Annotated in this window: 46 protein-coding genes and 6 pseudogenes (1 of these 52 cut by a window edge); 12 read left to right on the top strand and 40 right to left on the bottom strand. The window is 39.7% G+C overall.

Translation table 11 applies throughout. From position 1 onward, the window contains the following. Together glsA and NSQ61_RS19405 are read right to left on the bottom strand one after the other, a co-directional pair. Positions 1-906 carry the 5' portion of a glutaminase A gene (gene glsA / locus NSQ61_RS19410; protein ID WP_066247321.1) on the bottom strand. Its footprint begins 18 nt before the window's first position, so 906 of the gene's 924 nt are visible here — the first part of the coding sequence; it begins with the start codon at positions 904-906; the stop codon falls past the left edge of the window. 106 nt (positions 907-1,012) lie between these two features. Beyond that, positions 1,013-2,185 (bottom strand): MFS transporter, encoded by a 1,173-nt coding sequence (locus tag NSQ61_RS19405; RefSeq protein WP_066247323.1) that lies wholly within the window; start codon positions 2,183-2,185, stop codon positions 1,013-1,015. 142 nt (positions 2,186-2,327) lie between these two features. Between NSQ61_RS19405 and NSQ61_RS19400 the strand changes: the two genes are divergently transcribed. Then, positions 2,328-3,236 (top strand): LysR family transcriptional regulator, encoded by a 909-nt coding sequence (locus NSQ61_RS19400; RefSeq protein WP_340807991.1) that lies wholly within the window; start codon positions 2,328-2,330, stop codon positions 3,234-3,236. Between the two features lie 299 nt (positions 3,237-3,535). On the opposite strand, the gene NSQ61_RS19395 is transcribed toward NSQ61_RS19400, so the two are convergent. From NSQ61_RS19395 to NSQ61_RS19370, 6 genes and pseudogenes are all read right to left on the bottom strand, one after another. Continuing rightward, on the bottom strand, positions 3,536-4,615 hold the full coding sequence (locus NSQ61_RS19395; RefSeq protein WP_094244544.1) for a Gfo/Idh/MocA family protein: 1,080 nt from the start codon (positions 4,613-4,615) through the stop codon (positions 3,536-3,538). Positions 4,616-4,635: 20 nt separating this feature from the next. Continuing rightward, a complete protein-coding gene (locus tag NSQ61_RS19390) occupies positions 4,636-5,133 on the bottom strand; it encodes a GNAT family N-acetyltransferase (protein ID WP_094244543.1) in 498 nt (165 codons plus the stop codon). Positions 5,134-5,231: 98 nt separating this feature from the next. Further along, complete coding sequence (hemA, locus tag NSQ61_RS19385) at positions 5,232-6,461, bottom strand: 5-aminolevulinate synthase (protein WP_144598213.1); 1,230 nt, start codon at positions 6,459-6,461, stop codon at positions 5,232-5,234. 103 nt (positions 6,462-6,564) lie between these two features. Then, positions 6,565-7,518: pseudogene (gene serA / locus NSQ61_RS19380) on the bottom strand (phosphoglycerate dehydrogenase); the annotation flags it as partial. 339 nt (positions 7,519-7,857) lie between these two features. Then, positions 7,858-8,832, bottom strand: coding sequence for a bile acid:sodium symporter family protein (locus NSQ61_RS19375; protein ID WP_327856213.1), 975 nt, complete (start codon positions 8,830-8,832; stop codon positions 7,858-7,860). A gap of 215 nt (positions 8,833-9,047) precedes the next feature. Next, complete coding sequence (locus NSQ61_RS19370; protein ID WP_063386279.1) at positions 9,048-9,371, bottom strand: antibiotic biosynthesis monooxygenase family protein; 324 nt, start codon at positions 9,369-9,371, stop codon at positions 9,048-9,050. A gap of 150 nt (positions 9,372-9,521) precedes the next feature. On the opposite strand from NSQ61_RS19370, the gene NSQ61_RS19365 reads away from it, so the two are divergent. From NSQ61_RS19365 to NSQ61_RS19340, 6 genes are all read left to right on the top strand, one after another. Beyond that, on the top strand, positions 9,522-10,724 hold the full coding sequence (locus NSQ61_RS19365) for a trans-sulfuration enzyme family protein (RefSeq protein WP_375338759.1): 1,203 nt from the start codon (positions 9,522-9,524) through the stop codon (positions 10,722-10,724). A gap of 716 nt (positions 10,725-11,440) precedes the next feature. After that, on the top strand, positions 11,441-11,656 hold the full coding sequence (locus tag NSQ61_RS19360) for a hypothetical protein (RefSeq protein WP_063386281.1): 216 nt from the start codon (positions 11,441-11,443) through the stop codon (positions 11,654-11,656). Between the two features lie 5 nt (positions 11,657-11,661). Continuing rightward, positions 11,662-11,865 carry a hypothetical protein gene (locus tag NSQ61_RS19355; RefSeq protein ID WP_063386282.1) on the top strand — a complete coding sequence of 68 codons (204 nt, stop codon included), beginning with the start codon at positions 11,662-11,664 and terminating at the stop codon, positions 11,863-11,865. Between the two features lie 407 nt (positions 11,866-12,272). After that, on the top strand, positions 12,273-12,908 hold the full coding sequence (locus NSQ61_RS19350) for an FMN-dependent NADH-azoreductase (RefSeq protein ID WP_311066462.1): 636 nt from the start codon (positions 12,273-12,275) through the stop codon (positions 12,906-12,908). Between the two features lie 97 nt (positions 12,909-13,005). Continuing rightward, entirely contained in the window at positions 13,006-13,248 is a 243-nt protein-coding gene (locus tag NSQ61_RS19345; RefSeq protein WP_340807984.1) for a helix-turn-helix domain-containing protein, read from the top strand. Positions 13,249-13,350: 102 nt separating this feature from the next. Next, positions 13,351-13,752, top strand: a complete 402-nt coding sequence (locus tag NSQ61_RS19340; RefSeq protein WP_340807982.1) for a helix-turn-helix domain-containing protein — start codon at positions 13,351-13,353, stop codon at positions 13,750-13,752. Between the two features lie 660 nt (positions 13,753-14,412). Here the strand turns inward: NSQ61_RS19340 and NSQ61_RS19330 are convergent. Beyond that, positions 14,413-15,171 carry a MerR family transcriptional regulator gene (locus tag NSQ61_RS19330; protein ID WP_339193293.1) on the bottom strand — a complete coding sequence of 253 codons (759 nt, stop codon included), beginning with the start codon at positions 15,169-15,171 and terminating at the stop codon, positions 14,413-14,415. Positions 15,172-15,425: 254 nt separating this feature from the next. Between NSQ61_RS19330 and NSQ61_RS19325 the strand changes: the two genes are divergently transcribed. Together NSQ61_RS19325 and NSQ61_RS19320 are read left to right on the top strand one after the other, a co-directional pair. Next, the gene (locus NSQ61_RS19325; protein WP_130157412.1) at positions 15,426-16,052 is read left to right on the top strand and encodes a hypothetical protein; all 627 of its coding nucleotides are present in this window, start codon (positions 15,426-15,428) and stop codon (positions 16,050-16,052) included. 87 nt (positions 16,053-16,139) lie between these two features. Next, on the top strand, positions 16,140-16,628 hold the full coding sequence (locus tag NSQ61_RS19320) for a DUF1648 domain-containing protein (RefSeq protein WP_063388359.1): 489 nt from the start codon (positions 16,140-16,142) through the stop codon (positions 16,626-16,628). 41 nt (positions 16,629-16,669) lie between these two features. On the opposite strand, the pseudogene NSQ61_RS19315 reads toward NSQ61_RS19320, so the two are convergent. The 9 genes and pseudogenes from NSQ61_RS19315 to NSQ61_RS19275 all read right to left on the bottom strand — a co-directional run. Continuing rightward, a pseudogene (locus NSQ61_RS19315) lies at positions 16,670-16,747 on the bottom strand (DinB family protein); the annotation flags it as partial. A 405-nt stretch (positions 16,748-17,152) separates the two neighbouring features. Next, positions 17,153-18,508, bottom strand: a complete 1,356-nt coding sequence (locus NSQ61_RS19310; protein ID WP_340807979.1) for an MFS transporter — start codon at positions 18,506-18,508, stop codon at positions 17,153-17,155. Positions 18,509-19,175: 667 nt separating this feature from the next. Next, positions 19,176-20,537, bottom strand: coding sequence for an IS4 family transposase (locus NSQ61_RS19305; protein WP_094245809.1), 1,362 nt, complete (start codon positions 20,535-20,537; stop codon positions 19,176-19,178). Between the two features lie 126 nt (positions 20,538-20,663). Further along, positions 20,664-22,220, bottom strand: coding sequence for a M56 family metallopeptidase (locus NSQ61_RS19300; RefSeq protein ID WP_340807977.1), 1,557 nt, complete (start codon positions 22,218-22,220; stop codon positions 20,664-20,666). Positions 22,221-22,755: 535 nt separating this feature from the next. Continuing rightward, positions 22,756-23,081: pseudogene (locus tag NSQ61_RS19295) on the bottom strand (YnfA family protein). Between the two features lie 14 nt (positions 23,082-23,095). Beyond that, positions 23,096-23,926, bottom strand: coding sequence for a DUF1835 domain-containing protein (locus NSQ61_RS19290; RefSeq protein WP_327859277.1), 831 nt, complete (start codon positions 23,924-23,926; stop codon positions 23,096-23,098). 30 nt (positions 23,927-23,956) lie between these two features. Beyond that, a pseudogene (locus NSQ61_RS19285) lies at positions 23,957-24,474 on the bottom strand (general stress protein). A gap of 985 nt (positions 24,475-25,459) precedes the next feature. Beyond that, a complete protein-coding gene (locus NSQ61_RS19280; RefSeq protein WP_327856734.1) occupies positions 25,460-25,765 on the bottom strand; it encodes a diacylglycerol/lipid kinase family protein in 306 nt (101 codons plus the stop codon). Beyond that, complete coding sequence (locus tag NSQ61_RS19275; protein ID WP_340807973.1) at positions 25,669-26,343, bottom strand: diacylglycerol/lipid kinase family protein; 675 nt, start codon at positions 26,341-26,343, stop codon at positions 25,669-25,671. The genes NSQ61_RS19280 and NSQ61_RS19275 overlap by 97 nt, the downstream gene beginning before the upstream one ends. A gap of 676 nt (positions 26,344-27,019) precedes the next feature. Between NSQ61_RS19275 and NSQ61_RS19270 the strand changes: the two genes are divergently transcribed. Continuing rightward, positions 27,020-27,523, top strand: coding sequence for a hypothetical protein (locus tag NSQ61_RS19270; RefSeq protein WP_340807971.1), 504 nt, complete (start codon positions 27,020-27,022; stop codon positions 27,521-27,523). 863 nt (positions 27,524-28,386) lie between these two features. Continuing rightward, positions 28,387-29,221: pseudogene (locus NSQ61_RS19265) on the top strand (class II aldolase/adducin family protein); the annotation flags it as partial. Between the two features lie 243 nt (positions 29,222-29,464). Here the strand turns inward: NSQ61_RS19265 and NSQ61_RS19260 are convergent. Next, the gene (locus NSQ61_RS19260; RefSeq protein WP_327848674.1) at positions 29,465-30,517 is read right to left on the bottom strand and encodes a 2,3-butanediol dehydrogenase; all 1,053 of its coding nucleotides are present in this window, start codon (positions 30,515-30,517) and stop codon (positions 29,465-29,467) included. 1,224 nt (positions 30,518-31,741) lie between these two features. Here NSQ61_RS19260 and NSQ61_RS19255 point away from each other — a divergent pair. After that, on the top strand, positions 31,742-33,451 hold the full coding sequence (locus tag NSQ61_RS19255) for an NADPH-dependent assimilatory sulfite reductase hemoprotein subunit (RefSeq protein WP_340807966.1): 1,710 nt from the start codon (positions 31,742-31,744) through the stop codon (positions 33,449-33,451). 778 nt (positions 33,452-34,229) lie between these two features. Here the strand turns inward: NSQ61_RS19255 and NSQ61_RS19250 are convergent. From NSQ61_RS19250 to NSQ61_RS19150, 21 genes and pseudogenes are all read right to left on the bottom strand, one after another. After that, positions 34,230-35,474, bottom strand: coding sequence for a Zn-dependent hydrolase (locus tag NSQ61_RS19250; RefSeq protein ID WP_340807963.1), 1,245 nt, complete (start codon positions 35,472-35,474; stop codon positions 34,230-34,232). After that, a complete protein-coding gene (locus tag NSQ61_RS19245; RefSeq protein ID WP_327873243.1) occupies positions 35,474-37,027 on the bottom strand; it encodes an HAL/PAL/TAL family ammonia-lyase in 1,554 nt (517 codons plus the stop codon). Before NSQ61_RS19245 ends, NSQ61_RS19250 begins: the two co-directional genes overlap by 1 nt. A gap of 26 nt (positions 37,028-37,053) precedes the next feature. Further along, the gene (locus tag NSQ61_RS19240) at positions 37,054-37,686 is read right to left on the bottom strand and encodes an ABC transporter permease (protein WP_340807961.1); all 633 of its coding nucleotides are present in this window, start codon (positions 37,684-37,686) and stop codon (positions 37,054-37,056) included. Between the two features lie 5 nt (positions 37,687-37,691). After that, positions 37,692-38,672 (bottom strand): ABC transporter ATP-binding protein, encoded by a 981-nt coding sequence (locus NSQ61_RS19235; RefSeq protein WP_340807959.1) that lies wholly within the window; start codon positions 38,670-38,672, stop codon positions 37,692-37,694. A gap of 49 nt (positions 38,673-38,721) precedes the next feature. After that, on the bottom strand, positions 38,722-39,642 hold the full coding sequence (locus tag NSQ61_RS19230; protein ID WP_144598160.1) for an ABC transporter substrate-binding protein: 921 nt from the start codon (positions 39,640-39,642) through the stop codon (positions 38,722-38,724). A 70-nt stretch (positions 39,643-39,712) separates the two neighbouring features. Further along, entirely contained in the window at positions 39,713-40,357 is a 645-nt protein-coding gene (locus NSQ61_RS19225; protein WP_130157397.1) for an ABC transporter permease, read from the bottom strand. Positions 40,358-40,398: 41 nt separating this feature from the next. Continuing rightward, entirely contained in the window at positions 40,399-41,637 is a 1,239-nt protein-coding gene (locus tag NSQ61_RS19220) for a Zn-dependent hydrolase (protein ID WP_340807955.1), read from the bottom strand. After that, positions 41,634-43,043, bottom strand: coding sequence for a dihydroorotase (locus NSQ61_RS19215; protein WP_340807954.1), 1,410 nt, complete (start codon positions 43,041-43,043; stop codon positions 41,634-41,636). The genes NSQ61_RS19220 and NSQ61_RS19215 overlap by 4 nt, the downstream gene beginning before the upstream one ends. Positions 43,044-43,068: 25 nt before the next feature. Next, positions 43,069-43,821 carry an IclR family transcriptional regulator gene (locus NSQ61_RS19210; RefSeq protein ID WP_327848678.1) on the bottom strand — a complete coding sequence of 251 codons (753 nt, stop codon included), beginning with the start codon at positions 43,819-43,821 and terminating at the stop codon, positions 43,069-43,071. 27 nt (positions 43,822-43,848) lie between these two features. Then, positions 43,849-44,958: a DUF917 domain-containing protein gene (locus tag NSQ61_RS19205; protein WP_339230151.1), complete on the bottom strand. Its 1,110-nt coding sequence runs from the start codon at positions 44,956-44,958 to the stop codon at positions 43,849-43,851. A 31-nt stretch (positions 44,959-44,989) separates the two neighbouring features. After that, positions 44,990-46,630 carry a urocanate hydratase gene (locus NSQ61_RS19200; RefSeq protein ID WP_445659454.1) on the bottom strand — a complete coding sequence of 547 codons (1,641 nt, stop codon included), beginning with the start codon at positions 46,628-46,630 and terminating at the stop codon, positions 44,990-44,992. A 999-nt stretch (positions 46,631-47,629) separates the two neighbouring features. Then, positions 47,630-48,448, bottom strand: coding sequence for an alpha/beta fold hydrolase (locus NSQ61_RS19195; protein WP_340807948.1), 819 nt, complete (start codon positions 48,446-48,448; stop codon positions 47,630-47,632). 39 nt (positions 48,449-48,487) lie between these two features. Next, entirely contained in the window at positions 48,488-49,168 is a 681-nt protein-coding gene (locus tag NSQ61_RS19190) for an alpha/beta hydrolase (protein ID WP_130157385.1), read from the bottom strand. A gap of 75 nt (positions 49,169-49,243) precedes the next feature. Further along, positions 49,244-50,041, bottom strand: a complete 798-nt coding sequence (locus NSQ61_RS19185) for a 2-keto-4-pentenoate hydratase (RefSeq protein ID WP_340807945.1) — start codon at positions 50,039-50,041, stop codon at positions 49,244-49,246. A 15-nt stretch (positions 50,042-50,056) separates the two neighbouring features. After that, positions 50,057-51,084: pseudogene (gene dmpG, locus NSQ61_RS19180) on the bottom strand (4-hydroxy-2-oxovalerate aldolase). A 14-nt stretch (positions 51,085-51,098) separates the two neighbouring features. Beyond that, positions 51,099-51,983: an acetaldehyde dehydrogenase (acetylating) gene (locus tag NSQ61_RS19175; RefSeq protein ID WP_130157379.1), complete on the bottom strand. Its 885-nt coding sequence runs from the start codon at positions 51,981-51,983 to the stop codon at positions 51,099-51,101. Positions 51,984-52,022: 39 nt separating this feature from the next. Beyond that, the gene (locus NSQ61_RS19170; protein ID WP_340807943.1) at positions 52,023-52,811 is read right to left on the bottom strand and encodes a 2-keto-4-pentenoate hydratase; all 789 of its coding nucleotides are present in this window, start codon (positions 52,809-52,811) and stop codon (positions 52,023-52,025) included. 372 nt (positions 52,812-53,183) lie between these two features. Continuing rightward, positions 53,184-55,109, bottom strand: a complete 1,926-nt coding sequence (locus NSQ61_RS19165) for a XylR N-terminal domain-containing protein (protein WP_340807941.1) — start codon at positions 55,107-55,109, stop codon at positions 53,184-53,186. An 11-nt stretch (positions 55,110-55,120) separates the two neighbouring features. Further along, positions 55,121-55,423 carry a 2Fe-2S iron-sulfur cluster-binding protein gene (locus NSQ61_RS19160; protein ID WP_130157373.1) on the bottom strand — a complete coding sequence of 101 codons (303 nt, stop codon included), beginning with the start codon at positions 55,421-55,423 and terminating at the stop codon, positions 55,121-55,123. Positions 55,424-55,593: 170 nt separating this feature from the next. Then, a complete protein-coding gene (locus NSQ61_RS19155; RefSeq protein WP_340807938.1) occupies positions 55,594-56,079 on the bottom strand; it encodes a flavin reductase family protein in 486 nt (161 codons plus the stop codon). 222 nt (positions 56,080-56,301) lie between these two features. Continuing rightward, positions 56,302-57,504 (bottom strand): flavin-dependent monooxygenase, encoded by a 1,203-nt coding sequence (locus NSQ61_RS19150; RefSeq protein ID WP_327873251.1) that lies wholly within the window; start codon positions 57,502-57,504, stop codon positions 56,302-56,304. Positions 57,505-57,671 lie beyond the last annotated feature (167 nt).

The following is a 57,671-nucleotide window of genomic DNA, read 5'->3' as shown; positions in this document are numbered from 1 at the left end:
ATATGTTTTAGATAAAAATTCAAGCAGTTTGATGCCGGTCAGACTATTGCCTTTGTCATCCAATGCTGGACCGAATATGCCGATGCCGCATCTTTTTGGAACAGATGCGAGTATGCCTCCTGAGACGCCGCTTTTTGCCGGAATCCCGATTTTAATCGCAAATTCTCCCGAAGCATTATACATGCCGCAGGTGACCATAAACGTTTTGCAAATACGCGCTACATCAAGCGGCATGATTTCCTCTTCTGTAAACGGATCTCGCCCATCCATCGCAAAAACGAGGCCGATGCGAGCCAAATCGATGCATGTCATTTCAATGGCGCATTGCTTCGTGTAAAGCTCCATCAAATCTTCGACATCTTCGTTTATAATATTATGCTGTCGAAGAAAATAACATAAGGAGCGGTTTAAAAACGCGGTTTCAAATTCGGATTGAGCGACTTCTTGCGAATAAGAAATGGTTGGATTTCCTGTTAGCTTGCGGACAAAACGAATGAGTCTCTGCAGCCGTTCTTTCACCGTTCTTCCCGAAATCATATGCGTTACGGCAAGTGCACCGGCATTGATCATCGGATTCAGCGGCTTTGTAGGCTGTGTTTCCTCAAGCTTGGCAATGGAATGAAACGGATCGCCCGTCGGCTCCATCCCGACTTTTTTGAATACCTCCTTTTCACCGTGATCCATAATGACAAGAGCTAAAGCGATAATTTTTGAAATGCTTTGAAGCGTCACTTTTACCGTTACATCCCCCGCGTCAATGATTCTCCCATCAGGCATATATATAGCAATAGATAAATCATTTGGATTTGCTTTGCCAAGAGCCGGTATGTAACTGGCAACTTTCCCCTGATGCCCATACTTTTTCGCTTCTTGGACAAAGCGGATCAATTCTTCTTTTTCGTACATTCAGCCCATCACCATTATTTAGTATGGCTCGCTGTATAAAATTTTATAAACAACCCCTTTGATATTTGACAAATGAGTATGATATGTTTATTCAATCTGGAGATAGTCATTGTTGCATAGATTGTTTTCTCTCACTTCCATGCTTTCTTTTGCTTGATAAAATCCCCCATTGTCCCAGTAATGTCACTAATGCAAGGCCGCCGGCGGCAAACGGAAGTTGGGAAGGAGCCAATCCAGCCAGCATCACTATCCCTCCAAGAAGAGAACCTATTGCACTGCCCAAATAATTTGCGGAACTGTTCAAAGCAACGGCCGCTGCACCTTGATTAGGCTGTATGTGAAGCAATTCATGCTGCTGCGGGGCTTGCGATGCCCAGCCCATCGCCCCCCATAGAATAAAAGGCAGAAATGACAGGATCGGAAATGAAAGGGCGAATGGCACACTGAACATGGACAAAGCCATTATGGCCAAAATTCCTGCCATGAGCAAACCCGGTTTGCCTGTCCGGTCAATCAAAGCGCCGATGGAAAAACTGCCAACTACGCCGCCAATTCCCCATGCCCAAAGATATGGCGTGTTGTTGGAAATGTCCGCCAAGTTATTCAAAATAACAGCAATATATGTGTAAAGACCCAAGCTGGCAACACTGGTCATAAAAGTGATGCCAACAATTGCTGCAACCCGTCTATTTGTCATCATTGCGACGCGCTGGCGGAGTGAAGGTGGAGCTGAAGCTGCAAAATGTGGAAACCAGATGGCAATTCCCATCATGGCAATTAAGCCTAGTGCAGTGATCACCCAAAGAGTTCCATTCCACTTCAGATGTTCCGCAATCACCAGTCCAAGAGGGACTCCTATGACTGTTCCAGTGCTCATGCCGCCAAGAGTCATGCCAAGTGCTCTGCCGCGTTTCTGTTCGGGCACTAGTGATGCTGCAGCTGCTGATGCTAGCGGAGAGTAAAGTCCGGCGCCGATGCCTGCAATTGCCCGTGCAATCAGCAACATGGAAAAATTTGAAGCTAGTGCACTTATCCCGTTGCCTATCGAGAATACTGCGAGCGCCAACAATAAAATATTGCGCATCGGTTTTCCAGCAAGCAGTGTTGCAAATACCGGAGCGGCCAGTGCATAACAAAGCGTAAAGACGCTCACGGCTTGCCCTGTTTGTGAAGGAGTTATATGAAAAGTTGCACCGATATCCGGAAGCAAACCAGCTATCACATAAGCATCAAACCCAAGAGCGAACATACCGATCGTCAAGAGAAAAACTTTTTGCATAATAACTTAGCCTCCATTTTTACGGAATTATCTTTACGGAAGATTTATCTATTTTTCACTTTACAAGACGGAATGTAATATGTCTAATATATATTTATAAAACTACTAATATCTTATAAATATTAATAAAGGAGGAGATTAATTGGAACTGCGCCACTTGAAATATTTCTTAACAGTTGCTGAAGATTTGCATTTTGGGAAAGCTGCAGCCCGTTTAAATATGGCACAGCCGCCTTTAAGCCTTCAAATCCGACAATTAGAAGAAGAAATAGGCGTGCCTCTTTTCCATCGAACGAAAAGAAAAGTAGAACTGACGAAAGAAGGCCAATTGTTTTTGGAAAAAGTTAATCAAATTTTCAAAGATCTGGAGGAAGCTGTCGAATCAGTAAAAAGGGTGAACCGTGGAGAGGTCGGAAAAATAGCGATAGGATTCATTTCCTCATCAGCCTATGATATTCTTCCAACAATTATAGAGCACTATCGTAAAGCATATCCTAATATTCATATAGATTTGCAACAATTGACAACTAGAGAGCAATTAAAAGCTTTGCATGAGGGCGCAATTGATATAGGAATCCTTTGCCAACCCGCCAACATAAAAAATGACGGAATTCATTTCGAGGTTATTCGGCAAGAACGAATGATGATTGCTCTGCCAGAGGATCATCGGCTAGCTTCCGGCACTTCCCCGATTCATCTTGAAGAATTGGCGGGCGATTCATTTATTTTGACGGGAAGGAAGGCAAATCAAAGCCACTATGATACTGTGATAAACAGTTGCTATCAAGCGGGATTCCATCCTAAAGTAGTTCAAGAAACACAAGAATTGCCTACAGTCCTATCCCTTGTTTCATCAGGAATGGGCGTAGCGATTGTACCATCCTCTATCCAGCATGTATTAAAAAATAAAGTTGTCTATCGCGACATTTACAACAACCCAATTACTACTTCAACTGCCTTTGCGTGGAAAAGTGGAAATTTGTCTCCAACTGTTCATGCATTTCTTAACTTAATGAGAAAATCTGTCATTCCGTTTTTTCACCAAGTTTAATAGAAATAATCTCATGAAATGATACTGGCAATTAAAATTCTCTATCAAATCCTTAATTAAACAAGGAGAATAATTGAAATAACCGCAATAAAAAAAGAAGCAGGAGTACAATGAAAATAATCATTTCCCTCTCTGCCAAAGTAAATTTCAATGCATTTTAGCAGCCGATTTGATGATTGGGGAAAGAACTCTTGTATCTTTCTCCTCTTTTTTTGTCTTTAACATCATTTTGCCGTTAAAAAATTGGTTCAAAAAACCGATAAATTTACAATTATTATCAATTGAAATTTTGCATTCATTTAGCCTAGACGCTCCCAATCATTTTCATCGTTGTAAATTTCCCGTTGTGAACCAACAACATAATTTATCGGTCCAATTGTCTGAGCATCACGTTCTATTGTATTTAATAATTTTTGGAGCTTCAAAGCTGTTTGAAGGCTAGCAAACGGTTGTGAAGGAGCTGCTCCGTTTACTACATACCCGCCAACATCATTAACCAATCTTACCAATTTGCGTATTGTTTTTAGTTCAGGCTTCGAGTCATCAATATTCGTTTTCATGTCCATTATGACCTGTTCTCCGAAAGGAGTTCTTTCCCATATACGAAGATGGTCAACATCCCATACAGGTGTATCAAACACCATATTGGCAAAGATTAGACGGTTTTGTGGAGAAGCGAATACAAGATCGACTTCTCTCTTTCGGACAATATTTACGAAGCTGCTATACCCGGTTATTGCCGCTTTTCCTAAACATGCAGTTACGGCTGCACTGTCAAGTACGTCAGAACCTGATACGGAGAAGTCTGATCGAGTGCCTTGAATAGACTTTAACTCCAGATCAGTATTGGATGCACAAATCCATTGGATAAGATCTAGCGGATGGATTATTTCGCTGATCACACCTACAGTTGGCCTATAATCATTCATTCTGTTCTTTCCCCAGTAAAAATTGGCCCGAATAAGCTGCAAATTATGCTCTTCAACAAACTTTTTCAAGACGATGGTTGCATCAGAGTAACGTTCTATAAGGTTAAGACAGAATCCAGATACACTTTTAAGTTTCGCTTCCAGCAGCTCTAAATCATCGTTCGTATTCGCCAAGGGCTTCTCGCAAATAACAAAGCCTTTGTATCCTTCCAACTTTTTAATTATATCCATGTGGAACTCATCATTTACACTAATTACAATAATGTGAGGCTCAAATTGTTCAATAGCAGCATCCACCTCTTTAAAGTATTGAATATCCCTGCGTTTAGGATTTCTATTAACATATGCAAAATTGATTTTTCTAGCTCCAACAATATCTTTATTCATATTGGAAAAAGCTTTAAGAAATCTTGTCCCTGCATATCCCAAACCACAAATTAAGACGTTCATCAGTTGCCCCCCTTTAACATTTAAATTTCTTTTATTAAAAGCTCTTCGCCTGAATCAATAAATCCGAGCTTTTTATATAAATTTTTTGCAATCGGTGTTGTTTGTAAGATAACTTTTTCAACATTATTGGCCTGAAACCAGTCCAAAATATAGTTCATTAAACATTCTGCAAACCCTCTACGGCGCCGTTCAGGGTGAACAACAACCGATTGCACCCACCCAACAAGTCCGTTTAAACATCCTTTCATCGGCGCACGTTCATCAATGATTCCTATAGCACAGGCCGATATTTCGGTTTCGCCATCATAGTGGGCTACAGCAATTACCATTTTTTCATTTGCAGGTATATTGTGAATAAGCCATTTCCGATAGCTTTTCTGCCATGCCATTTGTTCTTCGGGTGATTTCGAAACATAGTGGCCTGCCCCTTCATTGAGCAACAGCTTCCTTAAATCAATCAGCATGTCAACATCATTGATGGTTGCCTTTCTAGCAACAATTTTTAAATTATGATCCATGAATAAATATCCTCTCCTATTCTGTTGTATACGTTAAGGGTGGCAAAAAACTATGGACTACTCTTATCTCAGAATTGTAATAGGTTATCTCTAACCAATTATGCGAACACATCGGCCGATTGTGCAAATGGAATATTAAAGTGGCAAAAAACTTCATTTAATGCATCGGTTAGCTGCAACATCTGCTCTTCAGTGTGGTTCGGTGTAACATTGACTCGAAACCGTTCTGTACCAACAGGAACTGTCGGCGGGTTAATAGGCTGCAGATAGATTTTATGTTTTTCAAGCATTCTTTGAGCAGCTGCCTTACATTTTTTTGCATCCCTAATCATTACAGGAAGAATGTGTGTTACACTCGATGGCATTACCGGTATACCTGCCTGAACGAGCATCTTTCTTAGCTGATTAGTCTTTCTATGCAGTTCATTTCTCTCTTTATCAGAAGATTTCAAATACCCGATGCTTGTATAGCATGCAGCAACAATTGCCGGCGGCAGGGAGGTAGTAAAAATAAAGCCGGATGCAAAGGAGCGGACAGCATCAATCAGCAATTCCGATGCAGTAATATACCCGCCTATCACTCCTATCGCCTTCGCCATTGTTCCTTGTATAATGTCAATGAGATTGGCAACTCCAAGCTCTGCAGCTATTCCTGCTCCTCGAGGACCGTACATACCGATAGCATGAACTTCATCGAGAAATGTTAGTGCGTTATATTTTTTAGCAAGATTCACAATTTCCTTAATCGGTGCGATATCGCCGTCCATCGAATATATTGACTCGAATACGATGATTTTGGCTCGATTATGCGGCTGGGAAGCTAGTAATTCCTCCAAATGTTCGACATCATTATGCCTAAATATGGCGCGGTCAGCTTTTGCACTTCGTATCCCATTGATAATGGAGGCATGATTAAGCTCGTCGGAAAACACTATGCAATTAGGGAACAGGCGCAATAAGCATTGTAATGTTGCATCATTTGAACTGTATCCGGTCGGAAAAACGAGTGCTGCCTCTTTACCGTGCCAGTCAGCCAATGATGATTCAAGCAAAGTGTATTGGTAGTGTGTGCCGCCTATGTTCCGCGATCCGCCTGAACCGGCTCCATTTAACCGGATTGCTTCTTGCATCGCTTCAATTACTAAAGGATGCTGGGACATTCCCAGATAATCATTGCTGCACCAAACAACAACAGGCTGCTCATCTTCCTTGCCATTCAACTTCGCCAAAGGATACTGGCCGCATATGCGGTTAATCGTAATAAATTCACGGTATTGCCCTCTTTCCTTCAACGAATTTAGCTTGTCGCTGAGAATTTCTGTATACATAACTCTATCATCCTCCAATAAATATAAATTCCATTCAAGAAGGAATTGTAATTTTTGTTTTTCAGCCGCACTCTTAATGTAAAATCAATTGTTTGTTAATATTCTCCTCCTGTGCAACGGGCGGAAAATTGACAGAAAACCTAACAGGCATGCCTTTTATAAATCGCAAAACTTCCTCGGCAATTTGTGCAGCGACCTTAAACTGCGCTTCTTTTGTCGAGGCTCCTATATGCGGCGTCGCAATTACTGACGGATGATCAGCCAATTTTGAATGAATAGGCGGTTCGACTTCAAAAACATCAAGCGCTGCACCTGCGACATGGCCATTTTCTAGAGCTTCTAAAAGAGCTTCTTCTTCAATAATTCCGCCTCTTGCACAATTGATAATCCTTACCCCTTTTCTTGTTTTTGCCAATGTATCTTTATTTAACAATCCTCTCGTTTTTTCGTTCAGGGGTGCATGAACTGTAATTATGTCCGCACTTGAAAGAACTTCATCAAAAGAAAGCATTTCGACACCGAAATTATTTGCTCTCTCTGGAGTTAGGATTGGATCAAATACATGCACTTTCATTCCAAAGGCTTTAGCCCGCTTGGCAACTTCAATACCAATGCGCCCAAAACCGATAATGCCTAAGATCTTCCCGTAAAGTTCAGATCCAACAAATGCTGACCGATTCCACTCTTTTGCTTTAACTGAAATATTCGCTTGCGGAATGTGCCTCATCAAAGAAGAAATCATCGCAAGTGTATGCTCGGCTACCGAAATGGTATTTCCATTGGGAGCATTAATGACAATTACTCCTTGCTTTGTTGCCTCATCAATATCAATGTTATCTACACCGACTCCGACTCTTCCGATAATTTTTAAAGAGGTCATCTTTCCTAAAAGCTCTTTCGTTACTTTTGTGCTGCTCCTCACCAAAAGAGCATCAAAAAGATTTAGTTCATCTTCTGCTTCCGATACACTTTTTTGGACAACTTCAACCGCTTCTGATTCTATCAACGGTTTCAGTCCTTCATTGTTCACTTTGTCAGAGACTAGTAGCCGAAACATTGTTTAAATACCTCCTGTAATTTATTTTTAGGATCTATTAGCGCGCGCTTACCAAGCAATTCTATATTTGCTTTTATTTTCCTTGTAAAAAAAAGTTAATTTTTTGTTAATTTATAGTTAAAGTTGTAAATATTACTAAAACACTATTAAAAAATGCTGATTCATGTAACGTCATTATTGATGCTCCTTACCGGTTCTGCGTCCAATTGGCGAATAAAATAATTAACACATCAATGCCTGAAATTGCCCTTAAAAAACCCCTTCAATATAGGCAGAAATGCCTTAATTGAAGGGGATGCTCACATAACGTTTTATTAATGCTTTTTTGCATAAAAGCGTTCATTTTGCATTTGCCGCATACTTTTTTTCAGTAAGCGCATGGTGATAAACTTTTTCAAGCATGCGTCCATAAAAAGAAGCTAAAACCTGCTGAAAAAGCATGCCTAAGACAACCGGTACCGCCACTTGCGGCGGAAAATAAGTGATCGCAAGCACTGCACCGGCGCTAATATTCCTCATTCCGCCCGTAAACGTTAAAGTGATGATATCATCCTGTTGAAATTTTAATAGACGCCCGGTCATCCATGAAAAAAAGTAGCCGCTTGTAGCAATCAAAAAAACGAAAAACCCAATCAAAATTAATTTTTTATTCGGGTTCGCCAAATAAGGAGCCACTATCGCACTGTTGATGATCACTACAAGCGATAAGGCTATTTTCGAAAACGGACTTAAAACGGCTGCAATACGCTGTTTCAATTCTTTTTTCGTCCACTCATTTACAAGCATTCCTAAAATGGAAGGCAGGATAATCATGAAAAATAAGCCAGACATCATATTCCATACGTCGATTTCTACCGTTCTCCCCACCAATACTAATAAACTGGCAGGAACGACAAAAGGAGAAATAAACGTATCTATTAATATAACAGCAAGAGCTAAAGCCAAATTTCCTTTATGGATTGATACCCAAATAAAGCTTGTAACACCAGTTGGAATGATCACGGCCAAAACTAAACCAATGATTGTGAAGCTGTCTTCTTGAAAAGCAAGATGGCCGACAGCAAACGCCCAAAGCGGGATGAAAAGATGAAGCAGCAAAAGAACGACGAAAATCGGCAGCGGATGCAAAAGAGCCTGCTTAAACGCATGAAAACTAAGATTTAAACTGCCCGCAAACGTAATAAAAGCAAAAATCCACGGAACAAGCTGAGAAAAATCGTCAAATATAGTTGAAAATACAATCCCGATCACAACACTTGACGGGGTTAAAAAAGGAAGCATCTTTTCCATTATGCTGTTTATGTTTTTTAACATTTTTCTCTCTCTCCAGTGTTAAGCTAAAATGAAAAGTTGCGCAATCCTAATGTTCACAAATAGTGAACAATCTTTACTTCATTATATAATATGCAATTTTTTCTCACCAATCCAGCGCTATGTCAAAACATTTTGCGAAGTTACTATGAACCTAGTCTCATGCTTTTCCCTTGGTTTTTTAGGGAAGCGGCCATTCTTCTGGGCTATAGTATCTATCAAATATGGAAAACCCTTTCCTCTTCTACTTTGCAAATTCTGATTGTATAACGTTTATACCATTCCTTCCTGCCTTTATCCTGCGCCGCTTTATGCAAAGCATTTTCTTTCCAGCGTTTGATATCATCCAATGATTCCCAATATGAAACTGTAATTCCGTACCCATTCTCATTTCTTGCACTCTCTGCTCCTAAAAAACCGGGCTGTTTGGACACCAATTGATCCATTTCCTTTGCCATTTCCTCATAACCATTGTCCCCTTCTGTTCTTTCCGATGTGAAAATCACGGCGTAATACTCGTTTAAACGTTTTGTATAATTCATTTTTCAAGCACCCTTTCTTATCAAAACGAAAAGTTTCATACTGTTTTATCATATAATGAACAAAAATGAATTCTCAAACTAGTTTTATTTTTTTTAATAATAGATATATAATATCTATAAAATTACTTTGATTTAAGGGAGAAATAAATAATGAAAAGAAATGAACAAGAACAACGGAATCCTCAAGCACTCAGAGATGAAACAATTGTCATCCATGGCGACGATTCTATAACGGACGAAAAAGGAGTCAATCCTGCTATTTACTATTCCGCAACATTCCAGGCACATAGTGCAAGCGAATTTTCTGAAATTGCTGGAACACCTCGTCATCCGCGATATTACACACGTTACGGAAACCCAGTGCATGAACGGGTTCAAAAAATTGTAGCAGATCTTGAAGGAACTGAAACAGCCTTAGTAACCGGCTCTGGTATGGGAGCGATAGCGACAACTATTTTATCGCTTGTAGCAGCAGGCGATCATGTGATTGCCCAAAAAAATCATTATATGAGCACAACGAAAATTATGGATGAGCTGCTGCCGAAATTTGGTGTTGACGTGACGTTCGTTGACCAATCCGACACTTCTGCGTTTGAAAAGGCAATTCGTCCGAATACAAAACTTATTATGGTTGAGACGCCTGCCAATCCTACATTGGTATTGACAGATTTAGCTGCAGTGTGTGATCTTGCCCGCCAACATGGAATTATCGTTGTCGCAGATAATACGTTTGCTTCCCCTATCAATCAGCGTCCACATGACTTTGGGGTTGATGTTGTTGTCCATAGTGCAACAAAATACATGGGCGGCCATCATGATTTGACAGCTGGCGTAATTTGCACAAACGAGGAATTAGCTGAACGTATTTGGAATACGCATATTTCCATCGGTTCAGTGCTTTCGCCAATGGATGGTTGGCTATTGCTGAGAGGCTTGCGCACGCTTCCTATGCGGATCGAACGGATTAACGCGAACGCTTTGGCGTTAGCCGAATTTCTTGAGAATCAGCCTCAAGTTGAACGGGTATATTATCCGGGGCTGCCAAGCCATCCGCAGCACGAGCTTGCTAAGCGGCAAATGAAAGGCTTTGGTGCCGTTATTGCCTTTTCCATTAAGGGCGGTTATGCTGAAACACAGCGCTTTGTTTCCGCATTAAAGCTTCCTCCTAACGCTGTAAGCCTTGGCGGAGTCGAGTCTCTCGTTGTACATACAGCAGCGATGTGGGAAGGAACAATGAACGAAGAACAAATGCAGCTCGCAGGAATCCCGGCAAACTTCGTGCGCTTCTCTGTCGGCATAGAACATATCGAAGATTTAAAAGAAGATGTCAGACAAGCTCTGCAAAAAATTTAATGAAGGAATGTGCGGACAATGGCGGGGGCTGTCTAATAAGCCGTTTTATCGGCTTATTGACGCCCCCTTTCATCTTTTTGAAAGTTTATGATTTTTTGTTTTCAATGGAGATTTGACTTTCTGTACAGCCTCAATTAAAAATGCATTTCATTTTAGGAGCTAGTGCTTGCAGAAAAATCTTGATTTTATTAAACATACATCTTGCAATTTGAAACACTCGAAATCTATCATTTCTAAATATCACTATTGAACACACTACCTGAACAAGCTTTGGCAGCTTATGATAAAAAATAACTGCTTCATCAGTTCTATTTAATGGGATGTAAATTTTGCCGTATTAATAGTAAATAAGATTAGTTTCTCCCCATCCTTGGAGCAGATGAGTTATGTCAACACAGCACTCCGCCTCGCTTCTTAAAGTTAAGCTGATTTGTTTTACATACGCACTCCAAGACAGCATGTGTTGTCAATAAATCATCGATATAGAGGCCCGCTTGACAGCTATTTTTTATTTAAAATGATTTTAACTTCCCCACTTGCACGCTTCTCGAAAAAAACAGCATTCCCTTCTCCATGTGATTTCAATCTCTGCCATTCCATTCTAAAGAAAGATGCCCAAAAAAATGAATCGTTCCAAAATTTTCTTCTTCATATCAGAACATATATTCGCATATAATAAAAATAGAACAAACGTTCTTTTTTGTGAGGTGAAAATCATGAACGGTTTGCTGCTGAATGCCAAAAAGTACGGTTTTGCTTTAAAGATGATCTACATGACCGATCAAGGGGTAATAACAGAAAGATTGATTACAGTAAAAGACTTTAACGATAAATACATTCGCGCTTACTGCCACTTTCGAAAAACTTTCCGAACGTTTAAACGATCCAACATTCTTTCAATTGGTCCCATAAAAAAACGAAAAATAGGGTGAAACGAATGGGTAGATATCACATTATGCTAACATATTTTAAAGGTCGGCAAAGAGTTGTACAGGTCATGGATTTCAGCGGTGCGCAAATGATTACTTTTACAATGGATGAGCTGGAAAATGACGAGATGCCCGTTGAACTAAAGAAATATATTAAAACAATCGAAAAAGAAATAAATGAAGGACGATGGGATTATTGGAAAAGAATTTAAGAAACGGGCATTTACTCTGCCTTTCCGTAAAGAAAATGCTGCCTTATCATTTGAGGAGAAGATGGCAATAGCTAAGCTTCACATTACAGGGAATAATAAATTATATTCCAAACAAATGGATGAAAAACGGTTTTCACGGCGAAAGCGTTCAAAATCAAAAATAACTGATCAAGGCTCATTCGTAGATCAGCCATGTTTATTGACCGATAAGACGTGAAAAACAAATTAGACAGCTGAAAACAAATTATTTGACTAAATTTGGATAAATTTTTTTGCAAACAAATCATTTGAAATCTAAAACAAATTCCTATAAAATTATCTCGAAATAAATATTTTCAAAATAAAAATTTATAAATTTTATTTTTTCACTAAAAAACTAAAATTGCACCAAGAGAGGAAGGTTTACGTTGACAAAAGTATTGTACATTACAGCACATCCACTTGATGACACCCAATCTTACAGTTTGGCAGCAGGAAAGGCTTTTATCGAAACCTATAAAGAAGCGAATCCTGACCATGAAGTAATTCACCTTGATTTATATAAAGAACATATTCCCCAAATCGATGCTGATGTATTAAATGGCTGGGGGAAACTGAGATCCGGAAAAAGCTTAGATGAGCTTACTTCCGAGGAAAAAGCGAAAGTTGGACGTCTTTCAGAGCTTTGTGAACAATTTATTGAAGCGGATAAATACGTTTTTGTTACACCTTTATGGAATTTTTCATTTCCGCCTGTCTTGAAAGCATATATTGATGCAGTTGCAGTTGCAGGCAAAACGTTTAAATACACTGAACAAGGATCTGTTGGGTTATTGACTGATAAAAAAGCCCTGCATATTCAAGCGCGTGGAGGCATTTATTCAGAAGGTCCAGCAGCTCAAATGGAAATGGGTCACCGCTATTTGGCTGTTGTGATGCAATTTTTCGGTGTTCCTTCATTTGAAGGCTTGTTTGTAGAAGGACACGCTGCTCAACCTGAAAAAGCAGAGGAAATTAAACAAAACGCAATTGCGAGAGCAAAAGATTTAGCGCATACGTTTTAAGTAAAAAATAAAGAGGCTGATCTTTCATGATATGCTCCCCTTAAGGTAGACAGATTAAAATATAAAACATCTGTTTTACCTTAGGGGGAGTTTTTCTATGTATAAGCAATATACTACAGAGTTCAAACTTGAAGTTTTACTTGCATATGAAAACCGAGAATGTACTATTCAAGAGCTTTGTAAAAGGTATCAAATTACTAAATATTCTTTAAGGCAATGGATAAATGAATTTGAGGAATTTGGAATAGAGGGTTTAGAACGTTTAAATTCTTGGAAAGGTTTTAAGGAAGCAGCTGAAGCAGCTGTAAAAGATTATTTATCTGGTGAGTTCTCACAGTAAGAGATTGTCAGGACATATGGTATTAGTAGATCGGTACTTCAACGATGGATGAAGAAGTATAATAGCCATAGAGATTTAACGTCGAAAGGAAAGACAAGCTCTATGACTAAAGGAAGAAAAACGACTTGCAATGAACGGATACAAATTGTGCTTGATTGTTTAGGAAACGGAAAAGATTATAAAAAAACAGCAGAGACTTATGAAGTTTCTTATCAACAAGTATATCAATGGGTGAAGAAGTATGAAAATGGTAAAGAAGAAGCGCTGAAAGACAAACGAGGAAGAAAAAAAGAAGAAGCAAAGTTATCTCCAGAAGAAAAAATGAAACTGGAGATGAAAAAGTTAGAAAGAGAAAATGAACGCTTACGTGCGGAGAATCTTTTTAAGAAAGTTAGAGGAAATCGAAAGGAGGCGAAAGTAAACCAAATCCGTTTTGAAGACAAGTATATCGAAATCCGGGAACTTCACGAGAAAGAAAACCCTAAGCATAATCTTATTATGTGAAATCGCCGGTATTTCACGGGCTGCTTACTATAAGTGGTTAAAACGTTCGCCTTCCTCCCGAGAACTTCAGAATGAAGAAATCGTAAAAGAAATGAAAGTTCTCCATGAGAAAGTTGACTGTTTTCTGCAAGAAAAAAATACAGAGTGTTGCAGTATATCTTTTTCAAAATTTTGAATAAATATACAGATATGTGATCTATCCATCAAGGGCTTGACATGGATCCTCTGTAGCCATGATTCTTTAGCCAAGCGCCAGATTCAACAGTTTTGGCAAAACCAAAAAGGTTATCATGGCTCCTCCTCCATGTAAAGCCCCATTGCAAATCACTGCATAAGGATTTTGCAATTCTCTGCACTTTTATTTTGCAAAAAACAAGTTGACGGCATCTATGGTTACCGTCGGATGACGTTGAATATAAATCGAAAGCTTGGTCAGAACTTCAATCATAAAGACTGATGAAAGTTGCCGGTATACAATCTGTTATTCGAAAAAAGAAGAAATCTTATAAGCGATCTACTCCTCAACATGTTGCAGAAAATATATTGAATCGTGAATTCACAGCGGAAAAGCCAAATGAAAAATGGGTAGTTGATGTCACAGAATTAAAATATGGTTCATCAAAGAAAGCATTCCAAAGACCGAATTGTAAAAAATTCTTTTCAATTCATGGTATAAATTCGAACTGCATCTCTTAAAAATTCCGCTGCTCCAAGATGTTTTTTATCATAATACGCTTTAAATCTTTCATCTGCTACATACATCTCTGTTACTCCTCTATGAGCTTCCTTCGTATAATGATCCCAAAAATAGCAGAGCCATTGACGATGCAAATCAGCTGCCTTCTGTGCCAGCTCGCTCGCTGGATCTCCAGTTACAAATGCTTTATTCAGTGTATTCAAGACCTCTTCCTCAAGCTGTTTCAGCTGTTCGAACTGCTCTTTTGTCATGTTTTTCAGTTTTTGATTAGATCGATCGACGACTTCGCCTCCATATTTTTCTCTAACTTCATGCCCATATTTTCTTTCATTTTCTTCAATTAATTTTTGTTTAAAAGCTTCAAATTTCTCTTTATCGCTCATCGTGATCCTTCCTTCCTTTGCCGCTATTGTTTTCTCCACATTTGCGATTAATGAATCTAGCTGCCTGCGTTTTGCAAGAAGCTTTTCGCGGTGTTCCTTTAAAGCTTTCATGCTGTCGAAGGATGGTGAATTGATGATTTTTTTAATTGTATCTAAATCAACTCCAAGCTCTCGATAAAAAAGAATTTGCTGCAGTTTATCAACCTCTTTTTCCCCATATATGCGATATCCGGATGAATTGATTTTCGCTGGCATAAGAAGCCCAATTTCATTGTAATATCGCAATGTCCGTGTTGTAACTCCGGTCAATTCTGCTAATTGTTTTACCGTATATTCCATCCTTTCACCTCCTGACAAGATCATCATAAACCTTTACGCAACGTCAATGTACAGAGAAAAATTAATGTTATAATAAACATAATATTGAGAAAATAATATAAGGCTGTGATCACTTAGTGTTTTTACAAAAAAATATCCTCAATGCTATTTCTTATGTTAAACCCAAATTAACCGGCGCCGGATTCTCGCTGTTTATTTTTTTTACTGTTTTTTTCATTGCAGCTGATTTTGACTTGTATGGAGTTTCAAAAGATTTGAATAACCCTTTTCTTTGGAGCATTTTTTACGGATACGGAATAATTTGTTCTATTTTTATTGACCTGCTGGCTGTGAAAATTCCTAAAATCACTGGAACCATTAAAATTGCCTTTTACGTTTTGGCAGGATATCTCATTTTTTTGCCTTTCGGATGGATGATGGTGATTGTTGGCGGAACAGTCGGAGCTCTTTGTTCATTAGTTTTTTATTTTGGAACATACATGGCGCGAAAAAACGTATTTTTTAAATATATTTTTGCAATCTGTGCTCCGTTTATTTTGTGTATTATTTTAAACACGGATTTTACTGTAAAAAAAGATTGGCGCGAATGGAAAAGGAATTCAAGCTATATCGCACTTTTCGACTATTTCCACGGAGAACACGCCATTCCGATTTATGCGGAAAAAGGTCAAACGATTACGTTTTCCGTTAAAATTCAAAACAATAACGGAGGCGGACATGGTTTTCATGTATTGAACAAAGACGGCGACGTTGTCGCCATGAAAGAAGTCGACGAAAGCACATATCAAATCAAAGCGGCAGAAAAAAGCATCTACCATATCATCGTCACAGGCGACAAGCTGAAAGGAAGCTTTACAGTTACTTGGGATGTAAATGAATAATAGAATCCTGCAGCTGCGATTAAATGAAACAAAACAAACGGTGAATACGTATGAAAACATCGATAATGGAAAACGGAGGTTTTCTCTGTGGAGAAAAAAAAGAAAATTGAAAATGTTCTTTTGACACTTTCAATTATTGGGCTTTCAGCAATGTTCATTTACGTCATTTTCATTTGGGAGCATTTGCCGGATACTATACCACGGCATTTCAATTTCAAAGGCGAACCGGATGGATTCGGCGGAAAAGGCTTCATTCTTGTTCTGCCTTTTACAGGACTAGGAATATTTATCTTGACAACATTATTGTCCCGCATTCCCGACGCATTTTATTATCAGTACAATGCTACAAAAGAACAAAAAAAGCTTCTTTATAATCAAGGAAGGATTTACATCCGTTTATTGCAAGCAGAAATAGTTTATTTCTTTTTATTCGGGGTCTGGCGAACTGCTCAAGTTGCACTCGGAAAAGCAGATGGTCTTGGAGTCTATCCGCTTTATATTTTCTTAATTGTCATACTAGGGACATCGATTTATTTTGCTTTCCGCACAAACAAAGTCCTGAAAGAAACGAGGTGACTCTGTTCGATAATCATCTGGTTCCTTTCATCAGCTGCGCATCACATAACGTGGAAGATCCGTATTTCCCGTACATAGACGAAAAGCTGCCCTTTATGGTGGATTTCATGAGCCATCGCAGTTTGAAATCATTGCAATCCAGACATTTTCGAATCAAAAATTTTGGAAAGATCGACTTGGCGCTAAAGATCCTCATTCATCACGGATTCTAACAGGCTTTTTGTACTTTCGATATATATTTCTGCCAGCTTTTTTAAGCCTTTTTCCATCTATTTCAATTTTTTTACAAATGCATCCGGATTTCACTGTTTTTGCAAATCGATAACATTTGAAACACAAGATCTTTCACAGGCATCGATGTCGGCGCAGGCTTATAGTTATAATGCTCTTGTTTCATTTTATCATCCGTTCTATGTCACATTTCGATGAGCCAAAAAGTATTGAAAAAACCGATTCGTACGAATCATAGGTATCCCTTTATATAAGAATCCCGAAGAGACCATCTCCTCGGGACTTTACAAAAATTATTTTTCAACGGCTACATCTTCATTGATTATCTCAGATTGTTTTTTCTCTTTGTAATAGACTGAATGCTGCTCTTGAATGAACAATACTGCTAAACCGCCAAGCACTGCTGCACTGGCAATAGCTGCAAAATTATATTGCGGCTGTAAATTTAATGAAAGTAAAATCCCGACAAATGTAGGGGCAACTATTCCGCCTAAACGGCCAAATGCCATTGTACTTCCTACAGCTGTTGAACGCATATTAGTAGGATAATATTGAGAAACGAATGCGTTCGCCATATTTTGAACCCCGACGGATGCTGCACCAATAACAGAAATCAGGGCAAAAGCGATGAATGTACTGTTGGCAAAACCGATTAAAGATAGTGCAATGGCTCCACAGAAAAACAATGGAACAAGCACTTTTTTAAAGCCTAGCCGGTCAACTATAGGGCCGAAAACAACTGTTCCGACAATCGCTCCAATTTGCATGACAGCAGTAAATGCAAGGCTTGAGCTTAAATCATAGCCAACTTCCATCATAAGGCGCGGCAGCCATGTATTCATGGAATAAATTAATACAAATGCGCTAAAGCAGGAAATCCAGAACATAACGGTGCTGAATGCACGTTTTTCCTCAAACAAACTGACAATAGGCGATCCCGCTTCTTTCACTTTTTCCTTTTTTTCAAATTCCCCATCGCTGCTAATTCCCGGCTCAATTTTGGCAAGAATTTTTTTAGCTTCTTCTTCCTTTCCTTTTTCCAAAAGAAAGTCGATGGATTCTGGAACACTTTTCAACAAGAAAGGAATGAACAGTAAAGGAATTCCGCCTACCCAATATACTGACTCCCATCCAACTGTAGGAAGGAGCTGCCTGCTTGTAAGCGCTGCCAGAATAGCACCTGCAGAATAACCGCAAAAAATGAATGAAACAATTGCTGTACGAACCCGTCGAGGCGAATATTCAGTTGCTATTGCAACGACATTAGGCATAACTCCGCCCAGACCAACACCTGCAATGACACGAAAGATCGTAAATAAGACAGGATTGGTTGCAAAACCTGCGAGCAGCGTGAAAAAGCTAAACAAGAACGTAGTCAACAAAATAATATTTTTTCGCCCTATTTTATCCGATAGCAATCCAAACAAAACAGCACCGATTGCTGTTCCGACAACTGTATAGCTGCCAATAGCCCCGGCAGTGACATCCGAAATTCCCCATTCCTTAATAAGCAGCGGAACAGAAGCACCGTAAATGACAACATCAAATCCGTCAAACATAATAACGATAAATAACCAGAAAATCAGCCAAATATGGAATGAATGAATGCGGCTGTTGTCAATTACGTTCATTGGGTTAATCCGTTTCATATTAATATAGACCTCCTCATCAAAAATTTTTTGTATTTTACATTTTAAGTAAGCGTTTGCAATTTATCTGAAACACCTCTCTTTTACTTAATATTTTGAATTATCTTTAAGTTGATTGTAGCATCTCATTATCATAATTGTTATCTACTTATTGTAGAAAAAAACACATTCATTTTCCTAAATTATGTGGTCAAATCTGCAGAAAAGAAGATTGACAAATACTCTATTTTTCACTCTGACTGCTAGCGGACCAAATTGGTTTTAGTCTTCATTACGATTTTCCCGGCATTGGGAAAAGGTGAAGACAAAAAGATTATGATCAGCGGATACCCATAAAATACAAAAAGCCGGCACTCAAAATGCCGACTCAATATGAAAATTCGTCACATTTCTCGTATGGGGGTTATGTTTGTATCGTTTAATTTTTAATAAGCATTTCAAACGATAAAAATGATTCACATGCTTTCCATTTTATTCTTTTTATCAGGAAGCGATTCGTAAAAACGATCTTTCCACCACTTTCGTATTTTTTTCATGTTCCATTCCGTTCCAGTTTCCTTTAAAGATTGAATACGCCAATACATTGGCGGGTGGATCATAAATTGAAATTCTAGAAATCTGAAAAACCATGAATCCCGCTCAATCGATGAATTTTTTTCTTCATTACTCAACTTTCGCAGCTCAATTTTGGTAAATAAGCCTTGATATAATTAGGCAAAACTACAATCCATTTACGTAATTGACTTTCGATGAATTTTTTAATCTTTTGATTTACATTTTGAAGTGCATCTTCAAGAATTTCAATGAGTAGTTGAAGTGCAAAGGCCCAATCTAGTTCATCGATTTCATCACAAAGTTCATAAAAAATGCCGCCTAATGTTCGATAATCTGTACTTACTCGGTTTTGCCAAGACAAAACAATGTACCTTGTAAACACAATAGTGGTATGGCTGATCATGGAATCATAAGATCTTCCTTGGAACTCTTTTTGGAGTTTCAATAAGGATTTGACTGTTTTGAAGAATACTTCAATATCCCAACGTATCCCATAAATACGAATGATTTCTTGATCCGATAAAGTACAGTCTGTACTCAAAATAGCTAGCCACTGTCTCTTTTTATTACGATTACGGACAAATACCACTTTAACAGGTACGCCATTTGCCATCGTTGTGTGAATAGAGCGCAAAATACCCTTTTGATGTTGTGATGGTTTAGCTGTTTGGTATAGTTTTTTTAGGCTCACCCATTCACCGTTCACTTGATATCTTTGTTTTGTATCCTTCACCATTCCAATAACATCCAACCCTTGATCCACAATGGACTTGATCAAAGGCTGTTGGGTAAACCATGTATCCATTAAAACGTATGAGGCATCGATTCCTTGAGAAAGTGCCCGTTTAATCATATTGGGAATAACTTCCGGCGCTTTTTGTAAAGCTTCGACACGCCGCTTATAACCGGATGTACGCTTATCGATTCGGTTATCAATCCCATTGATTTGGGAATTCGTAGAGCTTAATAAAGCAAAATCAATAGGCAAAAATGTAGCACCATCTGACCAGCCGAGTGTAAGCATACGAAATCCTTTGTAATAACGCATTTTTTGAGAAGAATGATCGAAACAGCGAGCAAGCAGTTCAACCTTTTTACTGCGATTTCGTTCATAAGATGAGTCGTCCACGATCAGCACTTTCGGACGGTCGTGTCTCGTTAAACTACTTACCTTCATAATGGTGAAAGTACTCAAAACAAGTAAAAACCTGCGCCAATTGTATTGAGGGTTATTTAAGAAGCGATAAATAGCGTTTTTTTCCGGCAAATCTTTAGCTTTTTTACTTTGAAGAAGTCGAAACAAATTTTTGCCTTCAAAAACTAAACTAAAAACTAGCTGGAATAAATAGGCGCAGGAATAACCGAAACCCTTGTTAATTCCCACTTTCCTTAAATATTTTAAGATTTCAAGTTCATCAAATATAGCTTTTACTTCTTTTGGTAGTTGATTGTTCAGTCTGTTATTCGTTATCATAATAAGAGACACCTCACCTGCTTTTGGTAATGTTTTTTCTGGACAATTAAACTATACCAAAAGTTGAGGTGTTTTTTTTTTGCAAATTTTTATGTCAAGAAGTATTCGAAACAACCAACAAACCCATTAACCGTAAGGCTTAGAAATCCAATTTACTGTGAGAAAGTTGAGTTCATTACTTAAATTGTAGCGTTCTGCTTTGTATGTCAACTCATCTTGTTTTACAGCTAAAGCAGTTAAACCGTCTGCCATTTGATCATTTCCGTTGTCAAGCCATATAGCCCCTAAATGATCTGCCCGCACTTCCATCCATTGCAAAAGAAGAGACTGGATAAGAGGAAAGAATAAAATAAGAACAAAAACAATGTAAAAAAGAAGAGACTCATTTCTTAGTATAAGAGAATGGTATAACCAATAAATAAATAAAACAATTACTAAAAGCGCAAGTATACGTATAATTTGACCGATCATGACATCCCGTTTTTTTACATGCACAGCTTCATGAGCAAAAACCGCTTCGATTGCTTCCAACGGAAGCTTTAACGTTTCCGACGTTAATACGATCATTGATCGACCGATGTTTGCCCCAGCTGCAAAACCGTTTAATTCATTCGCCTCTGTTTGAAAAACTTTCACATCAGAAATTCCAGCCCGACTTAGCACTTTGTCTGCAACAGCTAAAACATTTGGATCATCTATCTCTTTCACGTCTAATGCAATTTTTAATAATCGATCAGAAATGTAAAGATTAAATATCCAAAAAACAATGACCGCAATCGTGATCGCCCAAATAGGAACCTTTAACATTGATAAGATAACAGTCAATGTCGTGTAGGCGCCGACTCCTTTGACGGAAATGGCAAAGTACATTTTGCCGAGAAGTCTTTTTATATTTTTTTTATGATAAAATGGAAGCACTTCAACTTGTGCAATTTCCGACGGTAGTTCCTTTTCTTCCCGGCTTTCAATGGTCGCAAGCCAAGAAGTGTTTTTAGCATTAAAATAGACAGTTTCGCCTGAAAATACTAGCTTTAATGTATTTCCCATACTTGTCGTGAAATCTTCATTTGTTGAAAACATCGTAAATAATGGGAATAATTTAAGTACATCAACATTTGACTCGAGCTTTGCTTCCGAAAGTTCTGAAAGCGGATATCGTTTCGCTTTGATGTTCGATAATATGTAAATACAATTTGTTTCTTTACTGAAATACACTTCAAGGTTTCGATAAAGAACAGCTTTTTTTAACAATTGACAAATCATTACAGCATTCGTATATAACAAAATGAGAGACCAAACAGAATCGTATGAATTGAAAACAAAATATAAGACAGATAGACCAATGAATGTCATCGCAAATGCCGCATCAACCCAAACCCGACTCGAATGTTTATTGAGTTCAATCTTTTCAAATTCCACTCTGTTTGCTTCATTTTTTATTTTATCGTAACCCGATTCATGGGAAAACGTGATTAAACACATTAGAAAAGAGTATCCAAAGCTAGACATCGCTCTAATTGTAAAACCTAATTCATATGCTATAAATAAATAGACTGCAAGAACAGATAACAGTACGATTTCTATCACCAATAACGGAAAAAAGGATATCCGCTTTTTCAACCAAACATGCAAAAAACCAGCTAACACTCCTCCAAGCATAATCAATACCAACGCCCAGATCATGAGCACACCCCGTTTTTTTTATATTCCTTACATATGTATTAACGTTTTTTTTCTATAAAAGTTTCTAAAAAATTGAATTCCTCGCTTCACCAATTCAACAGCAGGGGATTCCTAAGAACGCGAGCAATCTTTTTATATACTAAAAAAAATGCAATCGCTTGACATTAAGGAGATTTTCGTCCATTTTTTAAAGACTCGTTGGATTGGCCGGGAATGAGAGCGATCTGTTATTCAAATAAAACAAAAAAATCATTTTGATTGCACCTTCCCGCCACGCTTGTTGCCATTATTCAGAGCCTGTAATATCTCTGAAGTGTAACGGCAAGCTGAAGCCTTTATTAAAAAATCGCACATTATCGGCATCACCGGAAAAAAGTCATTCAGCATAACGCTAAAACTGTCAATTAATTAGGATGCCATACTCCCTATACGGAATTTGTCTTGCTCATGCTCGATATGTTCCGAGAAAGCTTACTCACTCGCACATTATTTAATTGCAGCTATTCTATTAAAAATCCCTATCAGAATGGACAGTCTAATGTCTTGGACCCCAAAGCATGATGGAAACTCCAATTAAACAAATGCCTGCTCCGATCCAATCGTAAATATCAGGAGTTTTTTTATCAACCCACCATCCCCACAAAACAGAAAGAATAATAAACACGCCGCCATAAGCGGCATATACTCTACCGAATGTAGGAAAGTTTTGCAAAGTAGGGATCAGCCCATATAGAACAAGATCATACTACCAATAACTCCGTACAAGTAGTGTTTTCCTTCACGTATCCATAGCCAGACTAAGTACCCTCCGCCAATTTCAGCTAAACCAGCAAGAATAAATAAAATAATGGCGTAAATCATACTTCACCACTTTCCTATCGCAATTTAACACTATAGAAGGCCATAGCTTCCAGACTGCCTTCCATTTCAAAAGCTCTCTTTTCAATCAACTTTCTTAGCCGATATTCCAAGAATTCATCTCCTACATATTGGTCTAGATGCCCCAGTACTTCACCGATTAGTCTAACTGATTTTATAAAATCCTTCGTCTTCATTTCGTTATGCAGCTTTTTCGCTCTGTTTATTATGAAAAGATCATAATAATCTTCCGAAACGCTGTGTATCGTTCCGTTTTGCCAAATTCGCAATACTTCGCGAGTATTTGCAAGAGCGAGCCATTCCTTTTCAAAATTCTCTCTTTCATGCTGGGAAAGAGGCGGTTCATTTTTACTTTGTTCATATATGAATCGGAGCTTTTCAGGAGGAATTTCACCTGTATCCAAAACAGTATATTTTTCTTTTCGTTTCTTAAAAAGCTCGCCATATACCTTTGTCGTGTTGATGAGGAAGATGTCATTATTTTTATTCTTCAATAGATATAAAACAAATCGCAATCCGGTCTGTTCATGAGCGTTGTCAGAAATCCATATCATAATAGGTGATCCTTCTGGAATCGCTGTTATTTCATTGACTGTTTTTTGAAAGTTTTGTTCATACTCATGAAACTCATTGTATGCATCCGTCAAATTATTTTTTTTCCAATTAAATCTCGCTTCTTTTCCAATGTCTTCATGCAGTCTCCAGATCGGACCTACCGAGAATGTTTCCCAAAAAGAAATGACGCGCTCTTTTTTCTCCACATCTAAATCCCTTAAGACCATTTTTAAACTCCCCGAAGGTGAAGCGCCAAGCAGAATATGTATCATTTATAATCTTCCTTCCGCTATCTTATTACTTTATCCTAATCTTTCAAAGTCTTTACGTAAACACGATTTTTTCAGCTTTTTCGACTTTAAGAGGTATTTCATATCAGAAAAATTGTCATATGAAAGCTGAATATGAAAATAGTTTATATACTCAAGTATGGCAAAAACATAAATAAATCCCGCTATGTACAATCCTGTTGCAGGTACCGACGGATACCATCTGACTAGATCGACAAAAAACATGAAAGGCGAAATGATGATAAACAGTGTATTCCATTTCTTTATATTTTTTAATCGCTGGACGATATAAGCAGGAGTTATGGCAGTATTTTCTTTTTTTAATCGCTTCCATTTTGCAAACCAATACACACTACCCTGAAATAAGAGAAACTCTAACAGAAAAAACGAAATCCAAAAAGAGTACAGCGAATATAAATGCAAATGGGCAAAGACTTTATTCCAAATGAAACTAATGATAAAAAAATGACTGCTGCCATTGCCTCCCCAGTATATAAATAGAAAAATCTCTTCTCCAATTTTCCCCTCAAGTGCATCACCTAGTTCCTTCGTCTCGGATGGCTGATTAATCGTTAAGGATGTAAATACGGTATAGCACCATTTTCATACGTCTCAGCTCTTGTTTTGTTTCACTAGATGCTGTATTCCTTGATATTTAACGGAGAAACTTTATGTGCTTTTCGCACCGAACAATCCTAATTTTCCATTGCCAACATCTAGGACACAACTTGAATCGCAGTGTTTAAAAATTGACTAAGGTACTTTATTTTTTAATAAAAAATGGGTTAAAATTCTGAATTGATTCATTGCCCTTTTCCATGAAAATGTTTTATCATTTTTTTACTTTCTCCTATTTTTTGATTGAACGATCAAGAGCCTTCTCTTCAAACTATTTATTGGCAAATAATTTAAATTGCAACAATTTTACAATGAGAAGTGAGCAAAACATTATTTTGGATCCACGAACATATTCTCGTTCTAAATAAAGTTAGATTAAAAAAGAGACACAGATTAATATAGTAATAGACTAAAATCCATAAAAAATGCGTTATGAGTAAGCTGTAATCATCAAACAGTTCGTTAGCGAAATCAAATGTACAAACGCTCATGAACTCTGAGAAAAAATACAAACTTGTACGAAAAATATCAGAAACTCGCCACATCTTCCAAAGATTTTAATTTCCTGACTGTTTTTTTTGGCCTAAAACTAATATATCTGCAACGTTGAAAAGATTAAAATTTATTATATTTACAAACATTCAGTAAATAACTTTTGCATTTAAAGTCCAATAACGATTTTATAATTCCCCAATTTTCAAATTGATAATAAAGCTATCTTAAGAAAATCTTTTTATTGAGAGACATTTACATCCCTTATAAGTTAACAAGAAAAGACTTGGAATGCATGTGTATTAAATTGTTTTTCCATTTTATACTAATTATGATGAATGACTTCCTAAACAGAAATACCTAATTCGTGTTCTCACTAAGATCATTCATCTTTACAACCACTATTTAAATGATAAGCAACCCACCTCTTTGAATCGTCACACTCATCGGAGTTTTAGTGAGAATCTCGCCATCTCCTTGCACAATAACAGGTAATTCGGAGATAACTTCCACTTGTTTTCCTGTTATCATGGTTACACCAGGATGTAGTATATGTTTGCCTTTAAACGCCTTTGGAAAAGTGCGCAACAGCTCCCATTTATTCATGCCGTGTACTATACAAATGTCAAATAGTCCATCATTATAACAAGCATTTGGACATATTTTAATACCTCCGCATAGTTTGAGATATTGGCAATTGCAATTAACCATACATTACAAAAAACTAGTTTCTCCCCATCAACCATTAATTGAATGCTGACAGGACGATATTTTAATAAAACATGCAAGAAGCTAAGTCCATATGAAAGATTACCTAATCTAATAACATTCAGCCAATTTTTATATTTCGAGCCATTGTTTATCTCGGCGACTTTACCGTCAAAACCGATCCCCATTACAGTAATGAAGTATTCGTTGCCAATTCTTCCAATATCAATTTTTCTTTGTTTTCCCATTAAAATACGTTTTAAAGCCTTTTTATAGTCCTTTGGTATATCAAGAGCCCTTGCAAAATCGTTTCCCGATCCTGCAGGAATAACACCCAAAGGTATATTCGAATTGATTAACCCGTTAGCAACATCATGGATTGTACCATCTCCTCCTACGGCTACAACAGCATAACATTTTTCAGAAGACAACTCCTTAGCAATTTCTGCTGCATGTTTTGGACGATTGGTAAAGCGCACTTGATAATTTATCTGTTTTTCTTGAAGCAACTTTTCAGTCTTTTTCCAAACTTTTAATCCTTTTCCGTTTCCTGAGATTTTATTGACGATAAAATAATACATACCAAAGATCTTTCCTTTATTAAAGATATGAAAGTTTTATATATTATGCCAAAACCGTTTTATTTGGCATGGTTTTATCATCTCCACATTCACTTCGTTTAGAGGTGGGCGTTTCTCGATGAAGCTTCTGTACAGAAGAAGGTAGTCGGAAGTTTTCTAGATGGATTAGAAAGCAACAACTGCTTGTTTGCCGATTAAGCGATCCAACCACTTTCCTGCTTGGTTACCCAATCCGTTGATACATTCATCTCGTTTGCATATTCAAAGAAAGATGCTCCCATGCACTGTCTTGCCAAGTTTTTTGTAAATTCTCTATCTATTTTATTACAATTTTCTCCTATTTACAGGAATCTATTCACACAACTCCATTTATGCTGTCAATGGGAAAAATACCCAATGATCGTCGTCTATCACTTGAAATACAAGGAATTGATCTTTGTTTTTTCCTCAGTTTACTGGCAATCCTTTAAAAAATTTTTTGATGAGTAACAAAAGACAAAAGAAAAAACTTCTTTACTATCTTTGCAGAAAAAATGAATGAGACATAGATTGAAGGAGTTGTATTATGTTGCAAAAGGGATGATTGCTTGACATATCCAATCAAATGTTATTTTTTGTAGCAAAGAAAAATTAGGTGAATACAATATAATCGAATTTCAGGAAAGGAGAAATCAACATGCAATATGATTATAACTCGAACTATACTTATAACCTAGATCATCAAGTTCCATATGCGAATCCTCAGGAGCCGTATGAAGAAAATATGCATGATCGGGATCATTATGATCACCATGTGAGCAAGCATGATTTTTGCAAAAGACATAAGCATTATTACGTCTTGCTGGAAATGGACGATGGAAAAATGTATGATGGCATTATTGATAAAGCCGATAATGATCATGCCTATTTATTAGTACCTATTGGCGACCAACGAGAAGAAGATAACGAAGAAGAAAGACAATTTGGCTTTGGTGGGTTCGGAGGTCCTTTTGGTGGATTCGGATCTCCTTTCGGTGGATTTGGATCTCCTTTCGGTGGATTCGGAGGTCCTTTTGGTGGATTTGGAGGCCCTTTTGGTGGATTTGGAGGGTTTGGGCATTCCCCATTTCGTTTTCGGAGATTTAGGAGATTCCGATTCCCGTTTTCAAGGATTCGCCGTTTTTCATTTCCGTTTTCTTAATTAATACATTTATGTGGTCGGCAGCTTCGTTATGGAGTTGCCCGTTTTTTGCTTGAAAATTTGTTCCTCTTATATTGAAGCGATAATATTGTCCACCCCTTAATTTAATTTCCTGCTACCACATATAATTTCCATTTATCCATCCGTTAAGTTTTGCGGCTTGTTCCAAAGCAACAATTTTTATTCTGATCTGCCGCCTTTTGTTTGGATTTACGCTTAACAGGATTAAGCGGTGGAAATAGAGTACGGATTTGCTTCAAGTACTGATCGGAGAGTGGTTTTTGCACTAATAATGACTTGGCATTCTATTTTTATTTAGTACAAAAAAATTTTGATGTTATCGTTATCATCAATATTTGCTAACTAAATGTCGTTTACGTCCTTTACGGTACCGTCAAGAATTTTGTGTGTAATGCAAGATAGATAGGGCAGTCTCCTGTTTGGAAAGGAAGAATCCCTTTCCTCTTATTTACAATATATGGTTAAATGTAGCGATTTTCAAACATATTCGCTGAGTTTCGATGGTAGCTTCTATGCCGTTCCTCCTGTTAGATTTCGAGGAAATTTTTGATTTCTTCCTGCATAATCAGTTCTAGCTATGGGAGACTAACCTTTTTTGATTGCTGCAGCACCATCATAAGTTTCATAACAGCCTCTGCAAGTACGGTATAATCTGAACTTTTAAATTCATTTAAATATATCATTGGCCCAATAACAACTTTTACTGGCTTTCGAATCCACTTTTTCGCATCTAGACAAATAATCGCAACCGGAAGAACAGGCGCTCCTGTTTTTAACCCGAAAAAGCTACCCCTTTTTTTCGGATTGACACTTTCCCCGTTTTTACATCTTTTACCTTCAGGAAATCAGCCTATCCGTATTTAATCAGGTCTTTAGCAAATCATTTATGTATATCTTAGATAACGATAATGAAACAACAGATATTTATTTTCTTACACCTAAACAAGGTATTTATAAATTGGAGTATAGAAAAGGAGAAGAAGAAACATTTTTTAAACAAATTTTTGAAAGATTGGAACCGCTCGCAGCTTCGCAGTTAGTCATTGACAATAATTTTTATGATGATCTTCCGGAAGAGATGTGGAACGGAGATGAGATTACGAGATCATTAAGCGAATACGGAAAAAAGCTTGATCGCATGAATTTACTTCCCGCTCCATTTCCATCGGAAGAATATCTTACACCTCGTGGTCTTCGCCATTTAAAAAAACTTTACGGATTAGGAGGACTAAGCTATGGAAACCTCAGTGCCAGACGGGACAGTGAAAGCTTTTGGATGAGTGCAAGCGGAATTAACAAAGCAGATATGAAAACAGTCGGTGAAGATTTTCTCTTAATAAGTGGATATGATCCTGATAAAAATGCCATGAAAGTAAGCGTTCCCCCGAATATAACACCAAAAAGGGCATCTGTCGACGCTATTGAGCACTGGATGATTTATAAAGAACACCCGGAGGTAGGAGCGATTGTACATGTTCATGCTTGGATGGACGGCATAAAGGCTACAGAGATTAACTATCCTTGTGGAACAATTGAACTTGCAAAAACGGTGGCTGAACTTGTCCGAATTTCAAAAGAGCCTTCTAAAGCTATTATTGGTCTTAAAAACCATGGACTAAAGATGACATCTTTGAACGTATCGAAGGCAAAATTATCCCCCAAGTACCGATGTCTTAACGTATTTACATGTTTTTGAACCAACGGAATTTTTATTGAATGATTAAGGCTCCCGAAAAAAAATTTGGATAGAGAGAGGGGATTTAACCTTACTTATTTGGTTTGTATGTATTTTTAAGCATCGGCAAATCCCCTGCAACTTTCTCCCTGCTCGCCAAACGGTGCACCGCGTTTTTCACATTGCATCCATCTATTGAAGCATCAGCTTGTCCGCACCGTTTTCTCCCTACTCTGCTTAAATGTTTATTCTGGTTTTACCAAAATTTTCACTTGGTCTTTTTCTTTTATCAGCGTTTCAAATCCTTCTGCTACAATATCATCTAGCTTAATTCGTTTCGTAACGAGTTTTTCTGCTTGGAAGTAGCCTCGTTTCATTAATTCCATTACAGCAGGGAAGATATCGCGGTATGCAATAATTCCTTTTACGTTTCTTTCTTTTAATACGATATTATTTGGCTGAATGCCCGCTTCTTTTTCCCATATGCTAACGATGACTGTTTCTCCTTCAAATGCAGTGCTGTCAATAGCTTGTTGTAAAACAGCCGGTATTCCCGTTACTTCAAACGCAACGTCGACTCCGCCATCGGTCAGTTCACGAAGCTTTTGAACCGGATCTTCCTCTATTGGATTGATGACAGATGTAGCACCAAGCTCTTTCGCTTTTTGCAAACGTTCTTTGGAAACTTCTACTGCATAAATTTCTGAAGCGCCAGCTGCTTTTAATGCTTCAATCACAAGAAGACCTATAGGACCTGTTCCAAACACAGCGGCTTTATCACCAGGTTTAATTTTGCTTAATCTAACAGCATGCAAGGCTACAGCCGCAGGCTCCACCAATGCTCCTTGTTCATAAGAAAGACCTTCAGGCATTTTATGCACCATATGCTCATCAACGACAGTATACTCAGAGAATCCGCCGCCGCCACCGGATAAACCGTGGAATCCTAAAGATTCGCAAAGATTGTACTTACCTTTTTTACAAGCTGGGCATTCACCACAGCGAAGAATAGGTTCTACAACGACAGGATCCCCAACCTTTACTTTTGTAACGCCTTCTCCAACTTCAACTACTTGACCAGAAAATTCGTGGCCCATGATAATAGGCGCCACATCTTTACTGACAGGATGAGGCTCTTGAACAGGAACAAAAATTGGACCTGCCGCATATTCGTGTAAATCGCTTCCGCAAATTCCTGCCCATTCTACTTTAATTTTTACTTTTCCTTTCCCTGCTTTCGGTTCTTCTACTTCCTCTACGCGAATGTCTCTAGCGTTGTGCCATCTTGCTGCTTTCATTTCATTTCCCCTCCCAATTTTATAATCGCTTTCATTGTATCATTTTTTAGTCCTATTTTTATCATATCGAAAAAATTCGATATTATTTTATAAATGAAATTGCTTATTTTGTGATTGGCTCTTTTTCAAACCATGATATGTACAAGCTTCATGGAACAGGATTGCATATTTGTCATGCGGCAATTACCATGATCATGAGGTCAGCTCAAGCCTTAAATTACAAAAATATCTCATTATAAAAGTCAGCCCTCTTCTTTCAAATGTTCTATTTGCCAAATGCCTCTTTACCTGAATTTAGTGATATTTGATCAATCATATAGGTTTCTGCCAACTGTCTGCAGCATGCACACACTGTTATGAGGGCAAGCACATTTTTCACAGGTTTTAGGGTTTGCAAATTCCCTTCCTTACCGGATCATGCCGGTTGAAAAAGGAATTTCTCATCTCCCTGACCATATATACAAAAGTCCTAAGTTTTTTCGCATCACACCTCCTGATAGAACTAAAGTTCTATGAATCTATTTTCATTTTATTACAATATAGGAAGGTATTTCAAGAATATCATGATAAAAAAAACTGATTCCCCCCTTGATTACATTTAAAGGTGCGGGGTGAATCGGCAGAAATGAAATGCTAGTTTAAGAATGCATAAAAGAGATTGGATAATGCGCGACCTTGATTAATATTGTACATATCAAAATCACTTAAAGAGAAAAAGAAAACGAGTAAACATGTACACTCTTAAACAGTCAACAATGTACATGTTTATGGTTCTTACTCAATCTTGGTGATGGGAAGGAGGTTAATGGAGAAAATGAGTGTACAAATAAGTATTTTTATCTCTGTGTTATCAATGACCTCGATTTTTCACCAAAAGAACGTAAGAACCATGTTTATCCTGACTTTTACAGCAAAAAAAGAAATTCTATTCGTTTATTTTTTTAGCGTGTTAATTAAATCTGTATCCTCTAGATCGATTTTTTTCCTGATCTTGCAAACGCAGATTTCACAAATCCTGAATCTGATCCGCACACATTTCCCAGCATAAAGACACCTCCTTCTTTCTTGATGACTGCTCCTAACAGCTCACCTTATAGATCGGCTGAAAAATATAACAAGCTTTGTAGTGGATGGGTCAAATTAACGTCCTTTTGGATGGTGTGTTTTCGTCTTTTTCTTTATATCATAGTAAACAAATCAGAATTCAGGGAGGAGTGATTGTATTTGTCCACTCAAAACAAAAAAGAATCAAAAATCGAAGTGATTAAGCGACAAAGCCGCTACTTACGTGGGACAATCAAGGAAGCTCTTCAGGATGGCAAACCGATGTTTTCGGAAGAAAATGTACAGGTATTGAAGTTTCACGGTGTTTACCAGCAGGACGACCGGGATTTGCGGCACAAGCTTTTGAAAGAAGGCAAAGAGAAGCATTACTCGATGATGGTGCGTGCCCGAATACCAGGCGGGGTGTTGAATCCGGATCAATATTTGGTGTTCGATCGCTTAGCCGATGAATATTCGGAATACGGGACGCTGCGCATTACGACGCGTCAAATCATCCAGCTTCACGGCATACTGAAAGGGAACTTGAAGGCTACCATCAAAAGGCTGAACGAATCACTAATCACAACACTTGGCGCCTGCGGCGATTCGGGGCGGAACATCATCTGTTGCGCAAAGCCGGGCGATGAGCCGTTCCGCGCCGAGATGCGGGAGGATCTGCTTGCACTGACTGATCGGCTGAGTCCTAAGACAAATGCGTATCACGAAATCTGGCTTGACGGCGAACCGGTTCAGCTTTCTGATGGAGAGACTGAGGAGCCGCTGTACGGTGATGTATACCTCCCGCGCAAGTTCAAGGTTGCGATGGTACCGGAAGGAGATAACTGCATCGATGTGTACGACAATGACATCGGACTTGTGGCACATATCGAGAACGGACACGTTGCTGGCTATACTGTGCTGGTAGGCGGCGGTATGGGACGAACGGCGGTCGTTCAGGCAACTTATCCGAGGCTGGCGAGTCCGCTTTGCTATGTGCCCAGGAAGGATGTCGTAGACACAATCCTTGATACTTGCGTAGCCATTGTGACCATCGAACGGGACTTCGGAGATCGCTCAAACCGCCGTTTTGCCCGCATGAAATATTTAATCGACCGGCGAGGACTGGATTGGTTCCGGCAAGAGGTCGAGACAAGACTTGGGCGTACTTTAGAGCCACCGAGAAAGCTGGAATGGCACAACGGGCACGACCATCTCGGCTGGCACCGTGAGCGTGACGGGATAAGCTACCTTGGCCTGTTCGTTCCATATGGTCGTATTAAAGATACTGAAACCATGAAATTGAAATCGGCACTTCAAAACATTGTGCGCGAATTTCGTCCGACCGTTCGCCTCACCACGCAGCAAAATGTGATCCTGAGCGGCATTCCAGACGAATTTCGACTGGTGATTGAAGAGCGATTGCGCTCTGCGGGAGTGCCGCTTCCACATGAGCTATCAACAGTCCGAAAAAATACAATGGCATGTGTAGCCCTGCCGACCTGCGGACTTGCGCTGGCCGAGTCGGAGCGGGCTCTGCCCGATCTATTGCCACAGTTTGAGCAGCTGTTTCATGAACTTGGCCTCTCGGACGAGACCATCACCGTCCGCATGACTGGATGCTCAAACGGCTGTGCGCGCCCGTACAACGCCAACATCGCTTTTATCGGCCGTGCACCTGGCAAGTATGATATTTTTTTAGGCGGAAATTCACTCGGCACAGCACTAAACGAACGATTCACGGAAACTGTACCGTTCGATCAACTGATCGACACCGTCCGACCTGTACTCGAGGCGTTCGTTCGCGAGCGTGAGCCTGGTGAGGATTTCGGCAGCTTTTGCCGCCGCGTCGGCTTGAATCGGTTCCGCCATGTCAAGACCGAGCAGTCATAAACTTTTATAAGAACAGACAAGTTGTGACGATATTTACCGGGTCTGATCCGAGAAAGCATTCCCCCGGATGCAAGTGATCCGTCACAATGACAGCCGTACCTGCGCTAAGCAGTTTGTGTATTAGCTTTCAAGTTTTACGTTTCCAGCAAGCTGACCGTTATTCTCGTTGAAAGTGCTGTGACCAACCTGCCGGAACTGGATTGCAGCAGAAATTTGGCATGCTAAATTACGTATTCATACGCAGAGAAAGATCAAAAAAACAACATGGCCGCTCCATACCGGGGCGGCTTTAAAGGTTTTTGCACCTAGAATAAATCAATTGTGGTAAAGAAGATAGTTTCGAATAATGATGACAAGAGGAAAAAAACAAATTATTTTTTAAGGACTCTCAAAAGAAGCTAAATGAGTCCGAGGCACACCGAAGCGAAGATCACCAAGAGCGCAAGTGTTGTATCGACAATCTTATTAAAAATAATGATAGATCCGCTTCCATAGAAATGTGTTTTTTCTGTTCACCATAAAGCGATGCAATGAGCAGCTTCTTCAAGCCGTTTCGCATGGCTGGATGATTTGTTCTCCTTGCTGAGCGGCCTCTTTCCATGAACTAAGCGTTGGGGTTCAGAGGCTTTAAGCGGACTGCCAAAGGCGAAGAAGCCGTCAGCCGAGAAGAAAATCTATATACGATTTTTTGCAACTTTAACCAAAATGATATTCTAACTATTTACTCGTCGGCAAAAACCTAAATTATTAAAAAATCTCTCTAGATCATGTTATCTTTTCATATTTTTTCAGCTTCTGCGATATCTAAAAGAGCGTGCAGCAGTATATTGGCGGCTGCTTCAATATCATCAGCATCCGACCACTCTAATGGACTATGGCTGATGCCGTCTTTTGACCGGACAAATACCATTCCGATTTTTGTTAAAGAAGCTAATATCATAGCATCATGAGCCGCTCCGCTTGGCAGCATCAGAAATTTTGTCCCAGTTCGTTTCGCTGCTGTTCGTATCGCTTCGATTAATACAGGAGAGCAGCTAACCGGTTTTAGCTCATGAGTCGCTTCTACTGTAAAAGTCATGCCTTTTGTATTGCAGCATGCAGATAAAAACATTTGGATATCATCTTCCATTTGACAAATAAGCTCCCAAGATAGATGACGAATATCGAAAAATAATTCCACTTCACGCGGAATAACGTTTATACTCCCGGGGAACACGCGGATACTTCCAACGGTTGCTCGCAATCCGTCGCTCTGCTGTGCTTTTTGTTCCACAAAATCAATTAAGCGGGCGGCTACTGTAACTGGATCTTTTCGCATCGCCATTGGTGTCGTTCCTGCATGTCCCTCTTCTCCTCTAATGGTTACCTTTAACCATTTGACACCTACAATGCCAGTAACGATTCCTACAGGTGCTTGTTCACTTTCAAGCACTTTTCCTTGTTCAATATGCAGCTCGAGAAAAGCTTTGAATTCTTTAGAGCAACGTCGCGCACGGTGCACTAATTTCGGATTATATCCACATTGCACCATCCCATCAGCAATGCTTATGCCATTTTCATCCTTATACTGAAACAGCTCTTCTTCTTGCAATTCCCCCGTCAATGCCCGGCTGCCAAGCATTCCGGTTGAGAATCGCACTCCTTCTTCATCAGTAAATGCCGCAACTGAAATGGAATGCCTCGTTTGAATGCCTTGCTCCATCATCGTCTGTAATATTTCTATACCGGCTAATACCCCTAGGGCACCATCAAACATACCGCCATTTTTCACTGTATCCAAATGGGAGCCGATTAAAATTGACGGCAAAGCAGAATCAGTGCCTACACGTTTTCCGAATAAATTTCCTATTTCATCTTCGTAAATCTCTAAGCCTATTTGTTTCATCAAGTGTACTATGTATCGTTTAGCTTCGCGTTCCTCGGCTGTAAAAGGAAATCTGGTCACGCCTCCATTAGGGTCGTGACCAAATTTACTCAAATCTTTTATATGTTTCATCAATCGCTGTACATTAATCTTGATCATTATGACACCTCATAACGCCCCAACAAATTTCCCCCTAATTTGTCTCTTACTGCACGGCAAATTTCTCCTGACTTCAACAACTTGTACATTTTCTCAATATCAACTGACAGGTTTCTGTCAGCATCTAAAAAAGGGACTTCCTGCCTGATCATCTTATATGCCAATTCCGTTCCATGACCAAGACTTATATCTTTTCTCAAATCAATCGCCTGAGCAGCATGCATCGCTTCTATTCCCAAAATGTAATACAAGTTATCAACTATTTTTGCTGTTTTGTCAACCACTTGAACAGAATTGTTGGCATGATCTTCAATTTCCCCTGATAACGCTATAAAATCAGCATTTATTGGATTAGACAGATGGCGAATTTCTGCGTCAAGCGCCGCAAAGGTTTTTTGAATTGTACTAAAAGCCAATACGTTTTGGCCATTATCAGGAGATAAAAAGCGCGGCAGTCCTGAAAAATTGGGTGATGACAATTTGATCGTACGGAAACAAGATATTTTGGACAAATGTGCAAGAGCCTGTCCAAGCATTTCAATTGCCAGCACCCAAGTTGTTACTTCGTAATTGGAACATGACAATATCCGCTGTTCATCCACCAGAACACATGGATTATCATCGCTTGAATTTAATTGTATGAGCAGATTTTGTTCAGTATAATCGATCGCATCCCTAACAGCGCCGTGCACGGCAAAAGCTCCTCTGAAGCTTAGCGGATCCTGAAGCGGCCGATTTAAGTGCTGCAACGACAAATAGCTTCCTTCAAGACAAGCCTTTATTAATCCGGCACTTGCTAAATTTCCAGGGAAAGGCCGTATTCTTAAAACAGACTCATCTAAAGGGGAAATATTGCCGTTCAACCCTTCGAGAGAAAGAGCAAATACAATGTCGGACAAGTCGATTAATTGTTTAACTTCATTCAGCAGCAGCGATGCCTTGGCTGCAGCAAAAGCATTAGAGCTGGCAATGGCTAAGCCATCTTTCGGACCGAGAACAATCGATTTTATGCCCGCCTTCTTCAGCGCCTCGCTTGCATTCATTCTTTTTCCCCGATAAATGACTTCTCCCTCGCCGATCATAGCTAATCCGATATGAGCTAGATTTCCCAAATCCGCTGCCCCAACAGAGGCTCTTTCTGGTATGACCGGATGAATTCCCTCATTTAAAAAGCGTTTGTACATTTGTGCTATTTCCGGCTGTACGCCGGTATAACCTAATAACAATGTATTTAAACGAATGAGCATCGCGGCTCTAACCGTCTTCTCATCTGCTTCCGGCTTTACACCAATACAGTGGGAAAAAATTAAACTTCTATTGAATTGCTCATATTGTTTTTCATGCACCTGACGATCTTTATTAATCCCAACCCCTGTATTAAATCCATAAACAGGGGCATGGACCGAATCCCAATTCAACACTAACTCTCTGGCAGCACGAAGCCGTTCCATAGCCTCCTGGCTGATTTCTACTTCAGCCTTTTGTTCAGCAACTTGAGCAACTTGTTGAATCGTGAGTGACTTACCATCGAGGATAATTGTTTGTTGCCCCATGAAAAACCCTCTCTTTTATGAATGTTTTATAGCTGCCCTTTCGCTTTTAATGCCAAACGGTTCTCAAGTCTTAACAAAATATAGTTCGTTATGAGCGCTAAGGTGGAAACGAGTATAGTCCCAATGATAATCTTATGAGTTGAATTTTGGTAAAGACCTTCAAATAAAAGAACTCCTAAGCCGCCGGCGTTTATCCATGCTGCAATCGTTCCAATGCCAATAATCGCAACAGCTGCAATCCGTACGCCGCCAAGAATAATTGGCAACGCTAGAGGCAACTCTATTTTCCAAAATAAATGAAACCAATTAAGCCCCATTCCCTTACCCGCCTCAATAATCGCTTGATCAATTGATTGAAAACCAACCATTACATTACGCACCAAAATCAGCTGACTGTAAGCGACAAGCGCAAAGATAGCCGGCTTCATGCCCAATCCTAAAAAAGGAATGAGCAAAGCAAAAAATGCCATGCTGGGAATAACATAAATAATTCCCAATATTGACAATACCAGTACAGAAAGACTCTTCCAGCGAGTCAAAAGATAACCTACTGGAAGAGCAAATAATAGGGCAATTGCCAGCGTACCAAACGTCAAGCGAAGGTGATCAAGAAACAGCGCCAAAATAGTGTCATAATAATTAGTAATATAATTTACCATAGGCTTCACCTGCTTACCGAATATAAGGAATCCTGATCCTTTATTTTCAATTGATCCAGACCAATTTGTCCTACAGGTTTGTTTTGATTGTCGACGACAACCACATTGTCTATATCCTTTTTCAGCAACAGAGAAAGAACCGTTTTAAGATTTGTTTCCGTTGAAACTTCCGCACTTTTTTCATGCATTTCCCCTTGCAACGGAACCATTGCTTTTTCTGCATTCAAAAAAGAAAGTAATTGGAAAACATCGTCTGATTTAACAAGTTGGCTGACAAATTCATTAGCTGGGTTCATAAGGATGTTAATCGGCGTATCAAATTGCTGGACTTTTCCTTCATTCATCACAATAATTTTGTCCCCTAGCTTGAGCGCCTCCTCAATATCATGTGTCACAAAAAGAATCGTTTTGCGCATCTTTTTTTGAATTGCCAGCAGTTCATCCTGTAAACTGGAACGGGTAATGGCGTCAATTGCACCAAAAGGTTCATCCATTAATAAAATATCTGGATCACTAGCCATCGCTCTGGCAATCCCCACTCGCTGTTGCTGCCCTCCAGACAATTGTCTTGGATATCGATCTCGAAAATCCTCAGGCGGCAGATGAACAAGCCTTAAAAGAAAGTCTACGCGCTCGTTGATCTTTTCTCCATCCCATATCAAAATTCTCGGCACTGTTGCTATATTTTCTTTGACAGTCATATGAGGAAACAGACCGATTTGCTGAATGACATATCCTATTTTACGCCTAAGTTGTGTCACTGGAACTTTTGTAATATCTTCTCCTTGAACAAAAATTTTTCCTGATGAAGGCTCATGAATTCTGTTTATCATTTTTAATAATGTCGTCTTTCCTGATCCCGATGTTCCCAAAATGGTGATGAAGCTTCCTTCTTCTATTGATAAGCTAGTTTCATAGACAGAAGGTTTGCTGGCTTTAGGGAACGTCTTGCTCACCTTATCAAACTGAATGATTATGTTTGACACGAAACCACCGCCTTTGAAAGTTCCTGGTTTCACTCGGATTTAGGCATAATTACTTTTTAATAATGCCTTTTTCTTCAAGGAACTCTTTTGCTACTTCAGTGTATTCACGTTTTTGAATATCAACCTCAGCATTCAAATTTTGCACAACCTTATTATTCAAGTGTTTGGAAACTTTATTCAGCACTTCCTCAATTTTCGGATCTTTTTCCAAAGTTTCTTCACGAATGACAGGTGCTACATAATATGGAGGCCAAAACTTTTTGTCGTCCTCAAGCAGTACCAATTCCTCATTAGTCAAATCGCCGTCAGTCGTAAATCCAACTGTCACATCCGCTTCATCATTAAGGATTACGCGATATTTAATTCCGTAGTCAAATAATTGCACCGATTTAAACTGAAACCCGCCGTAAAATTTTTGCAAACCTTTTAAACCGTCATCGCGTTCTTCAAATTCTGGAACAGCCGCCAGTCTTAATTTTGGAGCGACTTCCGCCAATTTCGACAAAGTCGTTACTCCGTACTTTTCTGCTACTTTTTTTGTCGTGACTAAAGCTTGGGAATTGTTTACATCTGTTGGTTCTAGCCAAACAAGATTAAACTTCTCTTTATATTTTTGGGATACAAGATCATATACTTTTTGCGGATCAGACATAGGTTTTTCTTGTAAAACATTGATTAGCCCTGTACCCGTATATTCCGGATACATATCAATTTCTCCCTCTTTCAATGCTGTATGAGCAACCATTGTACCGCCTAAATTTAATTTTCTTTCAACTTTATAACCAGCTTCCTCCAAAGCTAGAGAATAAATCTCTCCTAAAATAAGCGATTCTGTAAAGTTTTTCGATCCAACTTTGATAGTCGTCTCATTTTTATCACTTGTGTTTTCTGATTCTTTTTGACCGCCGCAAGCAGCCGTGGATATTAGTAAAACGACTAAAGTAAATAAAAGAATAAGTCTTTTTTTCATGATAATTCCTCCTATTTTCATAACAGAAAGTAAAATACATAGTATTCAGATCAATCAACTTACGTTTCCTCTAATCCCTTTGATAGCGCGTGACCAAACGCTCTACAGCTGCGAAGCAAACTTCGGAACAGATAGCCAAAAAAGCAACTGGCAATGCTCCGACTAGCAACAGAGGAATGTTATACATTCCCATTCCGTTAACAATGAATGTTCCTAATCCTCCGCCTCCAATAAAGGCAGCTAAGGTTGCGCTAGCAATAATCTCTACTGCAGCTGTTCGACAGCCAGCAATGATGACTGGAAGAGCGAGAGGAATTTCTATTTTGGTCAAAATTTGTTTGCTGTCCATCCCCATACCAGACGCAGCTTCAATAATGGAAGAATCAATTCCTCGAAATCCTAAAAAGGTATTGATCGTAATCGGCGGACATGCCAGAATGATCAAAGCGATTAATGCAGGATAAAATCCCATTCCCATGATTGGCAATATGATCACAATAATAGCCAAGCTAGGAATAACTCGTAAAGAATTGAATACATTCATAATCAATCCTGAAAGCTTTGGCTTTTTGGCACATACGATCCCCAATGGAATACAAATTAACATTGATATCAATAACGCGATAAAACTAAGCCCCAAATGAACCTGCAAAGCCTCCAAAAAACGATCTGAATTTTCAAAAATATAGGTCACGGTGTCTTTTAAGTACTCCATCCCTATCCACACTTTCGTTTTTTCATTTTTTTACCGGCATTTTAGTCCAGCTGCTGGTCAAACAGCAGCAACGCCTTCAACAATGCTTGCACACCTAAAGCTACATCTTCATAATCAGTCCATTCTTCAGGACAGTGGCTTCTGCCGTTTTTACTCGGCACAAAGATCATACCGATTGGAGCAATACGAGCTATTTGATTGGCATCATGGCCGGCACCGCTCGATAAAAACATCGTGGGTGCCACCTCTTTGCATGCCTGCTCAATTACACTGCGGACATTATTTTGTACAAGAATCGGTTCTGATTGTGACAAGCAGTCAAATTGAACAGAAACCCCGCGTCGCTTTGAAATTTGCAAGGCAGCATGATGGAGCTGAGTTATGATCATGTCTTGAATATCTTTATCCAACGAGCGAATCTCTAGTTCGCAAGTCACCTTTCCTGGTATGACATTCGCTGCATTCGGTTCATTCATGAGTTTTCCAACGGTTCCTACAACTTCTTCCGTGTAGGTTTCCTGGCAAAGCTGTTCGAAACAAAGAATGATCTCAGCAGCTGCAGTAAGCGCATCTTTTCTTAGGTTCATAGGTGTTGTTCCAGCATGATTCGGTTCCCCTTCAACAGTGAGGCGATAACGCTGAATACCTGCAATGCCTCGAACAACACCAAGCTGATGGTTTGTCTGCTCAAGCACCGGACCTTGTTCAATGTGCAATTCTAAATATAGAGCTACATCTCCCGGTTTACGCGCTTCAAGCGTCAATCGCTCTGGATTTCCTCCAGATCTCTTTAATGCTTCCCGCAGAGTAATTCCTTGCAAATCTTTCCTAAGCAGCATTGTTTCCGTCAAATTATTCACCATTCCTCGACTGCCGATCGTTGAAATGCCAAACTCACTTGGTTCTTCCGCTGTAAAATCAACCACTTGCAACGGATGACGCAGCTGTATCCCATTTTCTTTAAGCAAACGAACAATCTCTAGACCGGCGACAACCCCGATGATGCCGTCAAATCTTCCGCCGCCTTTGACGGTATCAATATGAGAACCGATCATGATGACAGGAAGATGCTTTTCTTTTCCGGGAAGAGTTCCAATCACATTGGCTGCGGCATCAACATTAACCTCTAAATTTAATGATTTCATTTTATCCTTGAGCCAGCCCCTTGCCTCTTCGTAAAACGGTGTAAAGGCCCTTCTTGTCCAACCAATCTGACTTTTGTCGACAAAATTAGCCAAAGCTTCAATATCTTCTTTCAAACGCTCAGTATTGACTCTCATTGAACAGAGCACCTCACTGTATCGCTTTGCAATGATTTTTTAACCGCATCGTGCTCTGCGTGGATGAACTTGCCATCACCCGGATTTCCGATGACTGTTCCATCATATACAAGCTTTCCTCTTACAAATGTGTTAATAATTTTCCCTTGAACAGTAAAACCATGATAAGGACTCCATCCGGCATGAGAGTGCAACTCAGACTCATTTAATACCCAGCTTTGGTTGGGATCTAATACCACTAAATCAGCATCCATCCCTTCCTCTATCCTTCCTTTACAGTGCGATAAACCAAACGTCTTGGCTGGATTCTCACTAAGTAGATGGACAAGTGTAAGCATAGATATTCTTCCTTTTGCAACCCCTTCGCTGTAAAGCAGCGGCAACAGCGTTTCAACTCCCGGGGCCCCTGATGAGTTTTGGAAAATATCCGCATGATTTTTTCGGTCAATCGTCCAAGGAGCGTGATCTGAAGTGACCAAATCGATCATTCCTTGTGAAAGCTGAATCCATAATTGTTCCACATCTTCCTTTGTCCGCAACGGCGGATTTATTTTTCCCCTTGCGTGCAAGGAAGGCATATCTTCTTCGGATAAAATCAAATAGTGAGTGCACGTCTCTGCGGTCACTTTAGTGCCTTGTTGGCGGAACCATTGAACCAGCTCAAAAATGCGCGGAAACGTACAGTGATATATGTGTAAGTGAACTCCAGTCCAGTAAGCTAGTTCTAACGCCGTTAAAACCGCGGTAGACTCTGCGACTTTCGGACGACTCCAGCAATGAGCGCGTGGGTCTGTCTCTCCTTTTTGTTTGTATTTTTCTATATATTTTCTAACAATTTCGTCCGTTTCTGCATGAACACCAACTGGACAACCGGTTTTCGCTATGAGAGAAAAAGCTTCCAACAGCTCACCGTCATCAATGCGTGGAAAACGGACGGAATCCGTATTAAACATAGAAACTTTGAAGCCGCATGCTCCTTCTTCAGCAAGAAGAGGAATTTGATCAAGCCCGTTTTTCGGTTTAATCGTTGCCAGCATCGCTACATCCACTACTGCCTCTTTGGACAGCTTTTGTTTTTTTGCGGCATATCTTTCTTTTGTGCATATAAGTTGATCAGCATCATATGGCATTTCGATAATCGTGGTTACTCCCCCTGCAGCAGCAGAGCGGGTGGCGGCTGTAAAGCCTTCTGTCAAAGCGCTGTAGCTATGAACATGAGCGTCAATCGCTCCTGGAAGAACATATTTTCCATGAGCTTTCAAAACTTTATGTGATCTCCGTTCATGGCTGATTTTAGAAACAGATGCGATCTTTCCATCTTTGATAGCAACTGAACCATTATATAGCACCCGATCAGGGAGCACGATATTTCCCTCAATTACGAGATCATACACTTTCTGCTCCATTTGCACTCCCTCTTCCTGACCATGATCAAAAAGTAGCTGTTTCGATAAATTTTTGCGATACTTGATGAGCAGCATCCGTTATTACACTAACGATGTTCTCTCTTGCTTCTAAGTCAATCCGTTCAGCAGGCCCTGCGACAGTCAAACTCGCTACAACTCGTCCCTGGTAATTGAAGATAGGCGCTGAAATTCCGCAAATGTCCGAATCTACTTCTCCTATCGTTATACAGTATCCTTGCTTCCTAATTTTTTCTAATTCAGAAATGAGCTGCTTCTTCTCCTGTTCACTCGAAAGTTTTTGCAATACTTGTTCTACTATTTTTTCATTTTCATATGCGAGAATAATTTTTCCAGATGCCCCCCGATGAAGAGGCAGCAATCTTCCATTCTCAATGGCAAATCGAATTAAGCGCGAGCTTGCGATACTTTCTATACAAATTACTTCAATCCCTGAACGAACTGCTAGAATCGATGTTTCATTCGTTTTCTCAGTAATTTTCTCCATTATCGGACGTGCAATTACGTTTAAATAACGATCCATTTGTTGCGTTAGACTGCGGGCTAATTCTAGAATGCGTAAACCAAGAGTTATTTGTCCTTTAGATTTCCTCTCAATAATTCCGTTATTCTCTAACGTTTGCAATAAACGATAGACAGTGCTCTCCGGAATTGAGGCTCGTTGAGCAATTTCACTGACAGATAATGGTGTTTCTGCTTCTCCTAGGACAAATAAAATGTCTAACGCTTTTTTTAACGTTTGCGAACCATTTAGCGACATTCACTACACCTTCCAGCTGGCTTTGTCTTAACTCTCATCAGTTGCCAAAGCATAATCAGCAATGCTGATACCTAATGCTTGCTCAACCTCTGGGTAAACTAAAGGATCCTTCACGCTAGAACTCAATGGAATATTTGATTTGTTAATGCTAAATACAATGATGTCCATTCCTTCTTCTACATGTCCAACGCTGACAGGTTCCCCTGTATTTGGATTGAGTGTTGTAATGACGTCTGGATATGTTGTCAACCTGTTGCCTCTTTCGTCATCTACAGCCATATACTCATTCATGACATGAAGGGTGAGTTTTTTCCCCTCTCCTTCAACCAAAATTGTACCGATATCAAAGGCGCCTTTGTAATGGACATCTTTTTTGACCACTTTTCCGCTTCCTACAATATATCCTTTTGTCGTCTGACAAATCGTTTCTATTACCGCTTCAGCACCCTTCGGTTCCGCATTCATAATCGCGTACCCAAGCTCTAACGCTCGGCTTATGCCGCCGATAGCCGCATGCTGCTTCACATAACTAGCAGGTATAGGATGCCGCGCGCAAGCGATAAATCCTCCAGACATATCTGATGCTGTCCGCAAAATATTTGATGTTTTCGCAGGCGTCCCTTTGACTACTAACTCAATGTACGATCCAGTTTCTGGTTTTCCTCCGGCAACGGCCTGCACCGTTTCAAAATCCAAACGTCCAGCAAGCCCCATTGCCCCCATCTTACCAGTCGGATGAGCACGCATATCCCCAGTAGCATCAACCACAACCAAATCAAGTGCTGCGGCTGGAAGCCAACCATTAATGCTGCTGGACATTCCGTTTTGCGGGGTCATCAAACCGACAACTTTTCCATTATAGTTTTCTTGTACAAGCTGCACTGCTTTTATATAATCTTTTCCAAGCATTTGCCAATCAGTTGTTCCCGCTGGAGCACCGATGGCAGTTGCAGTGACAATAATGTCATCATCCTGCAATTCATCGACAGAAACTAACTTCGGCTTTCCTACTGCAATGGCCGCCATGCCAATTTCCAGACCATGATCAACCCAACCGCCGCCGCCGGAAGCAAAGACTGATCCTCCTTTTACAGCGGCCAATACGTCGTCTTTCGTTAATTGACGCACAACCATCATTCCTCCTAATCTATTAATCTGTTGCTGATCACTACTTTATGTCAATTCTCCGCAATCCTTTTTTCTCAACCTCATCCAATGCTTCTTCATATCCTGCATCAGCATAACGTAAAACACCGAGTCCTGTATCATTATCAAGCGTAAGATTTAATCTCATGCTTGCTTGCTCAGTACCGTCGGCTACTATCGTTACACCGGCGCTTGTCATATAACCGGTATAGCCACCTCCGCCTGAATGAATGGCGACTAAATCCGCCATTGAAGAGCAATTCAGCATAGCGTTCAGAAGCGGCCAATCAGCAATTGCATCACTTCCATCTTTCATTCGTTCCGTCATAATATTCGGGTGAGTCATCGATGCAGCATCGAGATGGTCACGAGTAAATGCAATCGGACCGCTCAATTGGCCTTTTTGCACCATTTCATTGACTGCTGTTGCCAGTTTTGTACGATCTCCGTGGCCAAACCAACCGATACGCGCCGGCAATCCTTGAAATGGAACATACTCTTTGGCCAGCCTAATCCAATTGGTCGCAATTTCATTGTCAGGAAAGTGTTCAAGAATATAGTCATCTATTTTGTAAATGTCTTCTGGATCCCCCGACAAAGCAATCCAACGAAATGGTCCAATTGCTCGACTAAATAATGGACGTAAAAATGCTTCGGTGAAAATGTCAATTTCGAACGCATCATGTACACCTTCTTGTGATGCCTGTGTCCGGATGTTATTCCCGTTATCAAAAACAATGGCGCCGCGCCGCTTAAATTCCAGCATAGCCCGAACTTCTTTTGCTATAGATTTGCGAGCATCAGCAGCCAGCTTTTTCGGGTTTAGCTTTCTTGCTTCATGTACTTCCTCGATCGTATAGTTTTCCGGGATATAGCCATAAACAAGATCGTGAGCGGAAGTTTGATCAGTCACAATATCAGGGATGATTCCCCGTTTTAAAATTTCCGGATAAACTTGGGCGGCATTGCCAACCAATCCAACAGATAAACTCTTTTTATCTCTTTTCGCTTGGTCAATCCATTGCAGCGCTTCATCCAAACTGTGTGTTTTCTTTTGCAAATATCCTGTTTCTATTCGTCTATCAATTCGATCTTCATCCACTTCTACACACAAGATGGCTGCGTTGGCCATTACACCTGCGAGCGGCTGTGCACCTCCCATTCCTCCTAAACCAGCCGTTAAAATAAAGCGGCCAGCCAAACTGCCGTGAAAATACTTGCGAGCAATAGTGGCGAATATTTCATAAGTTCCTTGAATAACCCCTTGAGAACCGATATACTGCCAGGCTCCAGCCGTTAAACCTCCCCAGGCAATCAATCCTTTCTCTTGAAGTTCATAGAAATTTTCGCTATTTGCCCATTTCCCTACTAAATTACAGTTCGCCATAACGACTAGCGGAGCATAAGCATGTGTCTTGAAAATACCAATCGGTTTACCAGACTGAATTACTAAAGTTTCATCTTCCTCTAAATTTTTTAATGCCTCGACAATCGCTTGATATGATCCCCTATTTCGAGCAGCTTTTCCTAATGCGGCATATACGACAAGCTCTTTAGGATTTTCCCCATTCTCTAGCACATTTTCTAATAATCGCAATAGGGCTTCCTGCCGCCATCCTTTACAACGAAGCTGGGGACCCCTTGCAGCTCGTATGGCTTCCATTTTCATCCCCCCTTACTTCATTTGAAACTCGATAATTATCAATAATTGATAATTAATTTTCATTTTTTAATAATATAACAGCAAATACCCATAAAATCAATAGAAATTATAATAATTATTATAGAAATATTTAAAGCCGACAGGCTCAAATTGAGAAATAGATTTTTAAAATCATTATGGAAAATAAGATTACAGCCTATCTTGTTGTTGTTAAGAAAACCTAATCAATTGAAAACTATGAATTTATTAAAAACTCTGTTGTTGCTTGAAGCCATTAGAGTAACACTAGTTAATTCAGAGTTTGTAATTTATTTTTCTTTCCAAATGTTAAAAGCGCACTGTACCGTTTTTGACATCATATTTTCTTAATCTCAACTGATGTAAACGCATATGGAAATGGAAATAGATGAGGCTAATCGCTCTGCGTATATTTGGGGTTATATTGCAGAGACACTGCAAAAGGGAATCTCGCTTATCTCCAAATTCATATATCGAACGGAGATTAAAATTTTATTAAAAAATAAAAGCTTCTCTCTTACTTAAATTAACTGCTCAGCCTGTATTGAGTTTTTTAGATAAATTAAAACGCCGGACTTCGGATGCTCTAGCCAAACTGCCATAGGCAGCGGCCAGCAAACGAAACCCGGCGCGGGCTTAAAAACAAAAGATTCTATTTTAAATTCAGAATTAACCAGTAAGCGACGAATGATTTTTGTTTAAGGAAAGGAATTTTCGATAGGACGTACTGTAAGGCGTACTATAAAAAAGTTTAAAATGAGCTGGTTCATCACAAAAAATACATTCATGCTCCCAATATTTCTGCGATAATTTTTGTACGTGCGGTGTGTTGAGTAAGTTTATTCCGTTCTTAATATGTTTTTTACAAACGGTGATCATCAGCATCCCCTCGCTAAATTAAACGAATTCTGATTACGTTAAGAAAAGAAAAAATGGTTTTTGCACATATTGAAAGCAGGAAGCAGTACGTAAAAAATCCGCTTATTTATTCAAAAATTCTATTACTTGACCTGCAAAAAATTCTGTTTTTTCGATTTGCACCCAATGGCCGCAATTTGGAAAGACATGAAGTTGGGCGTCAGGAACAATTTGAGATAATTTCCAGCTTGTTTTGTCCAATGGGATCACCCGGTCTTCTCTTCCGTGAATGAGTAAAACCGGAATTTCTATTGCCCGCAATTGTTCCTCTGTAAGCGCCAAAGCATTCACATGTTTTTGTCTAGGCGGCGGAAACATTGCGGAATACGATTCTTGAAAACCTTCCTGAATGCTAGCTTCATAGCGCATTTTGACCAGGTTGTCATTTTCCCCCATGCTTGGATCATTTGACATAATGCCAATGATTTTTTTCATATTTTCAATGCTCGGCGTATATCCCCAAACGGCATCAAGTTCCTCTGTAATTGGAAATTCAATCCCTGCGCTTCCCATCAAAATTAACTTCTTAACAAGATCAGGGCGACGATTTGCAATATGCAGAGCTAAAGCTCCACCCATGGAATTTCCAATGATTGAAACCTTCTCAAGATTCATCGTCTCGACAAAGTTAATCATGTGTTCGACCCATACATTCACGGAATATTGAATATCTTTCGGCCTTTCCGTATAACCAAATCCTACGACATCTGGGGCATAAAGATGAAAATGCTGGGAAAGGAGCGGAAATACTAAACGCCAATTAGCCCATGCAGAAACCCCGGGACCAGAGCCATGAATAAGAAGAAGGGGTTCTCCTTGCCCGTCCTCGTGATAATGTGTTTTGATTCCTTTCACATCAGCATACTTTCCCGTTTCTATCATAATCAACCTCCCCCAATATTATTAAATCGATGCCTTTTATCATGCGAGATTTGTTGTCTTATTTTGACCGTAGTTGTAAGCATCCTGACGCAGCCATGAAACGATGTCTCGTTGATTGTCTTGTGATATTTCATGTCCAGCCGGATAAATGGTATACTTCACAGAAGCTGCATGTTTGCGCAAATAATCATAGTTTTCCTGTCCAATGTTTAAAGGAAAAATATGATCTGATTCTCCTTGAGTTAAAAACACAGACAACCGCTCGATAGACTTCAATGGATATTCTTCCTTCACAAACGATGGTATATATCCATTCATTGCAACAATCCCTTTTATTTTTTCGCCCAATATTAAAGCGAGTGTCATACTTAAGATTGCTCCTTGACTAAAGCCAATCAAATATACTTTGTCAGAATCAATCGGGTATTTTTTTAGTGCAGCTTCAATAAAGTTCTTTAATTTATTTACACTAATATCGAACAATTTTCGTTCTGGCTTTCCATATTCTTTCAAATAATAATATGCGTATCCATCTTCATATGGAAGATCACCTCTAATGCCTATTAAAATAAATTCCTCTTTTAAATCTTCCACTAATGAAAGCATGTATTGTTCGTCATACCCTATGCCGTGCAATGCGAAAACAACAGGATACTTCTTTCCCTCTTCTGCGGTTGAAGGGAGGTGAATTTCATATTCATATGACAAGACATTATTCATCAAAATTCCTCCTTAAAAATGGAATGTTATTTTATAGATGAAATCTCATATACCGCCAGCAAGGCATCCGCATTCTTATTCTTTTACACTAAACGAAACATCTCCGAGTTGATCTAATTGCCCGATTACTGTATCTCCAGCTGTTAGATTGATCGCCTCAGTGATGCCCCCAGTTAAAATCATGTCGCCCGCTTTTAAACTCTCTCCTTTGCGCGCCAGCATATTAGCCAAAACAGCAGCAGAATTTGCCGGATGATTGAATACCGCTGCACCAGCTCCGCAAGCTTTTAATTCCCCATTTACATAAAGCGCTGCACCTATCAAATCTAAATCAATTTTTAACGTGTGGATTGGAGTCAATGTGCTCCCGATTACAACTCTTGACGAAGAAGCGTTATCTGCAACAACATCCGGCAAAGTAAACTTAAAATCTTTATAGCGGCTATCAATAATTTCTAAGGCCGGTGCGACATATTTTGTTGCCGACAGCACTTGTGTTCTCGTTACATTTGGGCCCTCTAAGTCCTCACCTAAAATAAAAGCAATCTCCACTTCTACCTTCGGATGTATAAATTCGCTCAAATGGACGACTCCGCCGTTTGGAACGAACATATAATCAAAAAGATATCCGTAAATCGGTTCTTTCACATTCATTTGCGTCATTTTCGCTTGACTTGTCAGCCCCATTTTCGAACCAATGATGCGATGACCGCTGTTTATTTTGATTTTGATGAGCTCCTTTTGTATCTTGTATGATTCCTCCACAGAAAGGTCCAAAATATCTTCTGTGATGCGAGTAATCTCCCTTTTTTCATATTCCGCTTCATTTAACAATTCAGCAAATTTTCGATAGTGACGAACTTTTACTGCCATTGCCCCAACACCTCCTTATGAAACTGGCGATTTTTCTCTCTTCTTCGCAATTTCTGTTGCTACGTCTACAATCATGTCTTCTTGACCGCCAACTACTTTGCGTTTGCCGAGTTCAACAAAAATATCGCGCGAGTCAATCCCTAATTTTGGGGCTATCCGCTTGGTGTGGAGCAGAAAGCTTGAATAAACACCGGCATATCCCAGCACAAGGCTGTCTCTTGTAATTTCTTGGGGAGCTGGAAGCATTGGCGCCACAATTTCTTCTGCAAGATCCATCATTTTATAAAGATCAATACCGGTTTCCTTTCCTAATCGATCCAACACAGCTACCAACACTTCCGTCTGGGTATTTCCTGCCCCTGCTCCCAAACATCGAACACTTCCATCAATGCGGTCGCTCCTTCTTCGATGGCAACCAAGCTGTTCGCCATGGCCAGAGACAGGTTGTTATGGCCATGAAAGCCAATTTCCACTCCTACATGCTGCTTAAGGGCACGAATTCTATCCCTGACTTCATGCGGAAGAAGTGCTCCTGCTGAGTCAACGACATAAACGACATCCGCTCCGTAGCTTTCCATCAGCTTTGCTTGTTCTACCAGTTTTTCAACTGGCGCCATGTGGGCCATCATTAAAAATCCGACTGTTTCCATTCCAAGCTCTTTTGCCAGCCCAATGTGCTGGGCAGAAACGTCTGCTTCTGTTACATGAGTTGCAACCCGCGCCATCTTCGCCCCAAGCTCGGCAGCATGTTTTAAATCTTTCATCGTGCCGATTCCCGGCAGAAGCAAGACGGCGATTTTTGATTGCTTGCAAACCGACACGGCGGCCTCAATCAGCTCGAGCTCATTTGTGCGAGATAATCCATACTGCAAAGAAGAACCGGCCAATCCGTCTCCGTGTGCGACTTCGATGTATGGAACGTTCGCTTCATCTAAAGCTTTGGTGATTTTTGCGACTTGATCGACTGTGTATTGATGGGCAATGGCATGACTCCCGTCTCGCAAAGCTACTTCCGTAATTAATACATCACGTTTTTTTGCCATGCGGTTTTCCTCCTCTACGCCGTTTGTGCTGCTAATTGATGTTTTGCGAATTCTTCCGCAACCTTTACCGCAGCAGCCGTCATAATATCAAGATTTCCAGAATATTTCGGCAAATAATCGCCTGCTCCTTCTACTTCAAGGAAGACAGTGATTTTATTCCCATCAATGATTGGATCGGTACGTATCCGGTATCCCGGTACATACGATTGGACCGTTTCCACCATCTCTAAAATCGATTGAACAATGGCTTTTTCATTCATACTTGCTTCTTCTACTAGAGCATAAACAGTATTTCTCATAATAATAGGCGGCTCCGCCGGATTTAAAATGATGATGGCTTTTCCCTTTTTGGCTCCGCCAATTTTTTCAATGCCGCGTGCCGTCGTTTGTGTAAACTCATCAATGTTTGCCCTTGTTCCCGGTCCCGCACTTTTACTTGCAATGGTTGCGACAATTTCAGCGTAATCAACTCGACTCACCCGATTAATTGCGTGGACAATCGGAATGGTCGCCTGGCCGCCGCATGTAATGAGATTCACGTTCCTTTCTTCGAGATGTTCATGGAGATTTACAGACGGGATGACGAGTGCTCCGACAGCTGCAGGAGTCAAGTCAAGAACCATCTTACCCGCTTCCTTTAACAGCTTTGCATGACGGATATGCGCTTTAGCTGATGTTGCATCAAAGACGATATCAGCAAGTTCCGGTTGCTCGAGGAACCCTTTGATTCCTGTGCTGATAACCGTATACCCTTTTTCTTTCGCACGGCGCAAACCATCTGATTCAGGATCAATCCCAATCATAGCTGTTAATTGCAAAATATTGGAACGTTCCAGCTTCAACATTAAATCTGTGCCGATATTTCCTGATCCAAGAATAGCGACGTTTACTTTAGTCATGAATATCACTCCGTTTCTATCACTCTTTTTTTACTGTGGCTAGCAAAAGCGAACGCTTACTTCGCCTAAATGAGCAAAACGGGCTTGAAAAAAATCGTCCGGCTCCGCATCGATGGCGGCGGAAAGAGCACCTGAAAGAATAATCTCTCCTGCATTAAGTGTTATTCCGTATTCAAAAAGCTTATTGGCTAGCCAGGCTACACAGGTAGCTGGATTCCCCAAAGCTGCCGCCCCTGCTCCTGTGTTCATGACCTCTCCGTTTTTATATAACACCATTCCTATCCTTGATAAATCTAAAGAATCAACAGCCACTTGCTTGTCACCTAATACAAAAAAACCTGAAGAAGCATTGTCAGCAATCGTATCCTGCAATTTTATATTCCAATCGGCGATGCGGCTATCGACAATTTCTAAGGCTGAAGCGATATAATCTGTTGCTTGAAGTACATCCAGCTCTGTTACTCTTGGACCGATTAAATCTTTCTTTAAAACAAAGGCGATCTCTGCTTCTACTTTTGGCTGGAGAACCTTTTCATAAGGAAGAGCTCCTCTATTTTCCACCTTCATTTCATCTAACAAATGACCATAATCCGGTTCATTGACTCCCAACAGCTTTTGCATCGCCAAGGATGTTAATCCTATTTTTTTCCCTACGATTCGTTGTCCGGTGTTAGCTTTCCGTTGAATATTTACTAATTGAACTTTATATGCAGTCTCTACTGTGATTTCTTGATCGAGAGAAGTTAGCGGCTCAACAGCTTTCCTATTTTTTTCCGCTTCTATAAGGCAGTCAGCGAATTGAATCACTTTTTCATCAATAACCTGCATAATGGTATACACCTCGTTTAGGTTTCTTCTACTTTTGCTAACGATTCGGATATCTGATTTTTCTATTCATGAAGACATATCATATGACAGCTTCTCTTTACATTCCTCTTGACTCGGCAAATCTTGCTGTTAATGGGTTGAAGAAATGTACAGGCATCCATTCGACAAAAATATAATCGTCTTGATTTAGAAAATACCGGCTGATTCCTAGAGAACCAAAAGCAGATGCTTGAAAGAATCATGTTTTTAGCAAGCTTAATATTTAATGATCCATTTATATCCGGAATTTCTCCAATATAGGCAGCTGCTGCAATTTCACGTGCCGTCCCAGTCTCCTTGACCATTTATTTAAAAAGAAAAGCTGTTCATCTTTCAGTCTCCAACAATCTCCTCTTTATCTAAATGCAAATCTAGGTCGATATTTAGTTCCCCCCAGTAGATGAGGAATCGAAGAGACAAAAACATCTGATAGCCTACGCTGGGAGAATTGATATCGATTTGCAAAATTTCATTTATCTTTTGCAGCCGATACCGCAAACCGCTTATAGAAAAATTCATAGCACGCGCTGTTTTATGAACATTGCTGCCGTTGCTCAAGTAATAATAAAGTGTTTTAGTGAATTCCATATTTCTGTTTTTATCTTCTTCAATTAACTTTCCTAATTTTTTATAAATGAACTTTTGAATCGGGTTTATATTTTTCATTTGGAAGATGATTCCTTCAATCCCTAAGGAATCAAAGAAAATAATCTTCTGATGACGGTTGGCGACCCTCAACGCTGACAGGCACTCTTCATACAGTTGAGATGCCTCTTCTATTGAACTGGTGTTTGAGCTGATTCCTACTTTAAATAAATATTGAGGATATTTATTGGAACAGTAATCAATTAATGATTTACAAAAGTTTTCCTTATTCATCTTGTTTTTTAACAACAGACATTCGGATAAAAGAATGATGACCTTTCCAGATTTTTGACCAAATAAAGCATTTAACCCTCGATTCTTCATAAATATGGAAATATCATTTATTAAATCATCGTTAAAGCCCATTTCTTCTTCAACTGATGGTTTTTGAAGCAAAGTATCGATTGCAATCATAAAGTACGGATCATTCAATTGAAAGCCTATATAATAGGCCCGCTTGGTCATTTCTTCAAAAGAAATTTGTTTAGATAAAATATCGTCCAAAAATTTTCCCTTAATCCGTTGCTCCGTATTAAAGCGAGTTCGCTCATTCAACAAATAAAGCGAACAAGCAAGCGCTCCATGTTGTATTATCAACTTATCCACTTCCTGCGGAGCTTTTTCTTCATAAAGAAAAGAGCAATACCCGACAATTTTTCGATCCAGATAGATCGGAGTAATCAGTCTTTTTTGTTTAGAGGAAGATTCTAAAAATAACGTTTGCTTTAAAGTTTTCAAATCTCTTAAGTATTTACTTTTTTGATGAATCCATTTTTTAAAGTTATCGGAAGCAAAAGAAGCATTTTGTTCTGGAAACCCCGCGAAAGCAATTAGATTGAAATTGACATCTTCTATGAGCACAGGTATCTTTGTGATTTGATGAAGAGCGTATGCAATCGAAGATAAGTCATTTTCCTTTAGAACCTCTTCCATCAGCTTTCGATGAACCTCGTACGCTTTACTAAGATTGTCTCTTTCTATTTTTAGCTTCTTAAACGTCTCATCAAGCTCGCCGATAATATTATCTGCCTTATAATATTTGAGCTCGCCATCTATTTCACCATCCCATTCTTCAACAGTTCGACAGACAGCGTGGCAATATTCATGGCCCATTGCTTTGCATTTAACCTCTTTCGTTATGACTTTTTTGCCAAGAATAGTTGATAAATATCCGCTTGCATAGCCAACAAGTGTATGACAAACAGGCTCGTGAGCAAGCCCAAATCTTTGAAGATGTTCTTCAGCTTCATAAGAATTTTTCCAAATTGCTTCATGGTGCATCGTTCCATTGGAAAAGTCCACTTCTGCCACTAATACATCTACCTCTTCTAGATAGCCATGCAGCGTATGCATTCTCGGACCTACGAATAAAAGCTCCTTTTTGCTATCCCAGTCCATTTCTAACGCTTTTTGCGCATCTTTAACCCCGCAATGCCATCCATGACGCAGAAGGAACCCTTTCGTTCGCTCGATTCCCAACGTTTCTATCAGCTCGTGGCGCAGCATCCCCATGGCGGCTGTTGGAATCGTAACTATTCGCTCTTGTGGATCGTCTTGATTGGTAAGAGTAGAGATTTTATAAATTTTCGTTAAGTCCAGTTCATCAGCTTTCATGTTTTCACCACCTAAGAAGAGTGAGTGACTTTAGATAGATCAATAAGAATCTTCATATCGGTTTTTGGATACGTCTTGCATGCTAATGTATAATTCACCGCTCTTTCCGTGTCAGGCAACACTGCTTTGGAACTGGTACCTCTTTCAAATTCTCCTTCCTCCACTTTAATTTTGCACATTCCACACCCACCGCCTTTACAAGCATAAGGAATTTTAATGCCCTTTCTATTAGCCGCATCAAGCAAGCTTTCCCGATCATGGCATAGCAATTCGCGGTTTCCTTCGCCATCATCGATCACCTGCACCTTAAACATGATTTTCCCTCCCCTCCTGCTTCTTACGCTTAAATTCTGTTTCATAACCATTAAATTTCCGTCGTTTCTATGACTATACGATGGTACGGTTCGTGAAAAAGAGAGCTACTCGATCGCCCGTGTTAACACTATGATAAAGAAATTGAGCTCCCCTCTTTTCAACGGAATCGTTAACTATGGACGCTTTCTTTTAGAGATTTTAATTCGCGGTATTTTCCTTGGAAAAATATTAACGGTTCAGCATCTTCCTGAAAATGAACATCTGTAACTTCTCCAATAAACAATGTATGATCTCCTGCTTCATATTCTGCAACCACATTGCATGTCAAGGAAGCGATCGCTCCTTTAATCACAGGCATACCGTTCAACCAATCAAATTCAGCTTCACGATTTTCCTTGATTTGTCCGGCAAATTGCATAGATATTTCCTTTTGATTTTCAGCCAAAAAGCTCACGGCATATGTTTTAGATTTTTTAATGCGGCCAAGCATCTTAGCTTTTTCACCAATCGAAATAAGCACTAATTTTGGATTTAACGATACGGACATAAACGCATTTGCAGTCATACCGTGTATACTCCCATCGATCTCCGTCGTTATAACTGTCACCCCTGTTGCAAATTTCCCCATTACGTTGCGAAACAAACGATCATCCATCGGTATCAGTATCCTTTCCTTTTTCGGTAGTTTTTTGTTAAAATTCCCCATAATTGAACCATAAATATTGTGCTGGACCCTCACAACTGTTAAGAATTGAATAACAACCCTCCAGCTGGTTTTATTGGTCCGAGCTTTATGCGAAGTTGAACTCCCTCTACCTAAAACATTTCACACTCATAAAGAGTGATTTTAACTCCAATTACACACTCTGCCGCTGCTTTACCAGACTGGATCACCCGGTAAACCAAATAATGTCCTTCCGTATGCAGCCATAGCGTCCTCCCACAGGGAGTTTGGATGAGCCGCCACAGCTAACAAATCTCGCGTGAACAGTTCGACCGGATCCCCTTTAAAGATCGAATTGCCTCCAAGTGTCAGCATTGTTCTCACAGCGATATTAGCTGACGTCTTTGCCACGTATCCTCGCCATGCAAACAGTTGTTCTCTTTCCATATCGTTCATCACGGTCTTTCCTTCTTTTTGACAAGCCTCTAGCTGGCGAATATATTGTTCAACAATGCCCTCCATTGCATTTAACTCTGTTTTCATTTCAGCCAGTAACCGCTGACTGGCCGCAGAGTCCTTTTCCTTCGCACCGGCCTTGAAGACACGAATACGTTTCTCGGTGCGCTCTTGAAATAGTGACACCAGCCGTTCTGCCCCGCCCAAAGATACTAAAGGGAATCCCAGCAAGAAAAGCGGCATAAACGGTATACGATATACCGGATCATTCTCATCATAATCGCCCCCGACCGGTTTTCCATCAGCCATCACTCGACCAGCTGGAAGGATTCTATGCAATGGCACATAGGCGCCTTCAACAAGTACTCCATTGCTTCCAGAAGCACGGAGACCAATCGTATTCCAATTTTCTACGATTTTGACATCAGACTTGGGCAACGCCAACAGACAGTACTCTGGACCATTGCTGTCAGGCAGTTCCATCATGGCACCGAGAGCGATCCAATCACTATGGAGGACACCGCTGCAGAAGTTCCATTGCCCATAGAGACGGTAGCCTTCACCATCTTTCTCTACTCGGCCTACAGGAGCAACCACGTCAGCCAGCAATCCTCCTTGCCCAAAGATTTCTTCTCTGCCTTTTGGATCCAGATATGCAGCCCAAACTTCATGCATGGAGTAAAAGTATGTCAGCCAAGCACCGGCCACACTATGGCGAGCCACTGTGCGGATAATCTCTCTATAAGTCCTTAAGTCTACTAAAAGCCCTCCGTACCGCTTGGGACGCAAAAGCTTGTGAAACTCTGCATCTTTAATGGCCTTAGCCACCCGATCAGAAAAACGGGCATTTCGATCAGCTTCGCTAGCTTCTTCCTCAGCAAGACGCCCTACCTCTTCTGCTTTGGCAAGAAGAGTAGCGATGTCCGGTTTATTCTCTAATAAAATTCTATTTTTTTCCATTCTAATTTTCCTCCCCCGACCTGTCATTTAAGGAGATTCAGCGTCTCCCTACATATCATTTAAGGTAAGGCAAACCGCTATTCGGTCTGCCTATTTCCATAAAAGATTAAAAATTTCTTGGTAACGCTTACAAAATACGCTTTTTAGTTTAAACACTGCGAAATCTG

This window comes from Aeribacillus sp. FSL K6-1121 (assembly GCF_038003725.1).
In the GTDB taxonomy this organism is placed as follows: domain Bacteria; phylum Bacillota; class Bacilli; order Bacillales; family Aeribacillaceae; genus Aeribacillus; species Aeribacillus composti.
The sequence above is the reverse complement of the archived record's forward strand: the minus strand, read 5'-3'. Positions and strand labels throughout refer to the sequence as shown.

Coding starts and splice junctions, on each gene's coding strand:
- NSQ61_RS19405 (WP_066247323.1), bottom strand. CDS start 2,185: ATGCAAAAAGTTTTTCTCTTGACGATCGGTATGTTCGCTCTTGGGTTT.
- NSQ61_RS19395 (WP_094244544.1), bottom strand. CDS start 4,615: ATGAACGTCTTAATTTGTGGTTTGGGATATGCAGGGACAAGATTTCTT.
- NSQ61_RS19390 (WP_094244543.1), bottom strand. CDS start 5,133: ATGGATCATAATTTAAAAATTGTTGCTAGAAAGGCAACCATCAATGAT.
- hemA (WP_144598213.1), bottom strand. CDS start 6,461: ATGTATACAGAAATTCTCAGCGACAAGCTAAATTCGTTGAAGGAAAGA.
- NSQ61_RS19375 (WP_327856213.1), bottom strand. CDS start 8,832: ATGTTAAAAAACATAAACAGCATAATGGAAAAGATGCTTCCTTTTTTA.
- NSQ61_RS19370 (WP_063386279.1), bottom strand. CDS start 9,371: ATGAATTATACAAAACGTTTAAACGAGTATTACGCCGTGATTTTCACA.
- NSQ61_RS19365 (WP_375338759.1), top strand. CDS start 9,522: ATGAAAAGAAATGAACAAGAACAACGGAATCCTCAAGCACTCAGAGAT.
- NSQ61_RS19360 (WP_063386281.1), top strand. CDS start 11,441: ATGAACGGTTTGCTGCTGAATGCCAAAAAGTACGGTTTTGCTTTAAAG.
- NSQ61_RS19355 (WP_063386282.1), top strand. CDS start 11,662: ATGGGTAGATATCACATTATGCTAACATATTTTAAAGGTCGGCAAAGA.
- NSQ61_RS19345 (WP_340807984.1), top strand. CDS start 13,006: ATGTATAAGCAATATACTACAGAGTTCAAACTTGAAGTTTTACTTGCA.
- NSQ61_RS19340 (WP_340807982.1), top strand. CDS start 13,351: ATGACTAAAGGAAGAAAAACGACTTGCAATGAACGGATACAAATTGTG.
- NSQ61_RS19330 (WP_339193293.1), bottom strand. CDS start 15,171: ATGGAATATACGGTAAAACAATTAGCAGAATTGACCGGAGTTACAACA.
- NSQ61_RS19310 (WP_340807979.1), bottom strand. CDS start 18,508: ATGAAACGGATTAACCCAATGAACGTAATTGACAACAGCCGCATTCAT.
- NSQ61_RS19305 (WP_094245809.1), bottom strand. CDS start 20,537: ATGATAACGAATAACAGACTGAACAATCAACTACCAAAAGAAGTAAAA.
- NSQ61_RS19300 (WP_340807977.1), bottom strand. CDS start 22,220: ATGATCTGGGCGTTGGTATTGATTATGCTTGGAGGAGTGTTAGCTGGT.
- NSQ61_RS19290 (WP_327859277.1), bottom strand. CDS start 23,926: ATGATACATATTCTGCTTGGCGCTTCACCTTCGGGGAGTTTAAAAATG.
- NSQ61_RS19280 (WP_327856734.1), bottom strand. CDS start 25,765: ATGGTTAATTGCAATTGCCAATATCTCAAACTATGCGGAGGTATTAAA.
- NSQ61_RS19275 (WP_340807973.1), bottom strand. CDS start 26,343: ATGTATTATTTTATCGTCAATAAAATCTCAGGAAACGGAAAAGGATTA.
- NSQ61_RS19270 (WP_340807971.1), top strand. CDS start 27,020: ATGCAATATGATTATAACTCGAACTATACTTATAACCTAGATCATCAA.
- NSQ61_RS19260 (WP_327848674.1), bottom strand. CDS start 30,517: ATGAAAGCAGCAAGATGGCACAACGCTAGAGACATTCGCGTAGAGGAA.
- NSQ61_RS19250 (WP_340807963.1), bottom strand. CDS start 35,474: ATGATCAAGATTAATGTACAGCGATTGATGAAACATATAAAAGATTTG.
- NSQ61_RS19245 (WP_327873243.1), bottom strand. CDS start 37,027: ATGGGGCAACAAACAATTATCCTCGATGGTAAGTCACTCACGATTCAA.
- NSQ61_RS19240 (WP_340807961.1), bottom strand. CDS start 37,686: ATGGTAAATTATATTACTAATTATTATGACACTATTTTGGCGCTGTTT.
- NSQ61_RS19230 (WP_144598160.1), bottom strand. CDS start 39,642: ATGAAAAAAAGACTTATTCTTTTATTTACTTTAGTCGTTTTACTAATA.
- NSQ61_RS19225 (WP_130157397.1), bottom strand. CDS start 40,357: ATGGAGTACTTAAAAGACACCGTGACCTATATTTTTGAAAATTCAGAT.
- NSQ61_RS19220 (WP_340807955.1), bottom strand. CDS start 41,637: ATGAGAGTCAATACTGAGCGTTTGAAAGAAGATATTGAAGCTTTGGCT.
- NSQ61_RS19215 (WP_340807954.1), bottom strand. CDS start 43,043: ATGGAGCAGAAAGTGTATGATCTCGTAATTGAGGGAAATATCGTGCTC.
- NSQ61_RS19210 (WP_327848678.1), bottom strand. CDS start 43,821: ATGTCGCTAAATGGTTCGCAAACGTTAAAAAAAGCGTTAGACATTTTA.
- NSQ61_RS19205 (WP_339230151.1), bottom strand. CDS start 44,958: ATGATGGTTGTGCGTCAATTAACGAAAGACGACGTATTGGCCGCTGTA.
- NSQ61_RS19200 (WP_445659454.1), bottom strand. CDS start 46,630: ATGGAAGCCATACGAGCTGCAAGGGGTCCCCAGCTTCGTTGTAAAGGA.
- NSQ61_RS19195 (WP_340807948.1), bottom strand. CDS start 48,448: ATGATAGAAACGGGAAAGTATGCTGATGTGAAAGGAATCAAAACACAT.
- NSQ61_RS19190 (WP_130157385.1), bottom strand. CDS start 49,168: ATGAATAATGTCTTGTCATATGAATATGAAATTCACCTCCCTTCAACC.
- NSQ61_RS19185 (WP_340807945.1), bottom strand. CDS start 50,041: ATGGCAGTAAAAGTTCGTCACTATCGAAAATTTGCTGAATTGTTAAAT.
- NSQ61_RS19175 (WP_130157379.1), bottom strand. CDS start 51,983: ATGACTAAAGTAAACGTCGCTATTCTTGGATCAGGAAATATCGGCACA.
- NSQ61_RS19170 (WP_340807943.1), bottom strand. CDS start 52,811: ATGCAGGTTATTGATGAAAAAGTGATTCAATTCGCTGACTGCCTTATA.
- NSQ61_RS19165 (WP_340807941.1), bottom strand. CDS start 55,109: ATGAAAGCTGATGAACTGGACTTAACGAAAATTTATAAAATCTCTACT.
- NSQ61_RS19160 (WP_130157373.1), bottom strand. CDS start 55,423: ATGTTTAAGGTGCAGGTGATCGATGATGGCGAAGGAAACCGCGAATTG.
- NSQ61_RS19155 (WP_340807938.1), bottom strand. CDS start 56,079: ATGGATGATCGTTTGTTTCGCAACGTAATGGGGAAATTTGCAACAGGG.
- NSQ61_RS19150 (WP_327873251.1), bottom strand. CDS start 57,504: ATGGAAAAAAATAGAATTTTATTAGAGAATAAACCGGACATCGCTACT.